This is a genomic window from Denitratimonas organivorans (assembly GCF_037478135.1).
In the GTDB taxonomy this organism is placed as follows: domain Bacteria; phylum Pseudomonadota; class Gammaproteobacteria; order Xanthomonadales; family Xanthomonadaceae; genus Denitratimonas.
The window spans coordinates 1-57671 of sequence record NZ_JBBHDV010000003.1 but is presented as its reverse complement, the minus strand read 5'-3'; the positions used below and the strand labels follow the sequence as shown (position 1 = coordinate 57671).

The following is a 57671-nucleotide window of genomic DNA, read 5'->3' as shown; positions in this document are numbered from 1 at the left end:
GTCACCGATACCGGTCTGACCCCGGCTGTTCGCCCCCCAGCAGTGCAGCGCACCACCAGCAACGATGGCGCAGCCGTGGTAATCCCCGACCGCCAGCGCGGTCACGCCAGCCAGCCCCGGCACCGGCCCTGCCGTGGTCTGACTGTAAGTTTCAGTGCCGACACCCAACTGGCCGTTGTAATGCGTTCCCCAGCACCGCACCGTGCCATCGCCGCTCCGCGCACAACTGTGGTAATGACCGGCGGCCATCGCCGCCACCCCACTGCCCAGTCCCACCACATCCACCGGTAGCAGGCGATTGGTATTGCTGCCATCGCCCAGTTGTCCAAGGAAATTGTTGCCCCAGCACTTGGCCGCCCAGCCGCCTTCCAGTGTCGCGCAGGTGTGCAGCACGCCGGTGGCAACCGTGGCCACGCCGGAGGCTAGACCCGAAACATTCACCGGCGTCGCCTGGCTTTCGGTGTTGCCGATGCCGAGCTGGCCGCCGGCGTTGTACCCCCAGCACTTCAAGCCACCGTTCGAAGTGGCGATGGCACAGGCATGCGCCTGACCTGTACTGATCGCACGCATGCCACTGCCCATACCCCAGACCAGCCCCGGTACGGCACGGTTGTTGGTACTGCCGTCACCCAGCGAGCCGAAGCTGTTGGCACCCCAGCACAGCACACCGCCGGACGCATTCAACGCGCAGCTGAAACTGCCGCCGACCGCAATCGCCTGCACCCCGCTGGACAGATTCGACACTGGCACCGGCGAAAGCCGTTGCACGGCCGTGCCATCGCCCAGTTGGCCGAAGCTGTTGCGACCCCAGCACCACACCGCCCCGCCCTGGCTCAATGCACAACTGTGATCACGCCCGACCGACACCGCCTGCATGCCCGAATCCAGGCCAGTGACCTGCACCGGCGTGACCCGATCCATGCTGCTGCCATCACCCAGCTGGCCGTATTCGTTGCTGCCCCAGCAATACACCGCGCCTGCGCCGGTCACCGCACAACTGTGCGCAAGGCCGGCGGCCACATCCACCACGTCATCGAACGGCACCAGTCCGGCATTGGCCGGCGATCCGGCCATCCCACCGCCCAGTACGTCGCCGAGCAGCACCAGCACGGCACGAACGGATGCATATGCGTTCATCTGCGCCACCTCCCGTCTCCAACCGGGCGAAATCACACCCGCCTGCACAGGAAGGCGTCAAACCGTGCCGAACCGGCTCAGCTTCGGCCCGGCTACTGCTTGGATCCGGCCTGCCTACACCTGCCCCAGCCGCGCATGGCGGCGCCCGTAGGCGAAATAGATCGCCGCGCCGATCACCAGCCAGACCGCGAAACGCACCCAGGTCAGCGTGGTCAGGTTGAGCATCAGGTAGAAGCACAGCAGCGCCGAAATGACCGGCAGCACCGGCGAGAACGGCACCCGGTACGCGCGCGGCAGGTCCGGGCGGGTGTGCCGCAGCACCAACACCGCGATGCTGACCAGCACGAAGGCGGAAAGCGTGCCGATATTGATCATCTCCTCCAGGATTTCGACCTGGGTGAAGCCGGCCAGCAGCGCCACCGCCGCGCCGGTGATCAATTGCAGCCGCACCGGTGTGCGGCGCGTTTCCGAGGTGACGCTCAGCCAGCGCGGCAGCAGGCCGTCGCGGCTCATCGCCAGCAGCACGCGCGACAGGCCCATCAGCAGCACCATGATGACCGTGGTCAGGCCGACCAGGATGCCAACCGAAATCACCTGCGCCGCCCAGCCCGCTCCGACCGCGACAAAGGCCGTGGCCAGCGACGGATTTTCGGCCTCGGCCAACAAGGTGTACGGCACCATGCCGGTCAGCGCGAAGGCCACGCCGATGTACAGCAGCGTCACCAGCGCCAACCCGCCGAAGATGCCCAGCGGCAAGGTGCGCTGCGGGTTCTTGACCTCTTCGGCCGAGGTGGCCACCACGTCGAAACCGATGAAGGCGAAGAACACCAGCGCCGCCCCGGACAGCACCCCGGCCACGCCGTATTTCGCCGGTGCCGCGCCGGTCATCCACGAGAACAGCGACTGCGACCAGACATCCGCAGTGCCGCCATCGGTCGGCACTGCCGGCGGGATGAAGGGCGACAGATTCTCGGCATTGAAGTAAGTCAGCCCGACCACGATCACGAACACCACGATGCCGACCTTGATGATCGTGAACACGTTGTTGACCCGTGCCGAAATCTTGGTGCCGGCGATCAGCAACGCGGTGAACACGCCGACGATGAACAACGGCCCCCAGTCCATGCCGAGGCCGAACACGTCGAGGGTCGTGGGTATGTGCACATCGAACAGCTCGAACACCATCGCCAGGTAGATGCCCCAGTACTTGGCGATCACCGCGCCGGCGGTCAGCAATTCCAGGATCAGATCCCAGCCGATGATCCATGCCAGGAATTCGCCCAGCGTGGCGTAGGTATAGGTGTAGGCGCTGCCCGCCACCGGGATGCTGGACGCGAACTCGGCGTAGCACATGATCGCCAGCGCGCATGCCAGCGCCGCCAGCAGGAACGACACCGACACCGCCGGCCCGGCAAAACTCCCCGCCGCCCGCGCGCCGACCGAAAAGATGCCTGCACCCACCGCCACTGCCACGCCCAGGATCATCAGATCCCAGGCCGTCAGCGACCGTTTCAACCGCCGCCCCGGCTCGGCCGCGTCGGCGATGGTCTGCTCGATGGATTTGGTGCGGAACAGGCTGCGCGACGGCGTGGCCGGCGACTTGGACGCGGAATTCATTCGGGAATGGCTCGCTTGAAAGGTCTGGCGGATCGAGCCGTGCAGCCTACGCCGTGTGGTGGTGGTGGGACAATCCCGATGCGCCCGCCCGTTCGCCCATCATTGCCACCTCCGGCACAGCCCGTGCGTGGCAAAGCCGCGCGGCGACCCGGATGAAAGCTTGCGCGACAACAAGTATCACTATAGTGTCACTTCATGCGTACCGAACTTGTCACCACCCTCAAACGCCAAGCGACCGAACTGCTCGCCGATATCGAGCGCGACAAGCAGCCGATCCTGATCACCCAGCATGGCCTGCCCAGCGCCTATCTGCTGGACGTGGAGAGCTACCAGCTGATGCAGCAGCGCATGGCCATCCTCGAAGGGATCGCGCGCGGCGAGCAGGCCGCGGCCGAGGGCCGCGTGGCCACGCATGCCCAGGCCCGCAAGCACCTTGACCGATGGCTGAAATAGTCTGGACCGATCCTGCATTGGCCGACCTCGACGCCATTGCCGACTACATCGCACTGGAAAACCCGGCCGCAGCCGCAGCACTGGTCAAACGCATCTTCGAGCACGTCGAACACCTTGCGAACCATCCGGAAAGCGGCAGCCGTCCGCAGGAACTGGGCAAGTCCCGTTATCGCCAGCTCGTGGAATCCACGTGCCGCATCTTCTATCGGCACGACGGACACAAGGTCTTCATCGTGCATGTCATGCGCACCGAGCGCCTGCTGCGTGAAGAGCGGCTCAGTGGTGGCGCAGGCCGAACCGATACCTGATATCCAGACGATCCACCGATCTGCCGCCTGGACCTGCGGCACGGAAAGGCGTCGGCAATTGCCGCCGCCATCCGGGATGGATGGCAATCAGACCATCGGCAGCTTCAACCCCTGCTCCTTCGCGCAGTCGATGGCGATGTCGTAGCCGGCATCGGCATGGCGCATGACACCGGTGCCGGGGTCGTTCCACAGCACGCGTGCGATGCGGCGGTCGGCGTCTTCGCTGCCATCGCAGACGATGACCACGCCGGAGTGCTGCGAGTAGCCCATGCCAACGCCACCGCCGTGGTGCAGCGAAACCCAGGTCGCGCCACCGGCGACGTTGAGCATGGCGTTGAGCAGCGGCCAATCCGATACCGCATCCGAACCATCGCGCATGGCCTCGGTTTCACGATTCGGAGAAGCCACCGAACCCGAGTCCAGATGGTCGCGGCCGATCACGATGGGTGCCTTCAGTTCGCCGTTGCGGACCATTTCATTGAAGGCCAGGCCGAGCTTGTGGCGCAGCCCGAGGCCGACCCAGCAGATGCGCGCCGGCAGGCCTTGGAAGGCGATGCGCTCGCGCGCCATGTCGAGCCAGTTGTGCAGGTGGGCGTCGTCCGGGATCAGCTCCTTGACCTTGGCGTCGGTCTTGTAGATGTCTTCCGGGTCACCGGACAGCGCGACCCAGCGGAACGGGCCGATGCCGCGGCAGAACAGCAGGCGCACGTAAGCCGGCACAAAGCCGGGGAAGTCGAAGGCGTTGATGCAGCCTTCGTCCTGCGCCATCTGGCGGATGTTGTTGCCGTAATCCACGGTCGGGATGCCTTGGGCATGGAAGGCGAGCATGGCTTCAACATGCGTGCGCATGGATTTTTTCGCGGCGTCGCGCACCTTCTCCGGGTTGGATTTTTGCTCGTCGAGCCATTGCTCCACGCTCCAGCCGATCGGCAGATAGCCGTGCACCGGATCGTGCGCGCTGGTCTGGTCGGTGACACAGTCGGGTTTGGCGCCACGGCGCACCAGTTCGGGCAGGATCTCCGCCGCGTTGCCGAGCAGCGCGATGGATTTGGCTTCACCGGCTGCGGTGTACTTTTCGATCCGCGCCAGCGCGTCGTCCAGATCACTGGCCTGCTCATCGACATAGCGCGTGCGCAGGCGGAAATCGATGCACTTCTGCTGGCATTCGATGGTCAGCGAACTGGCACCGGCCAAGCTCGCCGCGAGCGGCTGGGCGCCGCCCATGCCGCCCAGCCCGGCGGTCAGAATCCAGCGCCCGCGCAGGCTGCCGTTGTAGTGCTGCCGGCCCATCTCGACGAAGGTTTCGTAGGTGCCCTGCACGATGCCCTGGCTGCCGATGTAGATCCACGAGCCGGCCGTCATCTGGCCGTACATCATCAGGCCCTTGCGATCCAACTCGTTGAAGTGCTCCCAGTTGGCCCACGCCGGCACAAGATTGGAATTGGCAATCAGCACGCGCGGCGCGTCCGCGTGCGTCGGAAACACGCCGACCGGCTTGCCCGATTGCACCAGCAGGGTCTCATCATCGCCCAGGGTTTTGAGCGTGGCGCAGATCGCGTCGAAGCTGGCCCAGTCGCGCGCGGCGCGGCCGATGCCGCCGTAGACCACCAGATCCTCCGGCCGCTCGGCCACTTCCGGATCGAGGTTGTTCTGCAGCATCCGGAACGGCGCCTCGGTCAGCCAGCTGCGGCAGTTCAGGGTGCTGCCGCGCGGCGCGCGGATGCGACGGGATGGATCGTGACGGGGATCGGTACGGGACATGACGGCCTCTTGCTGAAACGATTTGCTGATTATCGCATCGCCCGCCGCGCACCCTTCACGCAGGTACCACGAAGACAGGAGCGCACACCGCAGGTGGGCGCGAAATCCAGGGTCAATCGTGTCGTGGTACCTGATACCCATCGCGCCCACCTGCGGTGTGCGCTCCTACGACGGCATGCAGCAGCAAGCAGTCGTCGCATGGGCTGGCGTCAGTTACGCACACCGCTCAGCACCTGCCCGCCCTGATGCAGATCGAGCGAAACCACCTTGCCGTCCGCATCACGCTTGAACACGATTTCGATACCGAAAGCCGCCGCTTCGAAGGTATCAGCCGCGCGGGCATCGAGCGGAAATTCGCCCTGCCCGGTGGCCTGTGCGTGTAGTTTTCCATCGCGGGTGCGGACCGTCAGCACGAAGCCCGGCATCAGCGGGTAGTCACCGGCGTAGGCAATCAGTTGCTCATCCGATAGCGCCGGCGCGGACGTGGATTCATCTTTCTCATTGATCCGCGTGGCGGGGAGCACCGCGCCCATCTGCGTCCAGGTGAAGCCGTATTCTCCGTTGGCCTTCTTCTGCGGTGTCAGCAGCGCGTCCAGTTCCAGCGGGAAGAAGTCGCCGGCATCATCGAACGCCAGCGCAATCTCGGGCTGGCCTGCGGCCTGCGCGAACAGGCTGCCGTCGCGCTGGCGCAGCGTCATCTTCATCGCGCCCTGCAGCTGGTAGTCGCCGGCCAGCGCTTCCAGCAATTCCTGTGGCGGTTGCGCCAGTTTGCGCGGCTTGCCGAGCGGGAACGCGGCATCGACCAGATGCAGGCCAAGGCTGCCGAGACTGCCGATCGAATGCCATGCGGTATCGGAGAGGATCACCACGCCGCGCCGCAGTCCGCGATCCACCGAAACGAAGGCGGAAAAACCACCAGTGCCGCCCTCATGCGTATGCACGCGACGGTTGCCGACCTGCGCCAGCATCCAGTTCATCGCCATCGGCGGCTGCTCGCCGACCTGCTGCTGGGCCAGTTCCAGCGCCGGGGAAATGGATGATTCGATGAAGCCCAGGTTGCCCTGCACATAGCGCACCATGTCATCCAGCGTGGCGCGCACGCCGCCGACGCCGGCCAGATCGGTGGCGAAGGTCCAGGCCGGCGTCGGCTTCGTGTTCGGGGTATGGCCGGTGGCAGCACGCACGCCGTCCGGCGGATTGGTGATGTAGGCCGAATCCATGCCCAGCGGTGCGAACAGGCGCTGCTTCAGCAGGGTTTCCAGATCACTGCCGGCACGTCGAGCCACCGCGAGCGACAGCACCATCGAGGCGAAGTTGGAATACTCGAACGCGCTGCCCGGCGCGGCCGACAGCGTGACATCGCCGAGCGAAGCCAGCAACGCTGCTTCGGTGAGGTTGGCGTAAGGGTCGTTCATATCGGTCGCACCCAGCCGCGATGGCAGCGCCGGCAGGCCGCTGGTATGGGTGACGACATGGCGCAGCAGGATCGGCTGGCCTTCGAACTCCGGCACGGCGGCGCCTTCCGGAAGGTAATCGGACAGCGGCTCATCCAGCGATGCCTTGCCTTGGCCGATCAGGTCGGCCAGCAACACGGCCGTCATGGTCTTGCTGACCGAGCCGATCTCGAATGCGGTGTTCACATCGATGCGCGATGCGTCCTTTGGATCGGCGCAGCGGAAGGCGCGCGCCACGGCATCCTGCTCGATCACGGCCACCGCCATGCAGGCGCCGGTGCGGTCACCGGCCAGGCGCTGATCGACCAGTGCGGCCAATCCGGAATCGGTGAGGGCGTATGCGTTCACGGCGAACAATGCGAGAGCGGCGGCAAGCGTGCGAGCCATGGGTTTCATCAGCGGTCTCCTTCGGCACGATGTCTACAGGGTGCCGCAACTGACCGGCGAGTGCGCGCGGATGTGACGGAATCGGTGGCTGGCGATATGAAATGATCACCTTGCCGTAGGCTGTTTTTATGGGGGAGGAAAGGTTTTTGCAGGAGCGCACACCGCAGCGGCGGCGGGCTGCAATCAGCGCTGTTCAACCGCCTCGCGCGGGACATCGCGTACCAGACGGAAGCCGACATCGTCGTAGCCGGATTCCGGATTCACCTGATCGCCACGACGCGACGGCGTGGCATCGCGCCAGCCCAGGCCAAGCAGCGGATGATCGCGGCAGCCGGCGCAGTCGCCAGGCCATTCGCGCACATTGCCCAAGGTCGAATACACGCCCTGAGCGGATTTTTCCGCCGTCGTGGCTGCCGCAGTGCCTTCGCCCTGACAACGCACACCGGCGGTTTCGCAGCTGGCGTTGGCTGGTGCGGTGGTCGCCACACGCCACTCAGCGGCAGCGGGAATCCGGTAGCCGACACCATCGCGCTGGCTCAGCCAGACGGCATACGCCCTGGCATCGGCCAGACTGACGCAGACCACCGGGTGATCTGCGGACTGCGCGAAACCCGGCTCCTGCCAGTTGCGCGTCCGCACCGTCACCACGGCAGTACGGATACGGCACTGGCCTGCCTCCCGGCCCGTGGCACGGGCGAAGGCGGCGTATTGCTGCCGAGTCACCGCAGCCGGCATCACCGCCAGGCCAGGCTGCCCGTTTTCAGGCATGCGCACGATGACCATCGGCGTATTGCCGGCCAAGGTGGCGCCGATGCGGCCGGTGATGATCGGTTGCGAATATTCCGGCTCCAGCAGATCCGCTGCCACGCCCAGCGCCCCGGCGCGGGCACGGGCGGCGCGCAATGCCGACAGATCCTTCGCCGCCAACGCGTTGCGCAGATCAGCGCGCAGCGCGTCGGTCACGCTGTCGCGCAGTTCGCCCAGCGCCTGGCTGTCCTGCAGGGAAAGTCCGCTTTCCAACCGTTCCACATGCGCCAGCAGGGTGCTGGCGGAGGTGTCGTCGCGTTCCTGCAAGGCCTTGCCAAGATAGGGATGCAGCGTACTGATCCAGCGTTCGGCCTGGGCGGTGACGCGGGCATCCGGGCCCAGCAGGCGACGCGCTTCCAGCAACGAATCGATCGCGCTGGCGCCGGCCGGCTGGGTCAGGCGATGGCGGCGGATCTGTTCTGCCGCCGTCATCAGTGCGGCTTCGCCAGGTGGCAGTTCCGGCAGAAGTTCGGTCGCTTCTTCCGCATCGTCGAACCCGGCATCATCGGATGACATGGCCGGCACGACGGCAGATGAAGGTTCAGGCCGTGCCACCTGCGCCACCAGCGGCGTCGCCGGTTGCGGTGCCGCCGCCACGGTGGGTGCCTCGCGCGAACTGCGATACCACAGGCCGCTGACCAGTACCGCCACCAGCAACAGCACCGCCGCTGCGGTCAGCCAGGCGGCCGGGCGCAGCGTGCGCAACCGCTGTATCAGGTGTTCGCCGGACATCGTGCGGGCGGGTTCTGATGGGCGCGGTGCCAGTGCGATGCGGTCCAGCGCCAGCAACATTTCGCGTGCGCTGGCGAAACGTGCTTCCGGCATCTTGGCCATGGCCCGGTCGATGAAACCCTGCCAATGCGCGCGATCCTGCGGCAGTGCCGGCACCGGATCCATCGCGTGCATCAGCGCCAGCGCCACGGTGTCCTGATTCTGGAACGGCAAGCGGCCAGTCAGCATTTCGAAGGTCAGCACGCCGACGCTGTACAGATCGGCCCGCCCATCGACCAGTTCGCCGCGCGCCTGCTCGGGCGCCATGTAGCCCCAGCTGCCGATGGCATTGCCGGCGCCGGTCATGCGGCTGCGGTCGCGGCGGCTGGTGGCGATGCCGAAATCGGTCAGCATCGGCCGGTCGTTCTGGTCGAACAGGACGTTTTCGGCCTTCACGTCGCGGTGCACCACGCCTTGCGCATGGGCGTAGTCCAGCGCGCCAAGCAGCGCCCGCAGTACGCCGATGATGCGCGCCTGGTCGTGGCGCAGATCGCGCTTGCCGATGTGTCCGTTGGACAGGTACGGCATCACGTAATACAGCAGCCCCCATTCCATGCGCCCCACCGCATGGATGCCGACGATGCCCGGATGCTGGAGCTTGGCGATGGTGCGCGCTTCCTTTTCGAAGCGGTGCCGGCTGACCTCGTCGTTGAGCGCCAGCGGCGAAATCACCTTGATCGCCACCTGCCGGTCGAGCGCTTCCTCGATGCCCAGATAGACATAGGACATGCCGCCACGGCCTAGCAGCCGCACCACGCGGTAACCCGGAATTTCGGGCAGCACCGCGCTGAGCAGTTCATCCAGTTCAGCCGGGGAAAGGTCCTGATAGGGCAGCGATGACATGGCGGCGTAAGTATCCAATCCTCATCAGAATACGCTACTTCCCGCAGCCGGGCGCATCATCGCGGGCCGGGTCGCGCGGCCGGACCGTCGGTACATGAAGCGACACACGGAGACTGTATGCTGCACCGTTGCCTTCCACTGCCCGTCTCCGCAATGTCGCACGCCAAGATCCGTACCATCCTGCCGTTCCTGCTGGCCCTGTGCCTTGTCCTGCTGTCGGCCTGCCAGCCCGCCACCCGGCCTGCACACGAGGCGCGTCCACCGCTGCTGGTGCTGGTGTCGATCGACGGGTTCCGCGCCGATTATCTGGAGCGGGAACTGACTCCGACGCTGTGGCAACTGGCGCAATCTGGCGTGCATGTGGAAGCGATGCGGCCGTCGTTTCCTTCGCTGACCTTTCCCAACCACTACAGCCTGGTCACCGGCCTGGTGCCGGACCACCACGGGATCGTGCACAACATGATGCGCGACCCGGCGATCGACGGGCAGCGCTTCACGCTGAGCAACCGCGACGCGGTCGGCAACCGCCAGTGGTGGGATGACGGCCAGCCGATCTGGAACACCGCACGTGCCGCCGGGCTACGCAGCGCGACGATGTTCTGGCCCGGCTCCGAAGCCCCGGTGCGCGGCCACCACCCGCATTACTGGCTGCCGTTCGACATGTCGCTGAGCCCGTCCGCGCGGGTGCAACAGGTGCTGGAGTGGATCGACCTGCCTGCGGCGCAGCGTCCGGATTTCGTCACGCTGTACTTCGACCATGTCGATCACGATGGCCATGTCCACGGCCCGGATTCGGATCAGGTCCGTGCCGCCGTCGCAAGTTCGGATGCCGCCGTCGCCAGACTGGTTGCCGGCCTGCGCGAACGCGGGATCTGGGAGGACATCAATCTGATCGTGCTGTCCGACCACGGCATGGCCGCGACGCCGCCGGAGCAGATCATCCGGCTCGACGAGCATGTGCCGCGCAAGCTGTTCCGGATGATTACCGCCGGCCCGCTGGCCGGGCTGGAGCCGCGTGAAGGCCGCGAAGCCGAACTGGAAGCGGCGTTGTCGCAGCCGATTCCGCATGTCCAGTGCTGGCACAAGACGCGGATGCCCGAACGCTTCCGCTACGGCAGCCACCGCCGCGTGCCGACCTGGCAATGCCTGGGCGACGAGGGCTGGACGATCTACGACAGCGCGATCCTGAAACAGCACACGCCTAACCCCGGCGCGCACGGTTTCGACCCGGCGCTGGCGTCGATGGCTTCGCTGTTCGTCGCGCACGGTCCGGATTTCGCCCCCGGCGCGCGTGTGGCGGACTTCGACAATGTCGACGTCTACCCGCTGCTGGCACGCCTGTTGCGCATCACCCCCGAAGCCCACGATGGCGATCCGACCAGCACCCTGCCGCTGATGCGCGAAGGCCGCGATTTCAGCCCGGCGCGTTATTGAAGTTCGCGGTGGGTGATACGGCGCCCCTCGGCATCTATCCGGGAATGCAGCCGCTGAAACACATCGCGACACCGGAACTGCCGCAGCCCGGGTAAGCGCAGCGCTCCCGGGACCGGATTCATCCGGAACGCAGCACCCACGTCAGCGTTGCAGGCAAGGCCACACCCGGGACAGGGTCATGGGAAGGTGCGGCGATGCCTTACCCGGGCTACAAAAGCCTGAGATTTCCGCAGCGACGAGATGGTCGGTGATCAGATGCGGCGCCCAGCAGGCTCGCCCGGCTTTCAGCTGCGGCTTTTCCATAGCGCACGCAACGCCGCCAGCGGGAAATGCACGGTGATGCCCAGCGGCACCAGCAGGCGTAGCCACCATGGGCTGGTGGCCGCGTCGAAGCGTTGGAAATAGCGCCACATGCCGCGATGCTTCTGCCATTCCACCCAGACCGGACGGCGGCGGCTGGAGGTGCCCTTCAGATGCGTGACCGGCACACTGGTATCAACCGCGATGCGCCAGCCGGCGTCGAGCACGCGCCGGCACAGGTCCAGATCCTCGCAGTGCAGCACATAGCCTTCATCAAAGCCGCCGAGTTGCTGGAACAGTGCACGCGGCATCAGCATCAGCGCGCCGGACGTGGCTTCAACGTCGATCAGGCCGTCCACCTCGACCGCTTCAGCCGTGGTGTTGCGGCCGAGCAGTTCACCGATGGCGCGCATCGGCAACGGTGTCCGACGCCGCGCCGCCGCCTGCGCTGATCCATCGGCATTGCGCAGATCGGCGCCGAGGATGCCCAGCTGCGGCGTGGCATCCAGCCGCCGGCAAAGTTCCGGCACGGCATCGGGTGCCAGCCGGCAGTCGGGATTGATGAACAGCAGGCGCGCTGCACCCGCCAGCGCCGCGCCCTGGTTGCAGGCCACGGCAAAGCCCCGGTTGTCGGGATTTTTCACCACGCGCACGCGCGCATCGGCCGGCAAGCGGTCGGGCGCGCCATCACGCGAGGCGTTGTCGACCACCACCACATCCAGCGGCATCCGCTGCGCCAGCAGATCGTTGACGCAATCGATCAGGCAACCGCCGCTGTCGTGGCTGACGACCACGGCGGTGAGTTGCGACGCCGCGTGTGCGCCATCGTCCGGGTTTTGCGGAACCGGCGACTCAGGCGCCGATGGCATCACGCCATTCCGCCGCATGCGCACGCGCGTGCTCGAACACCGCCGGCCACACCGCAAGACCTTCGGCCAGACCCTGCAATTCAGCGCGGAAGGCGGCTGCGCACCCGGCACGATCCAGCCCAGCCGGCCAACCCGCCAGACGTGGCACTTCACCACCGACCAGCGCCTTGCCCTGGGCTTCCACCGCTGCGCGCAGGTCCGCCAGCCAGTACACCGGCGGAGATTTTTCCGAGGCCAGCATCTGCTGCATGCGCCCGATCACCGTGGAGCGGTGGTAGGCCAGATATTCGGACAGATAGCGATCCAGGGTCTCATCCGAACCGCCGGCCATGTCGGCCAGACGCGCGGCCATCACTGCCAGGCGCTGCGCCGGTTCGGCCGAATACAGGTCCTGCGCCACGTAGGCGGCCAGCCCGGCCAGGCATTGCGCGGCATCCGGCCGGCCCAGCGCATCATCGGCGGCATTGCCCGGCGCAATCCGCGCCAGCGCCTGCGGAAAGCCCAGATCGGTGGCCTGCGGATGCACCAGACGCAGCAGCGCGGCGAACAGTTCTCCATGCGATGCAGCACCCGGCAGCGTGCACGGCAGCAGCTGGCCTGCATCCAGTGCCAGCGGCGCCAGACGATCGCCCTGTCCGACCTGGTAGTGGCGCGTTCCGACCCACAGCGAAGGCTCGCGATAACCGGCCAGATAGCTGTCGCGCGAGGCCACCAGACCGGCGCGTTCGGCCGGATCCAGGCGGAATGGCAGGGTCGGATCGTTCAGCGCGAAGCGCCCTGCGCGGCCCACCGTGGTCCACGCCACGCGCCGTTCCGGATGCAGCGCCGGCGCGCGCGAGGCGACCACGCCGAACAGCCCTTCTGGCTGCAAGGCGGCATCGGACTGAAGCGACATCGCTTCGGCCAGAGACAGACCACATACCGCCAGATGCGCGGCCAATGGATCGGCATCAGGTGCGGCACCGGCCGTCTGTGCGGCCTGAGGCGAATCGAAACTGCGCAGTGCGAAGGCGCGTGCATCGGCGAACAGCCCCGACGCCCGCTCCGGGTGATCGAGCAGCGGTAGCGCGGTATCGGCGTCCAGCACCAGCGCACGGCTGCCAGCGGCCAGAAGTGTCACCAGATTGCGCGCGGCACCCGTACCGCTGCCAGCCGGCGTCAGCAGCCAGCGCAGCGTTTCAGCCTGCTGCGGGAAGGCCTGTGCCAGCCGCTTGCGGATGGCCTCGACCTGCGTCGCGTCCACATGCCGGACGCTGAGCCCGCTGTTGCGCGCGAAATCCGCCACGGCGTCCGCATGCTCACGCGCCAGCGCTTCATCCGTGGACAGATCCACGATATGCACCGGCCACTGGAAGCCGAAGCGCTGCACATGCGCGGCCAGCGCATCCAGCGCGTTGCGCAGCACGCCGGAGGCCGACGGCGCGCACAGGAACAGCCCGGCCACCGGCACCTGCTTCTGCGTCTGCGCAGCTGCGGCATCGGCGCTGAAGCCCGCGATGAACTGCGCATCGCTGCGCATCAGGCCACGCGCCACGAACATGTCCAGCACCTTTTGCACCGCCGCTTCCTGCCCCTTCAGCGCCGGCAGCGCCTGCACGATGCGCGCCACGTGCTGCTCCATCGGCAGAAAGCCCTGGCACAACGCGAACGCCTGCGCCACGTCGCGCGTCATCACATGGCTGCGGCCGGTCGCGGTTTCGAAGAACACCGCTTCCTCGCCACCCAGATCGGCCACGCGGCCATCGACGGCGGCGAACAACGGTGGAATGGCGGCGGGTGTGGTGGAAGAAACTTGCATGGCGAATCCGTGGTTTGAGGGGTAAACAGCGCGCTGCCGGATGCTGGCGATACGCGATTTCGATCAGTGACAAACGCGGCGCGAATCCGGAACGGCGCTGGCAAGGAGCCGCCGCGCAATGCCATGGGGCGGCCGCGCTGCCGGAAACGTCAGCCGCTGGCGAGCCGTGCTTCCAGCACCTGGCGGGCAGCGCGTTCGCGCTCCAGTTCCGCCTCCAGTTCCTGCAGGCGCAGTCCGGCGGCGATGTGCCGGCGCACTTCTTCGTTGTAGTGCTGGTAGACGCTTTCCTGCGCATCGCCGAACAGGGCCAGCGACGGCAACGGCGGCAATCCGCCGGGCGCGTTGCTGCACACCGCGATGTAGTAGACCGGCGCGAACGACAGATTCTCGCTCACGGAGTCGTTGTCCTGATCCAGCACCGCCGCCTGCCATCCCGGGGCCGCTGGTGGCGCCGACACGTCCCACAACGCCGACTGGAACAGCAGCTTCTGCCCGAACAGCCGGAACGCGGAAAAGCGCGACGCCAGCAAGGCTTCGAATTCGTCGCGGTACAACTCGCGCACATGGAATTCGTTGGTGCAACCGGTCAGGTCGGTATAGGTGTGCTTGTCGGGCGTGGAGACCAGCAGCACGCCGCCGGGGCGCAGCAGCCGGACGAAGCCATCGAGCATGCGCTCCTGCTCGTGCACGTGTTCCAGCGTCTCGAAACTGGTGATCAGATCGAAACCCGCGCCGTCCCAATCATCCAGCGCAGTGCAGTCGGCCACTTCGAAACGCAGGTTGGCGCGATCGCCGTAGCGCGCGCGGGCGTGTTCGATCGCCTGGCCGGAGATATCCAACCCGACCACTTCATCGGCCACCTGCGCCATCAGGGCCGCGCCATAACCTTCGCCGCAGGCGGCATCCAGCACCCGCAGGCCACGCGCGAACGGGCGCGCGAAGGCGTAGCGGTGCATGTGTTCGTACCAGATTTCGCGCACGCACTCAGGCGTGAAACGCTCGCCGGTGAATTCCAGGACAGGATCGGTCATTGCGGAGAGAACAGGTCGCTCTGGACAGCCGCCGCAGGCGGCGCAGCGGCAGTGGAAGGAGTCGGCTCACGCAGCGCCGCAAGGATGCGTTCGCGCAACGGCGCCAGCGGGTCGGCCAGGATGAATTCGGCCACCATCGCATTGTAGTGGGGATAGCGCGCATTGAGCCGGGCCAGGTTCTCGCCGCCGGGATGATGCCCTTCCAGACTGAAGGAGGCGCCACCCTGATGCCCGACATAGGCGGTATCGCACAGCACATTGCGCCAGCCATGGCCGGTGGCGCGCAGGCAAAAATCATTTTCCTCGCCATAGCCGCGCCCGAAGGTCGCCATGTCGAAATCGCCCAGCGCATCCAGCGCGGCGCGGCGCATGAACATGCAGAAGCCCACGCCGGTGGGCAGCTCCGGATACTGCGGCGACGGATTGGCGGCCAGCAGTTTGGCCAATTGCGCGGATTCCTCTTCACCAGGCAGCGGTGAAGGTTCGCAGAAACGCGGGAAGGAACAGATCTCGGCGTTGTTCGACCACGGCGTGATCGTGGCGATGCGCGGATCGGACTGCGCACAGGCCAGCATCGCTTCGAACCAGCCGGGCGTGGCCACGGTGTCGGAATTGAGCAGGATCACGTCATCCGGCGCGGTTTGCGCCAGGGCCAGATTGACATTGCCGATGAAGCCGAGGTTTTCCGCCCGCCGCGTCATCTCGATGCGCAGCCGGCCGCGCTGCTGCATCTGTTCGATCACCTGCGCCACCGCCGCATCGGGCGAGGCATCGTCGGCGATGAAGATGCGGACATCCGCCGGCACGGTGTGTTCGAGGCTGGCCAGACAACGCGCCAGCTCATCGGCGGCGCGATAGACCGGTATCACGATGCTGGTCGCCATGTTCAACTCCAGTGGTGCGCGATCCGCACACTGCCCAGCTGGCGCGACTGGCCACGAATCGTGATGCCGCGCTCAACCGTATCGAACAGGCGCAGCCCTTCCGGATCCAGCGCGTGCAGGCGCAGGATATAGCTGCCGGGCAGCAACGGCAGATCGCGCAGATCCACCCGGTAGCGCCAATGGTGTTCGCCCACGGGAGACGGTGCTGCCTGTTCCACTTCGCTGGAAGTGCCGAAAATCGCCGTGCCATCCACGCGCACGATGCCGAAGGCCAGATGCGGCGTGCGGCCATCAGGCGAATACACCTCGACCTCCAGCGCCAGACTGCCACCGGCCGGCACCAGCCGCACGGCTTCGTCTTCGCTGTCATCCAGCAGCACACGCGTGATGCGGTAGTGCTCGCCGGAATAGTTCGCTTCCAGCGTCGGGCCGTGCTGCTCGGCCTGCTTGCGCTCGTGGAAGGCCAGGTAATCCTGGGTCACGTCGAACACATCGCCATAGGCCTGCACCCGGCCCTGGTTGAGCCACAGTGCCTGCTTGCACAGCTTCTGCACGTGGTACATCGAGTGCGACACCAGCAGCAGCGTACCGCCCGAATCCAGATAGTCCTCGATCCAGCGGATGCACTTCTTCTGGAACGACTCATCGCCCACCGCCAGCACTTCATCGGTGACCAGCAGATCCGGCCGCACCGCCGCGATCACGGCAAAACCCAGCCGCACCACCATCCCCGACGAGTAGTGTTTGACCGGTTCGTCCAGATAACGCCCGATGTCGGCGAAGGCGACGATTTCATCGAAACGCTCGCGCACCTGGGCCGCGTTCCAGCCCATGAATCCGGCGGCAATGCCGATGTTGTCGCGGCCGGTCTGTTCCAGATCGAAACCAGCACCCAGCTCCAGCAGCGCACCCATCGTGCCGCTGCGCTGGATCACACCGCTGCTGGGTTGCAGCACGCCGGAAATCAGCTTCAGCAATGTCGACTTGCCGGCGCCGTTCTCACCAATGATGCCCAGCGACTCGCCGCGCCGCACCGTGAACCCGACATCGCGCAGCACTTCCCACTGCGGAAACGGGCGCCCAAAAAGAATCCGCCCGAACGAGGCCAGGCGGGTACGCGCATCACCGCTGCGCGGATAGGACTTGGCGACATGCTCGGCGTGCAGCAGCACCGGATTCACAGGAACTCCGCTCACAGGAACTCCCGCAGATAAGGCCGGAAGCGCCGCGACATTGCCCAGGCCAGCAACAGCGTCACCGCAGCAGCGAGCAATCCCGGCCACGGCAACGCAGTCGACGCGTCCTGCCACAGCAAGGGTCCGCGCACGCCGTTGATCAGACTGCTCATCGGATTGACCTGCGACCAAGTGCCGAACATGCCGGTCAGCAGACTCGCGTCATAAAGGATCGGCGACATGAACATCCATGCCATCAACAGATAGCCCAGGATCTGCTGGGTATCACGCGCAAACACGGTACAGATCGCACCGATCTGCGCCAGCGCCAATGCGAATACGAACATGCCGATCCAGCTCGGTAGCGCCAGCGGCAGCCATGTCAGCGCGACATTGCCCTTCCACAACGCCAGCACCACGACCACCAGCAGAAAACCGGCGCCATGCACGATAAAGGCCGCGATCACCCGCGCCGCGACCACATCCCAGGTCGATACGGCCACCTTGGCCAGCAGCCCGGCGCCATCGATCAGCGCGGATGCACCACGCGCCACCGCCTCGGAAAACGCGAACCACGGCCACATGCCCAGCGCCAGGAAGACCACATACCCGCCCTCATCCAACCCCGGCACCCGCGCCTTGAAGATGTGCACGAACACCACCGCAAACACCAGCAACTGCAACAACGGCGCCAGCACTGTCCATGCCGCACCGAGGAGGTTGGCGGTGAAGCGTTGGCGGAGGTCTTGGCGCACAAGCAGCCAAATCAAGGGTGTCGACATCAACAGCGCAACACAAAGGGCGGAATAATCATAACCGTCGGATGCCCCTTCTTGGCCGAGGACTCTTAGGTGGCTGCAATCAGCCGCCTCAAATCAGTACTCCAGCGTGGGAAGCACCTTCATAGTTTCATCATTCAGTCGCAGTGGCTCTGACATAAATTTACCCACGTAATCCTGCCGAGCCGCAAAACGAAACTCTGCCCTGATCTTGGTTATAATTTCTTCCTTGACCTCCTCGTATGCCAGCACCCGGGCAGGTGTTTCCTGCTCGTAGCGAATCACATGATACCCGTACCTGGAGAGAATCGGCTGAGATACTTCACCCACCTTCCTCATGCCAAATACCGCCTCAGTGAATACGGGATCAAAATCCTTATGATTTACACCACGCACCCAGCCCACCAGATCCACATTGGGATCATCCGAATATTCCTCAAAGACCTCATCGAAATCAGAACCAGCCTTCAATGCATTATATACTTGCTCAGCAATATCTTTCGCATCCTCAGCTGAGCGCTGCTCACCAGCCATAACCAGGATATGCCTAACATCACGCGTGGCTGGAATGCTGTATTCGTCCTTTCTCGCAATATAGCGTTCCTTTGCAAGGACCTCATAGTCAGGCTCTTCCAGCGAGGCCATATGATTTGCAAGATGCCGACGTGCCAGCAACTCTTCGGTCTGCACCCTAATATCCGCCAATATCTCAGAGGACTTGTCCAGTCCAGCCTTGCGCGCATCTTCTGCCATCTGACGGGCGGTGAGCAGTTCATCCACCATCGAAGCCACTTTGGTCCCGTCAGCATAGAAGCTCGACCATGCATCTTCGGACAGACCTGAGCGCAGCTTTGCCCGCAGATCACCCATGGTGATCGAGACACCGCCGCGCTCCGCAACAACCGCATCGTCCGGAAGATATCCTACAGGTTCGGCCTCACTAGAGAAAACAGTTTCCGAGAATGGAAACAAAATAAAAAAAAACAGCTTATACACCATCAACCTATACACCAACGATACTCCGAAAAACGCATCCCCAGTACTTGGGAAAACAACAACGCCTGCAACCTGGCGCAAAAGGCGCTGTACAAAACCATCAAGACGAAACCATCACAGCAGGCAGCGGGCCATTAGTTGATGGCCAACCGAATTGGATCACCAACAGTGTGTCGCCTCATTACTTTTGAAGCTCGGCACCGGCTCCACAGATCTGCCCCGTGGAGCACTCGTCCGGTGGAAGGGTGCTTGCATCACCTGATGAAAAAAGATCTCTTAGTGCAATGTTTATATACAGCGTCTGATTTGCTGGCAGCTTGCACCTGAAGGTGTCATCTACCGTATTCCCCCTGACGGATCCGGTCATACTGTAAGGCTGACGGCAGAACGTCGTCAAATAAGGATCTGTGCTGTTCTGGTCCCGGGGCCTGAAATCACCGGGGCAGGGACTAATAGTTGCCACAACCCGATGTTCTTTTCCTACCCCGATAGGCGGCATAAACTGCACATTGAACTTTCCGGTGTTTTCTTCGCTGGCATTTGGCAGGGTAAACGACAAGGCCAGATACTGATTATCTGAAAGCGATCCGGGCAGCACGGGAGGACTAGCAATCAAGCCTGCGTCCTTACCCAATGTCCTACCAGTCTTCTGCGTAAACGTGAATGTACCTGCCGATGTAAAACCACGCTTTCCGGCATCGTAAGCATCATAATGAGCACGTGGTGAACCAGGGTCGCTTGGATCTCCCAGGGATGCCAGATAGGCAGCACAGTTACCCGCCGGTGGCGGTGTTGTTCCGCCGGACGGTGCAAGTTGTACGGATAGCGGGAAGTCTTCGTAGGCCACCACACCATCACCCCCAACCGTGGCACTGCTACCGGAATAACAGCGCAAGGTAAAATCGTAGGTCGTGTTATTAGTAGCGTGTCTCGTCAGGCCACTAAGCGGGAAGCCACTACCGGCGGTACCTGAAGTCGCCGATGCTGGCCAGACCACGCCCCAGCCACTGACCCCGGATTGGGCTCCTAAGCCGTAGCATGCATGGGCATTGGCGACCGTCCAATGCAATCGCGAAGTTGTGTCGTTTGCGGCAACCACCCCGCTGGGGCCACTGGAGGTGAGACTGGGTTTGAGCAGCTCCCCATCAGCACTGCTTCCGATATTTGGGCATTTCCCGCCATCGCCCAGGTCACAGCTGGCAACAAAATCACCGTTGCTGTTGAAGCCTGCAGACTTTGTGTGATCAAGCGGGATGACGATCAGTTCGCCGTCGTCTACAGTAAGAATTACATTCTTTGGCTCTGCATTGGCGTTTGACAGCCATCCTGCCATCACGCCTGCGACGGCGACAAGCAGCAAGTTGCGTGACATCATGTCGAGTTCTCCTTGAAGTTTGATGACTGACTTACGCTGAGCAATGCTGGATAGACCACAGCGTGAGCACCGGAATTGGGCGATGATGCCAGAAGCTGTCCATCCAAAGGATGAACATGGAACCCTCGGAATGCTGCGTTAGCCGAGTCCGCTTCCAACAACAGGCCTGCTGACTGGATTGTGTCGAAGCCGGCGGCGTACGGCAATGCTGCTACAAAGCACATGAGGCGGCAACCACTTCTTGCTTGGCACCACCTATCTCTGGGAGGCAACAAGGCAACGCCAGAGACACGACATGCCCAATGCCTGAAAGCTTAACTCCACACAAAGAGCCTGGAAGCTTAACCTCACAAAGAACATTGGGGCCCGAAGGCCCCAATGTTGTGTACATCCTTGCGACTCCGCGAGGAAACCTCCCCCCGCAGGAGTTACTACAACTTACGGCGCCGGCGTCTGAGCAGCACCGATATCACGCGTCACGCGGTGACGGTGAATGATGTTGTAGTACGCACTGATGCCATCGCCCGCCGCATGATTGATATGCCGGGCGGCCCAGAAGCCCACCACAGGCAGACCATTCAACTGGAAGGCGGTGGTTTCAGCACCTGGAACCGTGACAGCCGGAGCCGGAACGACCACAGACTGGGTATCGAAGCCGATACGTGCCCAACCAGCATGGAAGTTTTCCTCGATACCGAGGTAGTAACCACCACCCGAGCTCGGCGGAGCCTTCAGTACGGAGTACTCCAGCTTCTCTTCATCTTCAGCGCTGATCAGAGCCTTGTCGATGAAGGTGAGCGTGTTGGCCTCGGCACCGAATGCCAAGACAACGCGCTGACCCGGAGGCGGCAACGGCGACACCAAGCCGACATCCGGCGGGGTGCTCGGCTCAAGTTCTTCACGATCCCAGTAATCGACCGAGAACTCTTCAGGCCAGTAGCCGGTGAAGACGTTATCCCCGGCGCTACCGTTCAGGCCAGCACCCTGAGCACAGCTGAAGGGAGCCAGACCCGGAACACCAGTGACGCAGGTGGATGCAGGAACGGCGCCGCGAGTGCGGTAAACGTGCAGCTGCTTGGTCGGGAACGTCACCACCCAGTCGCTGATGGCGTTGGTAATACCATTGACAGCATACTCGTTCATGATATGACGAGCACTCAGGACCGCCGAAACCGCATCCGGAGCAGGCAAGGTCGTAGAACGAGCAAACGCCAGCGTGTTCGACTCACCTGCCGCGTTGAAGACCGTTGCTGTCGAGTAGTAGGTATTGGTACCTACATCATAGTAGTTGGCAGCCTGCCACAGCGAGGGATACACCGTACCCGGAGCATGGTGAAGGTTCTGATCTGCAGCATTACCGGTATCAGCATCGCTGATGGTGTAGAAACCGTTGATGGCCTCGGCATTGTAGCTGTACGCCGTGCCTTCCTCACCATTCACGATGTAGGCCGAACCAAAGATGCCGCCAGCACCACCGCGATCATTGAATTCCAGTTCCGCAGGAACGGTAGTGGTCCAGTAGCCGGAGCCCGGCGGATAGACGCTGTGCAGACCGCGACCGAAGTTGTTGCCATCGGTGGTGGTACCGCCACTCTGCCTCAGCCAAGTCGGATTGGTCGGGGTACCCATGGTGGTCCACTGGGTCTCGAACCATGCGCAGTTCTCGGGCTTCCACTCGCCGCCGTGCATGCCATGCAGAGCATAGCGATGGGCCAGACCACCCAAGTCACCCATTTCGATGATTTCGATGTGACCCTGATTCTTACGGGCTGCGTTATACACCGGCGAGTTGGCATGACCGCCAACACCCAGCAGATCCGGACGCCAGTATTCGAACTCGTAGTTGAGGAATTCGGTGAAGCGAGCCTGGCCCGTAGCCGGGTCCGGCATCACATAGTTCGGTGCGATGCAGGACTTGTCGGAAGTACGGATGCCCGGCTTGCCATCATCCAGATGGACGTTGGCAGTCCACACGTCGAACGGGGACAGGTACAGGTTGAAGTCGAGCACTTCCTTCGAGTTCAGAGCCTCAAGGAAGCGAACCTTGACAGCCTTGCCGACATCGGAAGTATTGACTACCGAGATCAGCGTGCTGTTGCCACCATTGGTGGTGTAATAAGGGTACAGGAGAACCTGACCGATACCGTCCGGGTTAAGGTTGACGGCATGGGCCACGCCCGCCAAGCCAGCAACACCGGCAACACCGGCGATGATGGCTGTGGTCAGCGAATTCTTTTTCATCACAACACTCCTAAGAGTTTCAGATCACAGGGCTTTTTTTTCTGCCCACACCCTTACAGAAAACACGGCGATCCACTGCCATCAGTCCTGAGCAAGGTGCAGCAGGCGGGAGTATAGGCACACCCCGCCATTCGATGCAACATCCGCCAAGCCCCTTCTGCGGATTGCTTCTACCAATGATGCCCGCGGAGGCCCCAGTAGCCACGGCAGACACCCAAGTCTCAAATCAGCGGCCCGTAGTGCTGGGCAAGTGATGCCATTGTCCGTCGTCGCTGCGCAGCCACTTTTCATAAACGGGGCTGTAGCCTTCCAGATTGCCCGTGCCCATCTGCGCAGGTCGCACCAAGTAGGTGATGTACACCTTGGCCTCGCAGACCCCAGGCTCAGTGCACTCCACCCGGTCAACATCAGCCTTGGTCCAACGAATTGCCACCCCCCCCAGAAGGCGGCGCGCGTAGCCTTCATATGGTGTTGTGGCACGAGTACCGGGGGTCAGGTACTCGTAGGCGCGGGCGTAGTCCTTGGCAATGATCGCATCCCAGCGTTCCTGGGCGCGCTGGGCGACGGCTTCTTCCGGGGCCAGCTTGCTGCCGGGGCGTTCCGGGGTGCTGGCGCCGCAGGCGGCGAGCAGCACGGTGACGGCGGAAATCAGGATGAGGCGGCGGATCATTGCGGGTAGTCTCCTTGGTCGTCATGCGCCGGGTAGTAGTCTTCCGGTGCAACTTGAGGTTGTTGGGTGGCCGGGGCGGAGCCCGGCGCGAATCCTTGCGCGCGCAGCGGCTCCAGGGCGCGGAACTGGCGACTGTACTCTTCGGTGAGGCGGCGGGCATCGTCGCTGTTCTTGATCACGACCGGGGTCAGCATGACCAGCAGTTCCTGGCGATCAGACGACCGACTCTTGCCACCGAACAGGGCACCGATCACGGGAATGCGATGCAATCCCGGAAAGCCGCTGCTGCTTTTGCTGTCAGTCTGCTTGATCAGACCACCGAGCAGGATCGTCTGACCGGATTGCACCGCCACCTCGGTCTTGATCTTGGCCTGATCGACCGAGACGTTACCGCCGACAGCCTCATCCGTGGGGCCCGGGGTGCTGTCCTGCTGATCGATCTCCATGAACACCAGACCGCCCGGATTGACCCGCGGGGTGACGTCCAAGGTGATGCCGGTGTCGCGGAACTGCACATAGGTCTGGGTGCCACTACCACCGATGTTGCTGTTGAAGAACTGGCTGTTGACTGGAATCTGTTTGCCGATGTTGATCGATGCCTGCTTGTTGTTGAGCACCACGACCGAGGGTGCCGACAACACATTGACTGAGGCCACCGAATCCAGTGTGCTGATGATTGCGGCAGCGTTGGGACCAATGAACGACCAGCCCATTCCGCCGGTGGTGATGCTACCGGCAAAGTCGCGCCAACCACGCGCACTCCCGGCAAGCTCCTGCATGGCAGTGCCGGTACCCTCGATGCCGCCAACCGCATTTTCGAAGAACCACTGGACGCCGTACTTCAATTGCTCGGTAAGCGTGACCTGGATGATCTTGGCCTCAATGTGCACCTGTAAAGGAATCGTGTCCAAGCGCTCGATCACGCGACGGATCGACTCCCACTGGGTAGAAGTGGCCAGCACCAGCAGGGAGTTGCTTTCCTCCACCGCCGAGACGCGGATTTCGTCACTGGAACCCAGCGCGATGCCACCGGTGGCGTCCACAACCGGGCCACCGTCTCCCACGGCCGGGACGAACTGGCCGTCATCTGCGGCGCGGCGGCGTGGGCGGGCCTGGTTGGCGCCCTGGGTGTTCTGGTTGCGCAAGCTCGGCGGGGTAACACTGCCATCGGAACCGACACTGCGCACCTGCACCGATTCAAGCCCCGGCGCGACGCTGCCGCCGGAACTGGTGCGCTGCGTCGGAGCTGGTGAGCCGAAGACGTCCGACAGCGTGGTGGCCAGGTCGATGGCTTTCACGTTCTTCACGTCATAGGTGTAGAGGCGCTGCCCGGCCTGGCCACCGCCCAGATCGAAGCGCTCGATCCACTCCTCGATGCGTGCCAGGTATTTGGGCTGCGGCGTGATGACCAGGATCGCGTTGATGCCTTCCAGCGGCAGGAAGCGGAACATGCCGGCCATCGGCGTGTTGCTGCCTTCGCCGAAGATCTTTTCCAGTTCGGTGACGGTCTTGGCGGCTTCGGTCTGGGTCAGGTTGAACACGCCCACGGACATGCCTTCCAGCCAGTCCACGTCGAACACCGCGACGGTGTGCAGGTAGTTTTCCAGCTCGGCGCGCGAGCCGGCCAGCACCAGCATGTTGCGCGCCGGATCCACGCTGACGATGGCTTCGGGCTTGGCGTAGGGCTTGAGCACCTTCTCCATTTCCATCGTGGAGATGTACTGCAGCGGCACCGCGCGCACTTCGTAGCCGCGCATGTTCTGCAGCGGTCCGCTGCGCGGGGTCAGGTTGCCCGGCAGCGCTTGGGCCACCGGCAGGATGGTGTAGCGGCCGTCCTGCCAGACCATCGTGGTGTTGTTCCAGCGCAGCAGCATTTCCAGGATCGACAGGGCCTGGTCGCCGCGCAGCGGCTTGGCGGTGGAAAAGGTCACATTGCCCTGCACGCCCGGCGCGATGACGTAGTTCTGCTGCAGGAAGTCGCCGAGGATGGCCTTGACCACCGCATGCAGCGATTCGCCTTCGAAGTTGAACGATACCTCGCCCACCGGGCCGGGGCCGGGCGGCGAGCGGCGCGCGACGTCTTCATTGATGAAGCTGCCGGTGCCGATCTGGGTCAGGCTCTGGGTATCAGGCCCTTCCTGCGGCGCCGAGGAATCGTCATCGCGGGCCTGTTCGACAGCCGGCGACTGATGGTAGGCGGCCTGCTGGCGGGTTTCGGCATAGGCATCGACCGGCCGGTAGACCGGGCGCGGCTCGCGCGCGGCGCAACCGGCCAGCAGCACCAGCAGCGCGGTGGCAAGAGAGAGCCCGGCAGCCCGGCGCAGGCGGCGGGTCGGGGAAAGGGGCCGGGTGGCGGCAAGATTGTTCGGGTTCACTGGGCTGTGTTCCTACCTGTTGTTTGCGCGTTCGGCTTCTTCGCGCATCTGCCGGCGCCGTTCTTCAATGCGGCGGCGGATCATTTCGGCACGGGATTCGGGCGTCATCGGCTCGCCCGTGCTGGTGTCGGCGGCTGCGTCCTGCGATTCGGCGGGCGCGGCTCCGGGCTCTTCGCCAGAGGCAGCAGCTGCGGTTGCAGCCGGCGACGGCGCTTGGGCACCAGTGCCGTTGAACACCCGGAGATCGACGCTGGAGCGGCCGGTCGGCCCGGAGAAGACCGCCTTTCGCGGCTCCAGTTCCGCAAGTGTCCAACCCGATTGCTCGCCTTCCAGCGTCTGGCCGACGCGCAGCGACTGGCTGGCGCCGGTCTTGTTGTCGGTGACGATGGCGATGCGCACGTCCGGGGTCATGATGATGCTGGTCACCGCGATATCCAGCGGTGCGGCCGGAGGCGGCGGAGCCTCCTCAGCCACGGCTTCTTCTTCCGGCGGCGGCAGCGGACGGCGATCGTCGCTGAACAGCGGGCGCTCACCGATGTCGGCGTAGGTTTCCAGCGGCTGCAAGGGGCTGCGTGCCTGAGAAAGATCCAGCGCCGGCAAGGCCGGCACACGGCCGGGATCATCCGGATGCAGCCGATAGCGCCCACCCAGACCGGCCATGCCGGCGATCGCGAACAACAGCGCCCACAATGCCACCACGGCCATCAGCAGGGCCGGCAGGCGCTGGCTGGAGGTCAGCTGTGGCAGGTTCATGCGCCACCTCCGGGTGTGCGGCGCAGATAGCCGTACATGTCGAACGCGATATCCAGATAACCCGCATTGGCGGGCTGGTTGCGTGAGCGCGCCCGGCCGCCAGGCGCGGCGCGGCGGCCGGTGATCGTCAGCTCGCTGACGAACAGCTGCGGGCTGCCGCTTTCCAGCCCGTACAGCAGCGGACCGAAATGCTCCATTTCACAGCGCAGGCGCACCTTGACGGTGACACGTTCGAACGGACTGTCCGAGGCATTGCTGCCGCGCCCGCCCTGTCCCGGCGCGTTGCCGCGGAACGGGGTACGGCTGACCACGCTGCAGCGATCGCCGGCCTGCAATACGTCGACCTGCTCCTGCAGGCGCTGGATCAGGCCGGAAGCGGCCAGATCGAAATTGGCTTCGGTCAGGAAACCGGGGTTGCTGCTCTCGAATTCACGCACCTGGGCCAGCGCTTCGCGGATCGCATCACGCTGTTGGGCGATGGCGCGGAAGCGGGCCTCCTCTTCGCGCAGGTCGATCATTTCCTGGCGGTACTGCGACAACGGCGCGACAAACCACCAGTGCACCCCGATCAGATAGACCAGGATCAGGGTGATCAGCAGCAACACCACCGCCAGCACGCGGCCCTGCTTAGCGTCCGGCATCAGGCGCATCGCCATCCTCCGTGGTGGCGCCGAACTGCGCCACGATGTTGAAACGGTCCTTGCCGGTACGGCTGTCGGGCTGGATCGGGCCACTCAGCGCGGCACCGCGCAGGGTGCTGCTGTCCTGCAGCAGTTCGACCAGCTTGGCGGCCTGGGTGCTCTGCCCGGCCAGCGTCACTTCGCCACGCGCCACGCTCATGCGTTCCAGATAGGTGTCATCGGGCAGGCGCGCGGTGAGATCGTCGAGCAGCAACAGCATCGAGGGCTGGCTGGCCTTTTCCACCGCGAGGAAATTGGCGCCGGCGGCAGCGCCGTCCAGCTCATCGCGCAACCGCGTGACCGCCCGCGCCTCATCACGCTGGGCATCGACATCCGCGCTCAGGCGCTGCACCGCTTCCTCACGGTTGTGGATGATCTGGCTCATGCCCAGCCACAGCAGGAACAGGGTCGCCACGCCCAGGCCGGCCATCAGCCAGCCGAAGGCGTGGGTGCGATGCTGGCGCTGTTCGGCCGGCAGCAGATTGAATCCGGCGCGCGCGCCATCGTCCTGCGCTACGTCGACCGCGCTCAGGGTGGAAGCCAGTCCGTCGACATCGGCCAGCGCCTGCGCCAGCCGTTCGCGCGTGACCAGGGCCAGTTCCACCGGCACCTGGCGCGCATCGGGCGCGTGGGGCAGCACGCGGCTGTCGTAGTAGACCTGCTCGGCGCGGAAGGGCGTCTGCCGGTCCAGTTCGAAGCCCAGCACGCTGGAAAGATTCTCCAGCGCTGCCGCCGGCAGGTGCAGGGTGCGGCGCAGCACCGAGGAAGCAGGCACCAGCAGCACGCGGCGCAGTTCACGGCGGTCCTCGCCGAGCAAGGCGTTCAGACCGGCAGGCAGCGCTTCCGGCGGCGTGGTCGACAGCCGCCCCAGTTCCTCGCGCAGGCCGTCGTGCTGGTGCAGGACGACCAGTTCATCGCCTTCAGGACGCAACAACACCAGGCTTTCGGCGACGCGGAAACGCTGCCGCCAGCGCAGCGGCAGGCAGGCGCGCAGTTCGCCCAGCCACCAGGCGAAGAAGCCGGGGATCGGGCTTTGCGCATAGCGCGCGGCCAAGCGGCTCAGCGGCTGTGAGATTTGGTCGGGAAACGTGGGCATCGGTTCTTCAGAAGGAGTCGCCATCCTGCCAGCGCAGGATGGTATAGGCCATGCCGGAGACTCCTCCGCCACCCAGCCTTATCGTGGCATCCACCTGCGTCCAGGCTCCGTTCGGGAGCGTGGCGCGGGACTCGATACTATACGTGCCGGTTCCGCCCTGCGCCATCAGCGGCGATCCATCGGGCAGCAGTGGCGGTGGCATGCCGCTGGCAGGATCCCATGCGTGACGGGCTTCAATGATCTGCTGCGCCATTTCCGGCGTCATGCCGGGCAGCGAAAGAAGGATCTCGTACGGGGCGAACGCCAGGTTCGGCCGCGACTGGCCGGCATAGACCGTCAGCGAACGCTCCACCTGACGGTAGATGTCGGGAGTCATGCCCAGCACCTGTAGCAGCTCGGAGACCAGATCGAACGGCGCATTGCGCGGCCCCCAGGAATAACCTGCGGCGGCATATTCGGCATCTTCGGCGCCATTGGGTGAGACAAGATCATCGGCATCGCGCCAGTCCTGGATCGCCGCCGCCAATGCGTCGGCCTGGTCCTGTTCGACGCCAATTCCGGCAAACAGTTCCGTCAACATCTTGATGTCGGCGGCGTTGAGGTCGATCAGGCCGGATTCGTCGGTCACCTTGACCCGGATATCGAACTCGTCGAACACCACCTGGTACTCGCGCCCGTCCGGGATCCAGCGCAGTTCCTGGTCCGGCACCGAGAGGAAATAGGCCGCCTGGTTGATGCCGGCTTCGGCCGCGTAACGCGCCACCGTGGCGTCGTACATGTGGCGCGCCTGCATGCCTTCGGTGCGGGAAATCAGCGCGAACGCGCCCAGCAGGATGGTCAGCAGCGCCAGCAGCCAGATCACGATGATGAAGGCCACCCCGCGCTGACGTGGTGCAGTAGCGGGAAGGCTCATCGGTCACCGCCTCCGGGTTGCGGGCGGTTGCCCCGCATCGGCGGGCGCCCGACCGAAAACATCGACGGCATCGCGCTGCCGGCCAGTACCGGGATTTCCAGATCCGGCCAGTTGCGGGTCTCTTCCTCGAATTCGACCACCACGCGCACCAGCAGCGGCAGCTGCTGCACGTTCTCCCAGTCGGGCGTCCAGTCGTCCAGTTCGCCCTCTTCGTTCAGGCCGCGGTATTCGAAATGGGCGCTGGCAAAGCCTTCCATCAGCAGCACCGGATCGCGCGGATTGTTGGCTTTCGGATCGAGCGGATCAAAGCCGTTCAACTGGGAGTGGTCGAACAGCAGCTGGTCGCCTGCGATCGTGATCCATTGCACATGCGGGCCGCCGTTGGACAGGTGTCCCGGCATCGGCGCGACGAAGCGCAGTTCGCTGCGGTCGGCCTCGAACACGCGATTTTCGCCGATGTCCTCCAGGCGTTCGAACGGGATCGCCATCGCATGGCCGAGCTGGCGGCGCAGGAATTCCTGCACGGTGCGGGTCTGGTTGGTCCAGGAAATCAGCCGTTCGCCGCTGCGCGTGGCCCCGACCGCACCGCGCAGCGTTCCGAACGCCATCGCCATCAGCAAGGCCAGCAGGGTGATGGCAATCAGCACTTCGAGCAGGGTGAATCCGCGAGCGGTGCGGGGAATCGCCGTCCTTGCTTTGCGGGTGCAGAGAATCGCTCGCTCGCCCCCACTGACGGGTGGCAAACAGGACTTCCGAGCAGCGAAGTCGCGATCCTGTGAGCACCTGCCGATATGCGCGTCGGCAAGCCGGGGGCGAAGCGGAGCCGGGATAAGGGGGGCTTTTTGCGATGGCGACGAACAAACGCACTCGCGCCTGCGGCACTCGCCCCCTCTCCCCAACCCTCTCCCCCACGCGTGCGGGAGAGGGAGCGCGAAGCGCTCGGGTGAATTCATGATTTCGGATGAATCCGGTCTCATGACGGCAGATCCGCGACGTTTCATCGCAGCCCCTCGTCCGGCGTCAGCGCGCGCAGCGTGGCGAAGTGCGCTTCGTGGGTGTGCACACCACGATCCCAGCGCACCACCAGATCCAGCCGGTACAGCGTGATCGGCACCATTTCCGGCACCAGCGCGGCGTCGCCTTCGGAAAAGGCCTCGTACGGGGTGACGTCCAGATCCCAGCGGTAGCGCTCGCCGAACTCGCCCGAATCCCCGCCTTCCTCCAGCCGCTCACCGACGCCGATGCTGTCCAGCAGCGATTGCGCATACAGCGCAGCTTCGGTGAACTCGGTGGCGTTGCGTGCCTGGCGCATCGCGCCCACGGCAATCTGCATCATGATGCCCAGCCCCACGGCCAGGATCGAGAACGCGACCACAACTTCGATCAGGGTGAAGCCGCGCTGGCGCGGTGGCGGCAAACGGGGGCGACAGGCGGCCATCTCAGTTCAGATCCCGGGGTTCGAGCACGACGACTTCGCCGGTCAGCCAGTTGACCTCGATCCGCCACGCCACCTCGCCCAGCAGCAGTTCGACATTGCCGCCGGTGGAAGCGCCATCAGGGAAGAAGCGGATACGGCCGATGCCTTCGGCTTCCATTTCCGAACGCGCGGTTTCCAGTGCCATTTCCATGTTCTTGGGCAACTCGACCCATTTACGCCCCGGCGCGCGGTAGCGGCGGCCATCCACATCGATCGCCAGCGCCATGGATTCGCGCTTCACAATTGCCTGGCCGCGGGTGTAGCGCAGCGCGGCAACCAGATCACGGCTGGCGCCCTTGACCCGGGCATTGGTCAGGCCATCGCCCACGGTGACCGCGACCAGCGTCATCGCCAGTGCGATCAGCGCGATGACCGCCAGGATCTCCACCAGGGTGAAGCCGCGCGCGGATCGCATCGCAGGAGTCCGGGACGGACCGGATCCGGCCCGGCAAGCGGGCCGGATCGCGCGCATCAGTCGTCGCTGCTGATGTCGGCGTTGACGCCGGAACCACCGGGCTTGCGGTCGGCACCGTAGCTGACCAGTTCGAACGGCGAGCTGCTGCCCGGCGTGCGGTATTCGATCGGCGTGTTCCACGGATCCTTCAGCTCGCTTTCCTTGGAGTACGGCCCGAGCCAGCCCTTGGTGTTGTTCGAGGCCGAAACCAGATCCTCCAGCCGCTGCGGCAGCGCGCCGGTATCCATTTCGAACTGCGACACCTTGCCGGCCAGCGCCGTGACCTGGGCCTGTGCCATGCGCACCTTGGCGCGATCCTGCCCGCCGAACACCTGGTTGGCCACCATGCCGGCGATCAGCGCCATCAGCGCCACCACGATCAGGATTTCGATCAGGCTGAAGCCGCGCTGGGTGCGGGCCGCGATGCGGGAGTTGCGTTCTGCGTTCATCGGTTCATTCCATCACTTGTCGGATTGCTGGGGTGCGGCATGCCACACATTTGCCGGCAGCCGCCCCGCACAACGCGGGCGATGCCTCCACGTAACACACTAGCCGACCGCGCTGGTCAGGCTGAAGATCGGCACCAGGATCGCCATCATGATCAGTGCCACCACCACCGCCATGAACACCGTGATCGCCGGCACCAGCGCTGCCAGCATGCGGTCCACGGTGTTCTTGACCTCGACGTCGAAGGTATCGGCGACCTTGGTCAGCATCGTGTCCAGTTCGCCGGATTCCTCGCCCACCGCGATCATCTGCAAGGCCAGGCGCGGGAAAAGCTTTCTGCGTCCCAGCGCCAGTGCAAGGCCACCGCCGGTCTTGACCTCGCCGGTGGCCACCTCCACCGCTTCGGACAAGGCCAGGTTGCCCATGACGTTGCGCGCGATCGACAGCGAGGTAAGCAATGGAACGCCGTTGCGCACCAAAGTTCCCAAGGTGCGCGCCAAGCGTGCGGTTTCAAGCCGTGCGATCAGCCCGCCAAGCAGACCGCGCTTCAATATCCAGGCATCGAAACCCTGCCGCTTGACCGGATCCTGCAGGCGCTTGCGGAACAGCACCAGCGCACCGATCGCGCCGGCCAGGAACAGCCACCAGTAACTGCTGACCGCCGTACCCACCGCCATCACGACCTTGGTCAGCAGCGGCATTTCCACGTCCATGTCCTCAAACAGCGGCAGGAACTGCGGCACCACATAGCCCAGCAGCAGCAGCAGCGCACCGAACACCATCGCCACCAGGATGCTCGGGTAGATCAGCGCGTTGATGACCGATTCGCGCAACGCCTTGCTGCGTTCCAGATAGTCGGCCAGGCGCTTGAGGGTGTCATCCAGCGAACCGCCGACTTCGCCGGCGCGCACCATGTTCACGTACAGGCGCGAAAACACGTTTTCCTGCTGCTCCAGCGCCTGCGACAGCGGCGTGCCGCCGCGTACCGCATCGCGGATGCGTTCGATCACCTGCCGCGCCTGCGGCGTCTCTGGCAGGTCCATCAGGATCTGCAGCGCGCGGTCCAGCGGCTGGCCTGCGCCCAGCAGCGTGGACAGCTGCTGGGTCAGTTGCAGCACCTGCGCCCCGTTCATCGGCGCACGCTGGAACATCGCCGTCAACGCACCACCACGCACCTCGTCCGCCGGGCGCGCATCCAGCGGCAGATTACCGGCGTCCTGCAAGCGCGCCACCACTTCCTCGGCGCTGGCGGCTTCCATCACACCTTCGATCTGATCGCCGGCGGCGCTGAGTGCTTTGTAGCGGAATTGGGGCATGGGCTGTAAGGGCGGGGATTCGGGAGTCGGGAATGGGGATTGGTAGAAGCGGGATGATCGGGGAGTCAGGGGTTACCGGGTGGAATCAGGTTTGGAGGGCTCTGGATCGTACAAGCAACGCATATGCTGCTCTTGCGAATCCCCATTCCCCATTCCCGAATCCCGGCTCCATCCTCAGCTTTCTTGTGTCACCCGCAGCACTTCCTCGATCGTGGTGACGCCCTGCATCGCCTTGAGCAAGCCGTCCTCGTACATCGTGCGCATGCCGAGGCGGCGGGCTTCTTCCTCGATCGCGTTGGTGTCGGCGTGCTTCATCACCATGCGCCGGATCGGTTCGGTCACGACCAGGAATTCCATGATCGTGGTGCGGCCCAGGTAGCCGGTGGGGGTCAGGGCCGAGGGCACCGGGCGGTACAGGTAGATGGTGCCTTCGGGCTGGAAGCGGCGCAGCTCGAACTCCTTGATCACTTCCGGCGAAGGCTCGTAGCGCTCGGCATGGGTCGGTTCCAGCCGGCGCACCAGACGCTGCGCCAGGATGCCGTTGACGGTGGAGGTCAGCAGGTAGTCCTCCACGCCCATGTCGAGCAGGCGGGTGACGCCGCCGGCGGCGTTGTTGGTGTGCAGCGTGGACAGCACCAGATGGCCGGTAAGGGCGGACTGGATCGCGATCTTGGCGGTTTCCAGATCGCGCATTTCACCGATCATGATGATGTCCGGGTCCTGTCGCACGATGGAGCGCAGCGCGTGCGAGAAGTCCAGCCCGATCTGCGGCTTGGCCTGGATCTGGTTGACGCCTTCCAGCTGGTATTCGACCGGATCTTCGACGGTGATGATCTTCACGTCCGGCGTGTTGAGCTGGGAGAGCGCGGTGTACAGCGTCGTGGTCTTGCCCGAGCCGGTTGGGCCAGTGACCAGCAGGATGCCGTGCGGCAGTTCCAGCACCTTCAGGAAGGAAGCCAGGAACTGGTCGGTAAAGCCCAGCTTCTTGAAGTCGAAGACGATGGATTCGCGGTCCAGGATACGCATCACCACCGATTCGCCGTGCGAGGTCGGCACAGTGGAAACGCGCAAGTCCAGCTCCTTGCCCTGCACCCGGATCATGATGCGCCCGTCCTGCGGCAGGCGGCGCTCGGCGATGTTGAGCTTGGCCATGATCTTGATGCGCGAGATCACCGCGGCGGTGAGGTTGGCAGGCGGTGATTCGGCCTCTTCCAGCACGCCGTCGATGCGGTAGCGTACCTTCAGGCGGTTCTCGAACGGTTCGATGTGGATGTCCGAAGTGCGTTGCTCGACCGCACGCTGGATGATCAGGTTCACCAGACGGATCACCGGCGCCTCGGAAGCCAGATCGCGCAGGTGCTCGACATCATCCTCGTCGCGGGCTTCCGAGCCATCGCCCAGATCCTCGACGATGGTGCCCATGGCCGAACGACCGGTGCCGAAATAACGCTCGATCAGGTCATCAATCTCCGAACGCACGCCGACCTTGACCACGACCTCGCGTCCGGTCGCCATGCGGATCGCCTCGACCGGATAATCATCGGCCGGATCGGCCACCAGCAGCTCGATGCGCTCTTCGGTTTCGCTCAGCGGACAGACGTGCTGCTGCTTCAGGAAGCGCGTGGAAATCTGCAACGCCGGCGGCGTCTCGGGGAAATCACGCGAGCCCAGCAGCGGCAGACCGAACACCTCGGCGCTGGCTTCTGCCACATCGCGCTCGGACACCAGACCGATGCGCGTCATCAACGCGATCAGGCTGCCGCCGGACTCCTCGTGCAGGCGCCGCGCGCGGGCGAAGTCGGCATCCTTGAGCCGGCCACGCTCCAGCAGCTGCTGGCAGATCTGTTCCTCGCGCTGCTCCGCCGACTGCGGCGCTTCGGCCGTCGGCAACACATCGATCGGTTGTGCACTCACGGTGTTGCTCCTCCGCCGGCCTGACCGGTGCTGGGACCGCCGTCATCCGGATTGGTTTCATCACCCCAGCCGACCAGTCCCTCCAGGAAGGTGCGATTGAGCAGGATCCACATCACCACCGGCACCACCGAAGGCAGGATCAGGTAACCGAACTGGCGCAGCAGCGCGATCAGTTCGATGCCAAGACCGGCGTCGTCGAAACGCTGCGTGATGTAGACATTGGCGGCCTGGCCGGCTTGCATCGCGAGCATGCCGAAGCCTTCGTCGGCCAGGGCGGCGGCCACTGCGTTGCCGGTACCGTCGCGGATGCTGTACAGCACCTCGAACGCGACCCCGAGGCTGCAACTGACCACCATCACCGCCAGGCCGAGCGCCCATTGCAGGAAGGTGCGGGTCCAGTCCAGCGGACTAGCCGCGACCAGGCCGCAGAACAGCGGCATGCCGTAGGCGTAGATCAGCACATTGACGCTCTGCTCGTCGATCAGCAGCTTGCCGCCGGGCAGCCCCGGCACGCCGGAAATATCCACGATATAGGCATAGGCCAGCTTGGCGTACTCCTGCCCGGCCTCGCTAAGCAGGCCCGGCATCAGCAGCTCGATCCATACTTGCGCCAGCCGCACGACCGGGAACGCGACCACCGAGCTGAGCACGAACCACAGCGTGAACATGAGCGGCAGCCACAACGTGGCGGCCAGCACGAACTCGCGGAGCGGCGAAATCCTCATCAATCCACCCATACACGCGCGTTGCGGAACATGCGCAGCCACGGGCTGGCCTCACCCCATTCGGGCGGATGCCAGGACAGCTGCACGGTGCGGAACACCCGTTCCGGGTGCGGCATCATCAAGCTGGCACGGCCGTCCAGGCTGGTGAGCCCGGCGATCGCACCGACGGAACCGTTCGGGTTGGCCGGATAAGCCGGATCCGGCGCGCCATCGTTGCCGACATAGCGCAACGCCACGCGAGCTTGACCGGCATGGGCCGGATCACGGAACCGCGCGCGCCCTTCGCCGTGCGACACCACCACGGGGATCTGCGATCCCTGCATGCCGCGCAGCAGGATCGACGGCGAATCCGCCACTTCCAGCAGCGACAGCCGCGCTTCGAAACGACCCGAAGCGTTGTGTTCGAACCCGGGCCAGTGTTCGGCGCCGGGAATCAGCGCATGCAGATGGCTCAGCATCTGGCAGCCGTTGCAGACCCCGAGGGTGAAACTGTCGCCACGCTCGAAGAAAGCCTGGAACTGCTCGCGCATCGCGCTGCGCTCCAGGATCGAACTGGCCCAGCCGCGTCCGGCCCCGAGCACATCGCCGTAGCTGAAGCCGCCACAGGCAGCCAGCCCCTTGAAATCGTCCAGTCTCGCGCGCCCGGCGATCAGGTCGGACATGTGCACATCGACCGCTTCGAAAGCGGCCGCATCGAACGCCGCCGCCATTTCGACATGGCCATTGACGCCCTGCTCGCGCAGGATCGCCACACGCGGGCGGGCGCCACGGCCGATATACGGCGCGGCGATGTCCTCGTCCGGATCGAACCCGACCCTGGGCGTCAGCGGCACCGCTGCAAATTCGCGCCGCAGCGCGCGCTCGGCATCGGCGCTTTGCGGCGTGTCGCGCAGCGACTGCATCGCATGGGTCACCTGCCACCAGGCGTCGAACAGCTCCTGCCAGCTCCACTCGGCCAGGGTCTGGCGCCCGGCCAGCACCCTCACCCGGGGCGCTGCCAGAGGGCGGCCGATGCGTTGCGCGCAGGCGGTCAGGCCGTGGCGATCGACCAGATCGGCGAATTCGGCCCGGTCTTCGACCGGCACCTGCAGGATCGCGCCCAGCTCCTCGCAGAACAGCGTGCTGAACGGGTTGTCACCCCAGCGCTCCAGCTGCACTTCCAGCCCGCAATGCGAGGCGAAGGCCATTTCGCACAGGGTCGTGAAAGCGCCGCCGTCGCTGCGGTCGTGGTAGGCCAGCACGATGCCGGCCTCGCGCGCATCGCGCACCAGTTCGAACAGGCCGCGCAGCAGCTCGGGCGAATCCAGATCCGGCGCTTCACCGCCCAGACACTCGTAGACCTGCGCCAGGATCGAACCACCCAGGCGCCGCTTGCCGCCACCCAGACCGATCAGCCACAGCTCCGATTCGGGCTCACGCGTCAGCACCGGCGTCAACTGCTGCCGCACATCGGCCACGCGCGCGAATGCAGATACCACCAGCGATACCGGGGATACCACGTGGTGCTGGGAATCGGGAATCGGGAGTGGAGAATGGGGAGAAGCCGCAGCCGCGTCGCCAGGTTCGGGGCTGTTGCCATTCCCGATTCCCGACTCCCCATTCCCGCTCCAACGCGTCTGCATCGACAGCGAGTCCTTGCCGACCGGGATCGAAATATCCAGCGCCGGGCACAGTTCCATGCCGACCGCGTGCACCGCGTCGTACAGCCGTGCATCCTCGTCGCCGTGGCCGCAGGCCGCCATCCAGTTGGCCGAGAGCTTGATTTCCGCCAGCGATGCGACCGGCGCGGCGGCCAGATTGGTCAGCGCCTCGCCCACCGCCATGCGCGCGGCAGCGGCTGAATCCAGCAGCGCCAGCGGCGCGCGTTCACCCACTGCCATCGCCTGCCCGGTGTAGCCGGAGAAGTCATCCAGCGTGATTGCGCAATCGGCCAGCGGCAGCTGCCACGGGCCGACCATCTGGTCGCGCGCGGTCAGCCCGCCGACGCTGCGATCACCAATCGTGACCAGATAATTCTTGCTCGCCACGCTGGGGTGGGCCAGCACCCGCAAGCCCGCTTCGCGCAGATGCAGCTGGGCGGTGTCCAGCCGCGGCCATTGCGCGTTCGGGCCGCGCTCGGCGCTGCGGTGCATCTTCGGGGCCTTGCCGAACAGCAGGTCCATCGGGATGTCGATCGCCGGCTCGCCGGCCGTGTCACCGCTCGCACCCGGCGCCACGAACAGGTGTTCCTGCCCGGTGGCGCGCCCGACCACGGCATAGGGACAGCGCTCGCGCAGGCAGATGTCTTCGAATACGTCCAGGTGCTCGGCCGCGATGCCCAGCACATAGCGCTCCTGCGATTCGTTGCACCACAGCTGCATCGGCGATAGCGAAGCATCATCGCGCGGGATCGCGTCCAGATCGATGCGACCGCCGACACTGGAATCATGCAGCAGTTCGGGAATCGCATTGGACAGGCCACCGGCGCCGACATCGTGCGCGCTGCGGATCGGGTTGAACGCGGCCAGCGCCACGCAGGCGTCGATGACTTCCTGACAACGGCGCTGCATTTCCGGGTTGTCGCGCTGCACCGAGGCGAAATCCAGTTCCGCCGAACTTTCACCACTGGCGACCGAACTGGCGGCACCACCGCCCAGCCCGATCAGCATCGCCGGGCCGCCCAGCACCACGACCGCGTCGCCGGGGCGCAGCAGCAGTTTTTCGACCTGCTCCGGATCGATCGCACCGACACCGCCGGCCAGCATGATCGGCTTGTCGTAGCCGCGCAGCACATCGCCGGTCGGCTCCTTCGCCTCGAAACTGCGGAAGTAGCCGGTCAGCGCCGGACGTCCGAATTCGTTGTTGAACGCGGCCGCGCCAAGCGGGCCTTCGAGCATGATCTGCAGCGCCGGCGCCATGCGCGGATTGAGCGGGCGCTCCGCTTCCCACGGCTGCGGCAACCCGGGAATACGCAGATGCGATACCGAAAACCCGCTCAGCCCGGCCTTCGGCCTGCCACCGCGCCCGGTGGCGCCTTCGTCGCGGATTTCCCCACCGGCACCGGTGCTGGCGCCGGGGAACGGCGCGATCGCGGTCGGGTGATTATGGGTTTCCACCTTGATCGCAAACGCCGACGGCACCGGCTCGCTGCTGCGCCAGATCTGATCCAGCGGATCGCGGCGGAAGCGTCGCGCGGGGAAACCTTCGACCACCGCGGCGTTGTCCTTGTAGGCGCTGAGCGTGAACTGCGGCGCGCGCGCATGGGTGTTGCGGATCATCGCGAACAGGCTGCGGCCCGGATCCTGCCCGTCCAGCGTCCAGCTGGCGTTGAAGATCTTGTGCCGGCAATGCTCGGAATTGGCCTGCGCGAACATCATCAGCTCGGCATCGGTCGGATCACGACCCAGCGCGGCATAGCGTTCGCGCAGATAGTCGATCTCGTCGGGCGACAGCGCCAGTCCGAGCTCGCTGTTGGCCTGTTCCAACCGATCCAGCGCAATGCGCACGATGCCGGTGGCCTGCGGCGAGGCGAACAGACCGGCGGCCGCCGCAACATCCGGCAGCAGCGATTGCATCATCGGATCGTGCAGCAGCGCCGCCAGCGCCGGTGCCAGCGCCGCATCGACGCCCTCCAGATCGACGCCAGCCAGTTCGAAATACTCGCCGCGCTCGACGCGCTTCACCGGCAAGCCGGCACCGCGCAGGATCTCGGTGGTCTTGCTCGACCAGGGCGAAATCGTGCCCAGGCGCGGCAACACCAGGCGGCCTGCAGGCAAGGCGCCCTCTTCCAGCAGCCGGGCGTCGAGCACCCGGGACAGATCAGCACCGGACGGCACCTTGCCCGCCTCGGGCAGCACGAAGAACAGCTCATGCACCCGGCCCAGCACGATCCGCTCCGAAAGCGCGTGCAGATGCGCTTCCAGGCGCGCTCGCGCATGCGGGGGCAGCGCCTTCCGACCTTGTAGCACCAGCATGTCCGTCATCCGTCCCGAAGGGAAACACCTAGTTTAACGAAACGGGCCCGCCGACATCGCCAGCGGGCCCGCAGGATTGCCTTTCGCGCGCGTGGCCTCAGGGAGTGGTGGCCAGGCGCTGCGCCATCTGCTCCGGCGGCAGATAGCCGCCGAGCTGCGCTCCCTGTGCGGTGAACACCGCCGGCGTGCCGGTCACCGCAATGCGCTGGCCCAGCTCGTAATCATGCGTCACCGGATTGTCGCAGGTCTTCTTCGGCACGCTGCGACCGGCCTTGGCATCGTCCATCGCCTTGTTGCGGTCATCGGCGCACCACACCGACACCGCCTTGTCGTACGACTCCGAACCAATGCCGGCACGCGGGAAGAACAGATATTCGACCGAGATGCCGCGCTTGTTGTACTCCGGGATTTCCTGATGCATGCGGCGGCAATAGCCGCAATCGATATCGGTGAACACGGTAATCGCGTACTTCTCGTTCGGCGCCTTGTAGATGATGCGCTGCTCGGGGCCGACCGCGGCCAGCGCGGTACGGCGCAAGCCGCCACGGGCCTGCTCGGTCAGATCGGTCTTGTTGGCGATGTCGAACACCGAGCCCTGGATCAGGAACTGGCCGTCCTGGCTGACATAGACCACCTGCCCTTGCAGCACCACCTGATAGAAACCGGGCACCTGGGATTCGGCAATGCTGTCTATGCTGGCGGCCGGCACCAGCGACCTGATCGCGGCCTCGACCCTGTCCGGATCGGCCGAGGCGGAGAACGAAAGCGCGCCAAACACGGCGGCGATCAGAAAACGGGTCATAAACGGTTCCTTGGGAGGGAAAAGGTCGGCAGGCGAAGAAAAATGCGGCGAAGGCCTTCGACAGGCCGGGCGCAGGAAAGTTCAAGGATACGCAACAGCGGCACTTCTCGGCCAGCCATCCCGGCAACGGCCCTGCCCCGTCAGCCGCGCGGATGATGATGCTGGTGCAGGCGTTGCAGGCGTTCCTTGGCCACTTCGGTATAGATCTGCGTGGTCGACAGGCTGCTGTGGCCCAGCAGCAGTTGCAACGCGCGCAGATCGGCGCCGTGATTCAGCAGATGCGTGGCGAAGGCGTGGCGAAGACCGTGCGGGGTGACCTTGTCCGGCTCGATCCCGGCCACCCGCGCCAGCCGCTTGATGCCGTGCCAGAACAATTGCCGGCTCATCGGCGCACCGCGCTGCGACAGGAACAGTGGCGCGCGCACCTGCTTGCCGGCCAGCACCGGCCGCGCCTGCGCCAGATAGTGTTCCAGCCAGTGCTGGGCTTCCTCGCCGATCGGCACCACGCGGCTCTTGCCGCCCTTGCCGGTGACGCGCAGCACGCCCTGGCGCAGATTGATTTCACCCAACTCCAGCCCGACCAGTTCGCTGACGCGCAAACCGGCGCCATACATCGCTTCCAGCATCGCGCGGTCGCGCATTCCCAGCACCGTGGACACATCCGGTGCCGCCAGCAGCGCCTCGACCTGGCTTTCAGTCAGTGTGCGCGGCAGGCGCCGGCCCTGGCGTGGGCTTTCCATCAGCGCAGTCGGGTCCTGCGTCATCTGTCCCTGCCTCAGCAACTGCGCATAGAAGGCGCGCAGGCTCGACATCAGGCGCGCGTTGCTGCGTGGGCTGTAACCCTGTTCATTGCGCCAGGCCAGATAGTCGAACAGGCGCTTGCGGTCGACCCCGGTCAACGCCGTACCCAGCCCGAGCCAGCGCGCAAAACCCTCCAGATCGCGCCGGTAACTGGCCAGCGTCTGCGGCGACAGGCCCAGCTCGGCCCAGACCAGATCCAGAAACCGCACGATCAGCGCCGCCGCCGCATCCGGCACCTCGGGCATCGCGCGTGCACGCAGGCGGCGCTGGGTAATGGCTTCAGATGACATTCGAGCAGGATACCAAGGCCTCGCCCTGCACCCGGAATCGGGTTGTGGCAGGACATGCGGAATGAGGCAAGTGGTAGCAAAAAGTGCTTTCACATAAAAGCAGAAAACGCTACCATTCCGCGATGAAGCGAAAGCATCGCGCCACACTGGAACTCGTTTTTTCCAGCCCAACCAGCGGCAATGTGAAGTGGCGCGATGTCGAGTCTCTGCTCGCAGCGCTCGGCGCCTCGTTCGAGGAGGCGGAAGGCTCGCGCGTCACCGTCGAATTGTTCGATTCGATACGCGTATTCCACCGCCCCCGCCCCCGCCCGCACCCGGACATGGACAAGGACGCCGTGGCGAGCATCCGCAAATGGCTGACGGACAACGGGCTAGTCCCATGAAAAACACCATGAACATCGACGGCCACCGCGCCGTCATCACGTTCGACCCGGACATCGGCATGTTCCGGGGAGAATTCAGCGGCCTGTCAGGCGGTGCGGATTTTTATGCCGAGGACGTGGCCGGGCTGCGCCGTGAAGGCGCAACCTCGCTGCGCGTGTATCTGGAAGCCTGCGCCAGACGCGGCATTGATCCCTTGGCCAAGGCCAGTGGCGCGATCAATCTGCGCGTACCCCCGGACCTGCATCGTGCTGCGACACTGGCAGCCAAGGCCAGCGGCAAAAGCCTGAACCAGTGGGCCACGCAGGTGTTGCGTGATGCCGCCTGCGATTGACGGCGATCCCTTAATCAATCATCCACACCACCTGGGCCATCCGCGTACCGACCACCGCCTGATACGCTTCCCCCGATGAGCGCCTCCCCGAACCCCGATTTCGCCGTTGCTTCCCCTTCCGCAGCACCGGCCATGCTGCATATCCGGCTGCTGGCCATGGTTTACGACCTGCTGCCACTGGCGGCGCTGTGGATGGCCACGTCGGCGGTGATGTTGCTGCTGCGCGGCGGGGTGCGGGTCACGCCCGGCAGCGCGGCCGCGATGGTCGAGTTCGTGCTGCTGCTGGCCGTCACCTTCGCCTATCTGGGCCTGAGCTGGCGCCGCGGCGGCCAGACCCTGGGCATGCGCGCCTGGCGCCTGCGTCTGGTGAATGTCGATGGCAGCAGCCCGGTACCGTGGCGCGCGCTGGTGCTGCGCTATCTGGTCGCGATGGTGTCGCTGGCCGCTGTCGGCCTGGGGCTTGCCTGGTCGCTGCTCGAACCCAATCGCCGCACCTGGCACGATCTGGCCTCCGGCACGGTCATGGTGCGGATGCCGAAGCCGGTCGCCAAAGGCCGCTGAAGCGCAGCGCCCATCACGCTGGAATCAGAGCCGGCGGCGGAAATACCACCACGAGGCCAACGCCACCGCCAGCGGTGGCAGCAGATAGGCCAGACGCAGATCCAGCCGATAGACTTGGGCCAGATTCACCGCCAGCGTCTGCACTGTGTACATGCCCACGCCGAACACGATGCCCACGAACAGGCGCTTGCCGAAACCACCCGAGCGCAGCGTGCCGAACGCGAACGGCAGCGCCGCCATGCACAGCGCGATCGCGCTGAACGGGTAGAAGATTCGCGACCAGTACGCGACCGAAAACTCGTCCGAATCCAGCTGGTTGCGTTCCAGATAATCCAGACTGGAACCCAGCTCGGCCAGGCTCAGATAGCGCGGCTTGGTGACGCCGAGCTTGAGCACATCCGGGTTCAGCGAGGACAGCCACTGCTCCTGCTCCACCTGCTCGCTGATCACCTCGCGCAGGCCGAAGCTGGAGCGGCGGATATTGCGCAAGGTCCAGCTGTTGCCGACATGCTCGGCGCTTTCCGCCAGCGCGATCGACAGCAGGCGGCCATCCGGATCGAATTCGTACAGCGTCACGCCGGTCAGTTCGATCGTGGCATCGGCCCCGCGCCCGGTCACGTTGCCGCGTCGCGCGTTCAGGAAGGTGTCGCCTTCGCGCGCCCACAATCCGGAGGCACGCGCCACGCTGACATCGGCCGACTTGGCCTCGATCGCCAGCAACTGCGCGCGCTGTTCACCGGCTGGCCCGATGGTTTCAGCCACCACCACCATGCCCAGCGTCAGCACCACGATCACGCCCATTGCCGCAGCACTGATACGCACCCGCGACAGGCCGATGGCACGCAGCGCGGTCAACTCCGACGATGCCGCCAGCGCCCCCATGCCGAGCAACGCACCGATCACCGCCGCCGTCGGAAACAGCGTGTAGGCGCGGCGCGGCAGGGTGTAGACGGTGTACAGCAGGATATGCACGAAGCCGTAATCGCCCTCGCCGACTTCGGTCAGTTCACCGACCAGCGCGGTCAGCGCATCGAAACCGGTCAGCACGAACCACACCGCCAGCAGCGCGCCCAGCACATTGACCGCGACCAGCCGGTCGCCCAGGCGCAGGCGCGCGCTCATGCCGCACCCCGAGGGCGTGGCAGGCGTTCATCGCGCCACAGCAGCCAGAACGCGATCAGCGCCACCGGCAGATGCACCCACCACAATCCCAGCCAGGCCGGAATCGTGCCGCTGGCCAGAAAACTGCGGCCCAGCGCCAGCATGTTCAGATAGACGATATAGCCCAGCAACGCCACCATCACCCGCCCGTAACGCGTGCTGCGCGGCGGCGAATGCGATAGCGGCAGCGCCAGCAGCGCCAGCAGCAACGTCGCCAGCGGCGTGGCGATGCGCCAATGCAGTTCGGCCTGTTCGACCGGCTCACCGGTCTGCGCCAGTTCGCGCGGGGTCATGCGCTGTTCGGCGCGCCCGACATTGCCCGGCTCCACATCCGGCAGGCGGATGTCGTTGCCGGCGAAACGCATCATCCGGAACGCATCGCTGCCCAGCGCCCCTTCGACACGGAAACCGTCGATCAGGCGCAGATAGCGTTCCTCGCCCATGCTTTCCTGATACAGCTCGCCGGCCTGCGCGGTCACCACATCGATCCGCCCATCGCGCTCGTTGTGCACGAACAGGCGGCGGAAATGGCGCCCGTCGTCATCCATCTGGCTGATGTAGACCACGCCGTTGCGGCCCGGCATTTCGACAAAGCGCCCCGGCTCCAGCCCCGCCACCAGCAGGGATTTGTTGGCCGCCTCGATCATCGCCTGCGAGGTGCGCAGCGCCAGCGGCGAAAGCCACAGCGAGGTCACGCCCACCATCAGCGCCACCGGCACCGCCAGCCACAGCAGCGGCCGCGCCAGACGCCGGATACCGAGCCCGGCCGAGGCCAGCACCGCCATTTCGCTGTCGCGGTACATGCGCCCGTAGGCCAGCAGCACCGCCAGAAACAGCGACAGCGGCAACAGCAACGGCAGGAAATCCAGCGCGCGCAGACCCAGCTGCGAGATCAGCAGCCCCGGCGGCAGCTTGCCGCGCGCGATCTTGCTCAACAGGTCCGCCACCAGCCCGCCCATACTGACCAGCACCAGCACCAGCAGACAGGCCACGAAAGCCGCCACCAGCTGGCGCATCAGATAGCGATCGATGATCGGCCACCACGGTTTGCCGTTCATCCGCTGCTCCGCTCGAAGGTGGAAACCGGCACGGACGGCAACAGGTTCAAGCCGTGGCTTTGGGGGGCTGGAAGGGTATGCACTAGAATCCGCTGGAGAAATGTCGCGATGGCGACATCCGTGTCGGCGCCATTTTAGCGCCGAAGTATCACCCGTCCCCCTGTCCCAGGAAAACCATGAGCCTGAATCTGAGCCTGCTGCGCGCCCTTCCCTCCGACATCGATACCGATGCCCTCATCGTCGCCGTGTTTGAAGACCAGGGCCTGTCGCCCGCAGCGCGACAGCTGGACGAAGCCAGCGCCGGCCGCATCAGCGCCCTGCTGAAGAGCGGCGACATCTCCGGCAAGGCCGGCCGTTCCACCCTGCTGCTGGCAGTGGAAGGCATCCGCGCACCGCGCATCGTGCTGCTGGGCATGGGCGAAGCGGCCAAGGTCGATTCCGGCAAATACCTGAAGGCCGCGGCCGAATCGCTGCGCAGCCTGCGCGGCGGCCCGGTGGCCCGCGTGCACAGCACGCTGCCACAGATCGAAGTCATCGGCCGCGACGACGCCTGGAAACTGCGCCAGGCGGCACTGGCCGCGTTCCACGTCAGCTACACCTACACCGCCACCAAGAAGTCGGCCAGAATCTCATCGCTGACCACGCTCAGCCTCGATGGCGACGCCGCCCACGCCGACCAGCTGCGCCTGGCCACCGGCATCGCCGAGGGCGTCACGCTGGCGCGCGAACTGGGCAACCTGCCGCCCAACATCTGCAACCCGGCCTACCTGGCCGAAACCGCGCAGAAGATCGCCGCCGCCAACGACAGCGTCTCGCTGGAAGTGCTGGAAACCGAACAGATGCGCGAACTGGGCATGGGCTCGCTGCTGGCCGTCGGCCAGGGCAGCGCCAACCCGCCGCGCCTGATCGTGCTGCGCTACAACGGCGCGGGCGAAGGTGTGAAACCGCAGGTGCTGGTCGGCAAGGGCATCACCTTCGATACCGGCGGCATCTCGATCAAGCCCGGCCCGGGCATGGACGAAATGAAGTTCGACATGTGCGGTGCGGCCAGCGTGCTGGGCACGTTCCTGAGCGCGGTGCGCCTGGGCCTGAAGATCAACCTGGTGACGATTGCCGCCGCCGTCGAAAACATGCCCGACGGCGCTTCCTATCGCCCCGGTGACGTGCTGACCTCGATGTCCGGCAAGACCATCGAAGTGCTGAACACCGACGCCGAAGGCCGCCTGATCCTGTGTGACGCGCTGACCTATGCGCAGCGCTTCGAGCCGGACACCCTGATCGACGTGGCCACGCTGACCGGCGCTTGCGTCATCGCGCTGGGCAAGCATGCCCACGGCCTGATGAGCCGTGACGACGCGCTGGCCGCCGAACTGCTGGCCGCTGGTGAAGCCAGTCACGACCGTGCCTGGCGCATGCCGGTGTGGGACGACTACCAGCCGATGCTGGATTCGTCCGCGGCCGACATGGCCAACATCGGTGGCAAGTCCGCCGGCGCGGTCACCGCCGCCTGCTTCCTCGCCCGCTTCACCGAAGACACGCAGCGCTGGGCGCATCTGGACATCGCCGGCACCGCTTGGGACGAAGGCCGCAAGGGCATGGCGACAGGCCGCCCGGTCGGCTTGCTGGTGGAATGGCTGATGGGCCGCCAACAGTCCAGCGCCGCCTGATCCCAGCCCAGGCCCTGCCTTCATGCCACGTGCGGATTTCTACGTCATCGCCAAACCCCGGTTCATTGAAGACCCGTTGCTGCTGGTCTGCGAGCTGGCCAAGCGCAGTTTCAGGATCGACAAGCCCACGCTGATCCTCGCGCGTGACGCGGCCCAGGCCGATCTGATCGACGGCCGGCTCTGGGAGTTCGAGGACGACGCCTACGTGCCGCACCAGATCGCCGGCCAGGACCAGGACGATGAGGACACACCCGTCCTCATCGTCCCGCCGGACATCGATGTGCCGGATCGGCCGTACATCATCAACCTGCGCGACGAGCCCTTCATGGGCACCTGCGAACGCGTGCTGGAAGTAGTCCCGGCCGACCCTGCCGCACGCGGGCCGCTGCGTGAGCGCTGGCTCAACTACAAGGCGCGCGGCTTCGAATTGCACCACCACGATATGTAAGCCACCTGCCACCGCGGGCAGCCGCTGGCATCCACGCAGCAGATCGTGAGCCCGGCTTCGGCATTCCAAGCACGCAAATATCCGGCACGTGGAAACACGTGCAGCCGGACAAGCCCGGCTCTACGGCATCACGGAATTGGGATGGTTGGCTGCCACCTGCCGGTGAGTAATGAGCAGACACCGGCTTGCTCGGGAGCACGCACGATCAGCGCAACGCTTCCAGCCGCGCCACCGCGCGTTCCAGATTCTCCAGCGAATTGGCGGTGGAAAAGCGCACGAAACGCTCCGTCCCGGCCCGCCCGAAATCCCGCCCCGGCGTCACCGCCACATGCGCGCGCTCCAGCAGCGCGAACACGAAATCCCAGCTGTCGGCCACCCCCATCGGTGCGAACCACTCCGACGCATCGGCCCAGGCGTAGAAGGCGCCATCGGGCATCACCGGCACGCGGAAACCCAGTTTCTGCAACTGCGGAATGAACCAGTCGCGGCGCGCCTTGAACCCGGCCCGGCGGCGTTCGTATTCAGCAATGCTTTCCGGCTCGAAGCAGGCCAGCGCGGCATGCTGGGCGATCACGTTCGGGCAGATGTAGAAGTTCTGCGCCAGACGTTCGATCACCGGCACCAGCACCTCGGGCACCACCAGCCAGCCCAGACGCCAGCCGGTCATGCAGAAGTATTTGGAAAAACTATTGACGCTGATCACCTGGTCATCCAGCGCCAGCCCACTCTGACCGAAAGCCGCATCGTGGCTCAGGCCCAGATAGATCTCGTCCAGCAGCGTGACGCCGCCTTTTTCGCGTACCAGCGCATGGATGCGGGCCAGTTGCGCCGGATCGATCGAGGTGCCGGTGGGGTTCGAGGGCGAGGCCAGCAACACCCCGCGCGTGGCCGCATTCCAGTGTTCTTCAACCATCTGCGCGTCGAGCTGAAAACGCCCTTCCGCCGTGGTTGGCAGCAGCACCGGTTGCGCATCCACGGCGGATACGAAGTGCCGGTTGCACGGATAGCACGGGTCCGGCATCAGCACCTGGTCGCCGGCTTCGAACAGCGCCATGCAGGCCAGTTGCAACGCGGCCGAGGCCCCGGCCGTCACCACGATGCGGCGTGCCGGCACCTGGATACCAAAGCGCTCGGAATACCACTGTGCGATGCGTTCGCGCAGCGCTTCCAGCCCCAGCGCCGAGGTGTACTGGCTGGCGCCGTCGCGCACTGCACGCAAGGCGGCTTCCTGCACCAGTGGCGGCGCGGTGGAATCCGGCTCACCGATATTGAGCGCGATCACCGGCCGCTCACTGCCGGCCGCCACGCGCGCCAGTTCCGCCGCCGCCTTGCCCACTTCCATCACATAGAACGGCTCGATGCGCGCGGCGCGCCCGGAAATCCTCATTGCCCTGCTCTCCAGCGGCCTGATCCGGCCTTCATGTCCACCGCGCAAGATGACCGGGAAGCAGCGGCAACGCAATCAGGCATCCGCTCCCGCACAAAAGAACAGGGCGGCCGAAGCCGCCCTGTTTGCTGTTGCTGACGGATCCCGTCAGTGTGCCGTGGCCGCGTGGCTGCGGGCGCGCTCCGGAATCGCGGCACCGGCCGGCAGCCGCAGGTGCAGACCGGCCTTGGCCGCACCGGCCGGCACGAAATCCAGCCGCAGGCCGTCGAAGTCCAGCTCCCAGCCGTAGTTCACGCTGGCACCGGCAGGCCAGGCCTGCCACGTGCCGGCACGCTGCTTGCCCTGACCATCCAGGCTGCGCAGACGCACCATCGACTGTTCACCGATCTTCAGGCTGTCCAGCCAGGCCACCGCCTGCCCGGCGCCGTCAACCAGTTCCACCGCCAGCTGCGGACGGCCGGACTGGCCGCTGACCAAATCCCAGCCGTGCACGGCGGCCGCATCAGCGGCCTCCGGCAGGGCCAGACGCTTGCCCAGATCGATGTCCTCGAAGCCGTCGCAGAAGATCGAGCACGGACCGCTGTAGGCCGGCACGATATTGGTGCTGGCGCTGGCCTCGGCCTCCTGCTCCTCGCCTTCGGACAGCCAGGTGACCACGGCGGTATTGACCATGGCCTGGCCGGTCGTGGCATCGGCGGCGACCGTGGCCGAGATCGTCACGGTGATGCTGCCGCCGGCCGGGATGGTCGAGTCGAAGTCGATGTCGCCGTTGCCGCTGGTTTCACCGCAGACCGCGCCGTCCTCAGCCAGGCAGATCCAGCTGATGCCTTCCAGACCATCCGGGATCGCATCCAGCAGCGTCGCCTGGACCGTGCTCGGGCCGTCGTTGGTCACCACGATGCTGTAATCCAGCACCTGCCCGGCATGGGCCTGGGTCAGATTCACGCTCTTGTCGATCGACAGCTGCGCAACCTGCTCGCCCGTGGCGCTGAACTCCAGCTCCTGCAGGCCGGCCATGCCGGTTGCTGCGGTCATGGTGTTCGCGCCGGCCACCGCACCCAGCACCCACTCGGGCACCGTCGCCTGTCCATCGGCACCGGTGGTGATCGCAGCGCTGGCGGCGCCTTCGATCGAACCGGCACCTGCGGTCACGGCGAACTCGACGCTGATGCCGGGCACACCCAGACCACTGGTGTCGTACACCCGCACCGTTGGCAATGCACCGGTCAGCGCCTCACCGGCAACGCCGCTGAAACTGTCGTCACCGATGATCTCGAAGCCGGCAATCGTGGCCGCGATGATCGAAAGCGTGGCGTTGGCCGAGACATCCTCGTAGTTCGGATGGCCTTCCAGCAGCGCCTCCACCGCGTAGCTGCCGACATTGACCGGCACCGCCGGGGTGTAGCTCACCTCCACATCGGAGGCCAGTGCGGCCGGCACCGTAGTGAGCGTGACCGCCTTCTGGGTGCCGTCATACACCTGGGTCAGGCTGGACAGGAAGATCTGCGCAGTGGCCTTGTCGATCACCAGTTCCGCCGTGGTGACTCCGGTCAGCACATGGTTCGGGTTGGCCAGCGTGGCTTCCACCTCGTAGCTGCCCGCATCCACCGGCGTGACCGGCGAACCGCCCTGACTGTAATCCAGACTCACGCCCGCCACACCGGCCGGAACGGTCGTCACCGTCGCCATCTTTGACGTGCCGTCGTAGACATGGTTCAGGTTGCCGAACACCAGTTCGACCGGCGCCGGCGTGATCACGATTGTCGCCGTCAGTGTGTCCGCTGCATGGTTCGGATCGGTCACCGTCAGCGTCGCGGTGTAGCTGCCGGCATTGACCGGTGCCAGACCGTTGCCGGTGTCGTAGGCCAGGGCGTATGCCACGCCGTCCGGGTTGGTCACCACCGCCGGCTTGGCCACGCCGTCATAGACGAAGTTGCCACCCGTCAGATCGATACCGGTGTTGCCGGCGGCCGCAGGCTCGATGGTCAGCATCGCGCTGGCGCTGCCGAACACGTTGCCATCGTCCACGGTGGCGATCACCAGGTAGGTACCGGCATCGACCGGCTCGCTGCTGCTGCCGTTGTAGGTGAACACCGGCGCCGCGCTACTGCCGGCCACCGTGGCGGTGGCGGCCTTGGCGTTGCCGTCGTAAGCCACCGTGGCAGCGTTGCTGTCAGCCCAGACGATGTCGCTGATGGTCACGCTGCCAACCGTGTTCTCCAGTGCGAAGTCCACCGGGCTGCCGAACGCGGCCAGAGCGGTCACGCTGTAGCTGCCCGCTATGCCGTTGGCCTCGGCCGTCACCGCTGCGGTGCCATCTACCCCGGTCACGACTGTGCCATCGGCCGGATCCAGCGTGGCGTTTGCAGTCGCACCGTTGGCGGCGAAGTCCACCACAGCACCGGCGATCGGATTGCCATGGATATCGCTGGCGCGAACCATGAGCGGCTGTGCGAAAGCACTGTTCACCGCTGCCGACTGGGGGCTGCCGGAGACCATTGCCAGCGTTGTCGCCGCGTCGGCCAGATTGGTCAGCATCGCCACATCGTCGGCATCAGGCAGCACGCCGGACACCACCGCCCGTACGACGAACCCACCGGCCACCGTGTTGGCGTTGAACGTTGCCGTCGCCACGCCATTGATGTCGGTGATGGCTACCGCGTTGCTGGTGGTGGCACCCGCACCGTTGCTGCCAGGCTCGACCACGAAGGTTACCGAGACGCCCGGCACCGCGTTTCCGCTGCCGGTCACCGTCGCCTGCAGCGTGTAGCTGCCGCTGGCCACCACCGCCTCGTCGCTGCCGACCACCGCCAGAGCCAACATGTCGGCGGTTGCCGCCGTGTTGGTCAGGCCGAAGTCGACGCTGCCGTAACCCGTGCCGGCCTCGGCCACATAGCTGCCAGGCAAGCCATTCGCCAGAGCCAGCACGAAGGTTTCGCCGTTGGTGTCGGTCGGATCGGCCGGTATGGACAGGTCCGCACTGGCTCCCGTCGCCGGGGCCAGGAAGTCGACCAGTTCACCTGCCACCGGGTTGCCGTACTGATCGGTGACGCGCACCACCAGCGGCAACGCGAACGGCTGATTCAGCGACGCGGTCTGGCCGCTGCCGGACACCAGATGCAACTGGCTGGCGTCATCGGCCACGTTGCGCAGCACGAACTCCACGCTTTGGTCGATGCCGATGCCGATGCTCGCCGTGACGGTGAAGTCACCGGCGACGGCATTCGACAGTGCGGTGATCGCGGTTTCGCCATTGCTGTCGGTCAGATCCGGAGCAGCGAAGCTGGCACCAGCGCCGTTGCCGCCGGCATGGACGTTGTATGCCACCGCCGCGCCCGCCACCGGATTGCCGCCGGCATCGAGCACGCGCACCACCAGGTCACCGTTGTCGTAGCTGTTGCCACCGACCACAGCCTCGCCAGCATCACCGCCAACCAGTTCGATCGTGGCTGCAGTGCCGGTACCGATACCGATGGTCTGCGGTACGGCCTCTGCGTACACCTTGCCGCTGTCGATACCGACCACCTGCGAGGTCACCGTGTAGGTGCCGGTGTGCTGCAGGAAGGTGGTACGGAACAGGAACGTGCCTGTGGCACCCGCCGGTACCGGCTGACCGCCGGAAGCCAACGCCCCGAAGTGCCCGAACAGGCGGCCGGTGGGAACGTTGAACTCGTCGAGCTCGGCACGCAGGTTGTAGATGCGCTGGTAAGCGTTGGTCAGCGGATTGAAGAACTCCACCGCCACATCCGGCGAGGTGCAGGCCTCATTGCCACAGCCCGGCACCGACGCACCAGTCAACGCCACGGGCCCTTCGATGAAGAAGCGTCCGCGCACGTTCTCGTTGTTCGGCGCCGGCATGTGTGTGCCGAGGTCGGCGGTACCGCTGTTGACCAGCGAATACGCCCCCTCTACCGCCGTGCCAACCACACCGTTGATGTTTCCGCTGCCGCTCAGGCCCAGCTGTGCCACATCCACCGCATGTGTGGCCGAGGCGTAGGTGGCGTCGCTGCTCACACCGGCGGCCGTGGCCACGACGTTGTAACGGCCGCCACGCGCCACGCGGGCACGCAGGTTCGCCTCGCTCGAGACCGGATCCAGCGAGTACGGACCGAATGTACCGGTCAGCACGTCACCCTCCAGGGCCAGCGGAATGTCGACCCAGGTGCCCGGGGCTCCCCAGGGCTCGACCTCAAGCACCACGTCGCCGGCCGCAATGCCGCCACCGCGCTCGATGGCGATATCCACCACCAGCTGCTCGGACAGCGTGATGCCGTTCGGGTTGGCCGTGGTCGCGGTGAAGTACGACCAGGTCTCCGGATCCGAACCGGCCACGCCGACGGTGTCGCCGTCGAGGGTGAACACCACATCCACCGCCGTGACTTCATACACGGCCGAACCGCTGGCGGTGTAATTGTCGCTGCTGCAGCTCGCGCTGATCGGATAACTGCCGGCCGCAGCCGACTGCGCCGGCACGCCGCTCACCGCCGTGCACGACACGTTGCTGTCGCTCTGCGCCAGGCTCGCGGTCACCGCGTGCACCGTACCGTACGGGCCAGACAGCGGCGCGAACTGCACCGTGCCGGTGGCCTTGGTGATCACCAGCGTATTGCTGGCCGAACCACTGTAGGAAGCCGATTGCGGCACGGCCGTGACCGTGTAGCTGCCGGCGTTGGTCGGAGCCGCCGTGGTCGGACCATAGCTGACGTCGATACCTTCGTAGGTGATGACCAGCGCCACATCCGCTGGGCTGGTGCTGGCCGTCACGCTCTTGGACGAACCGTTGTACACATGGTTCAGATCGCTCAGCGTGATGGTCACGTCCTGCTGGTCGATGGTGATCTCATGCGTCGCACTGGCCCAAACGAGACCCGGATCGACTGCATCGAGCACATCGGCCGTCACCGTGTAGATGCCCGGCGCGTCGAACTGCACGCGACCGGTGAACAGGCTGTCATAACCATCCACCAGCAAGAAAGAACCGCCGGAGGGGCTGAAGGTATAGACCGTCGGGCTCACCTGGACGAGGTTCGGGTAATCACTCACCACACCGACGTCGCTTAGCGTCAGGCGCACCATCACGTTGGCCGGCACGCGGCCACCGCCGTTGGTGACCTGCACGCTGCTGGGCAACGATTCACCGGCCGCACCCGTGGCAACGCCTGCGACCGCCACGCCGGCATCCGGCACCGTGGTGATCAGCACGTTGCTGCTGGCATAGACCTGTCCGTTGTCGCTGCCGACAAGTTCAGCGATCAGGCGGTACTCGCCGGGTGCGAACTTGAACGCGGTCTGCACAGGAATGGTGAGGCCACCCGTCGCCGGCAGCGGCTGGTCATTGATCGCCTGATTCGGATAGCGGAAGAACACCGCTGCCCGGCCCTCGTGCGTGCCGACCGTCTTGCCATTCTGGAGGCTGAAATAGCCAGCATCGCAGGCGCCCTGGAATCCGTCACCGATGGACACGCATGCGTCAATGTCGCCGCCCGGTGTACCGGTGCTGCCAGTGATCGGATCGTTGTTGCCATCGTCGATGCGCACCACGATCAGGCGCGTGTGTACAGGTTGCGCGGTGGTGCTGCCGGCGTTGCCAACTTCCGACTGGAAGCCGGTGATCCAAGCCCCTGCGGGTTGTGTGGCAGCAGCCAGAGCCGGGCCGGCCAAGGTCAGGCTCGCGTCGGCACCGTTGTCGGCGGCGTTGCTCAGCAAGAACAGCGCGGTGTGCGTGTCGACACCGTCAGTCCAGGTTGCGGTCACCACGTAACTGCCGACCTGCCCGTTGGCCGTGGCCGTCGTCGTGCCCTCGCCGGTCATCGGCGCGAGGCTGGCGCTGGCGCCACTGGCCGGTGCGCTGAAGCTCACCGAACCGGGGGCAATGGCCAGAATGTTGCCGCCGCCATCACGCAGTTCCACGACCAGTGGCTGCGCGAAGGCGCTGTTGATGGTCGTGGACTGGTCGTCACCGGATACCGCCACCAGAGAAACAGCCGCGCCGCTCAGGTTGCTCAGCCCGACCAGCTCTGGCGCAACGCCGGACACCGTCACCGTCACGTCGAAGCTGCCGACGGTGGCGTTGGCCGTCGGCGCCGCGGAGGTCGCGATACCGGAGGCGTCGGTCACTACCACCTGGCTGGCCGAGCCGGCGAACGTCGCCGAGGCGCCGCTCACCGGGGCGGCAAAGGTCACGCTCACGCCCTGCACCGGCTGACCGCCGCCATCGGTGACAGTGGCGACGATGCCATCGGCATACGAGGTCTGGATCGTGGCCGTCGCCGGCATGGGGGCCGTCACCGACAGGTTCGCCGCCGTGGCCAGCGTGTTGGTGAGATTGAAGGTCGCGGTGTTCTGCACACCTGTTCCGAGCACCGCCGTCACCGTGTACGAACCCAGCTGGCTGTTCGCTGTGGCGCTGGCGCTGCTGCGTCCATCGGCACCGGTCAGCGCCGGCATCGTCAAGGCCGCATTGGCGGTCGCGCCGTTGGCGGTGTAACCCACCAACTGCCCGGCCAGCGGATTGTCGAACCGGTCAGTCACGAGGACCGACAGCGGGATGCCGAACGCCGAGTTGGCCGGTGCCGTCTGCGGCACCTGTGCGGGCGCGGGCAACAAGCCAAGCTCCCACTCGGCATTTGCTATCTGGGCCATCGCCGGCCCGGCAAGCCCCACCAGCGCGATCAGCCAGGCACCGAGCAGCGCCAGCCTGCGTGACAGGGGACGGGACGGATTGCCTCCGGGTAGGGGCTCGGTTGAACGCGACGGTTGGGATCGCATGGCAGGCTCCAAGGGTGATACGGAAGGGAAGGCGAAAAACGGCGAAGGCCAGGCACGAGGGCCTGGCCTGGTCGGGGATACAAAGCGGAAAAGGGCGGCCCATCGGCTCACGCGGGGCAGCCAACGCGGCTCGGGCGTAGCCGCGGGCCTGTCGAAAAGGCCGCAGCGGGCAGTGATGGCGTCGGGGGAATCCGTGCAGGCATGGCACGCAGCAGCCGGTGCGTCGCCATGGTTGATGGCGGACACGACGGCAGTGATCGCGGCGGCGGATACGGCCGGTGATGGCCCTTCCGCAATGCCCTGAGGCTTGCAAGACGGTGGCATGCGCGCGCTTTGCACCGCACGATGCCGATGATCCAGCGAAGGTGTGCCCCCATCGGACTTCTCCTGGCTCTGGACGACATGTGTGCCGTCCACGCCGATTCCCCTTCAGCGTTTCCAGTTCATCCCCCATTTGGGGTACGTCCTGAAAATGGCACCTTTTTTGCATAACGGCTTCCACCCGCCCAGGCTGCGGCCTGTTCCGGATCCGGCCAGCACAGGCCAGTGCGAGCAACGACGACCTGCCCAACCTCCGCGCGTGTAGCCCGGCTGGCATGGCGCGCATGTCGCAGCTTCATTGCCGCCCGGCAGGCACAACCGCTGACCGGACATTTCCGTCCCTCACCCAAGGCAGCGCCCGCTGCCCGCACCCTCCGCGCGACGCGGCCACCGCTTACAATTGCCGGCCATCCATTGCAGAAGGAGGGCGGCATGTCCCCCAATGATGTCCGCGCCGTGATCAGCGGCGGCGCTTCCGGCCTGGGGCTGGCAACGGCACGGCGGATCGTGGCCGATGGCGGCAAGGTCACGCTGCTGGATTTGAACGATGAAAAGGGTCAAGCCGCCGTCGCGGAACTGGGCGAGGCTGCCGCTTTCCTGCATCTGGATGTGACCGACGAAGCCGCCACCGTCGCGGCGCTGACCGATGCCAGGGCGCGCATGGGCGGACTGAACGTGGCGGTATCCTGCGCCGGCATCATCGGTGCCGGGCGCGTGCTGGGGCGCGAAGGCACGATGCCGCTGGCGGGCTTTTCCACCACGATCAAGGTCAATCTGATCGGCAGCTTCAACCTGGCCAAGGCCGCCGCCGATCTGATGCAGCACAACGAGGCTGGCGCCGATGGCGAGCGTGGTGTGATCGTCAACACCGCCTCGATTGCCGCGTTCGAAGGCCAGATCGGCCAGGCTGCGTACTCGGCCAGCAAGGGCGGCATCGTCGCCATGACGTTGCCACTGGCGCGCGAATTCACCCGCATCGGGGTGCGCGTGATGACCGTGGCGCCGGGCGTGTTCCACACCCCGATGGTCGATGGCATGCCCGAGCAGGTGTACCAGTCGCTGTGCGCGCAGGTGCCGTACCCGTCGCGCCTGGGTGATCCGGCCGAATTCGCCGACACCGTGGCGTTCATCCTGGGCAACCGCTATCTCAACGGCAGCACCATCCGGGTGGATGGCGCGATCCGTTTGCAGCCGAAGTAGGGCGCTTCTTCGCGCTCCGGCCGGCAGCGGAACGGGGCGCGAGGGTACGATCACGCGGCAATGATTTTGCGCTGCGGACCAGCCCGTATCAGGTCCGGCGCAGGATCTTCTCCCGGCCGGAGAAGGAGTCAAATCCGTGCGGCATCATGGCGGCGAACCCGACTTCCCTGATGTTTTCCAACCCACGCCGCCTGCGGGCGGCGGCATCCTTCCCATTCAATCAGGCACGCAACATGAAGGCTTCCGAAGTCAAGAAAGGCAATGTCGTCGAACACAACAACGGCATCTACCAGGTGCGCGATATCGAGCGCAGCTCTCCGACCGCGCGCGGCGGCAATGTCACCTTCCGTTTCATCCTCTACAGCGTGCCCGGCGGCAACAAGCTCGACCTGAGCCTGCGTGCCGATGACGAGCTGAAGGAAGTGGACCTGACGCGCCGCGTCTGCACCTTTTCGTACATGGATGGCGACGCCTTCGTATTCATGGATGACGAGGATTACAGCCAGTATGTGGTCGGTCCGGACATCGTCGGCGATGACGCCAGCTACATCACCGAAGGCCTCAGGGATTGCCATGTACAGCTGATCGACGATGCCGTCGTGGGCCTGCTGCTGCCGCAGAGCGTGGAGTTGGAAGTGATCGACACTCCGCCCGAACTCAAGGGCGGCACCGCCACCAAACGCCCCAAGCCCGCGCGCCTGTCCACCGGCCTGGAAATCCAGGTGCCCGAATACATCAGCAACGGCGAACGCATTCTGGTGAACACCACCTCCGGGGAGTTTGCTGGGCGGGCATGAGTGGCCACAGGTAAAGCTCATCGCGGCCAAGGCCGCTCCTACGAAAACGGGGGTGAACCCAACATTGGCCGTTGATGGAAAATCGCCGCTTTTGTGGGAGCGGACTTGCCCGCGATTTGATACTCGTAGCGAAAACCTGACTTCAGACCGTTGCTTGCTGACGCTATGAACACACTCCCTCTCCCCCGCGAGCGGGGGAGAGGGAGCTGCGATGCCACGCTCGCCATCGCAGCAAAAACCACATCATCGGCAAAACCCCATCACCGGAATGTCGGCTCCGCCGCGTTGCGGCTTGAGCCGACCTACCAGAGCATCATCGCGAATCAAAACATCATCGCAAAAGCCTCATCGCGGCCAAGGCCGCTCCTGCGAAAGCATTGGCCGTTGATGGGAACTCCCCGTTTTTGTGGGAGCGAGCTTGGCCTCGATTTGATACTCGTAGCGAAAACCTGACTTCAGACCGTTGCTTGCTGACGCTATGAACACACTCCCTCTCCCCCGC

General features: G+C 65.3%; 44 protein-coding genes (1 of these 44 running past the window's edge). 10 read left to right on the top strand and 34 right to left on the bottom strand.

What is annotated here, in order from left to right; translation table 11 throughout:
• Together WDB66_RS04135 and WDB66_RS04130 are read right to left on the bottom strand one after the other, a co-directional pair.
• Window positions 1-1137, bottom strand: the 5' portion of a protein-coding gene (locus tag WDB66_RS04135; RefSeq protein WP_339397279.1) for an RCC1 domain-containing protein. Its footprint begins 1125 nt before the window's first position; the window shows 1137 of its 2262 coding nt (coding positions 1-1137); the start codon lies at window positions 1135-1137; the stop codon falls past the left edge of the window.
• 114 nt (window positions 1138-1251) lie between these two features.
• Window positions 1252-2754 carry an amino acid permease gene (locus tag WDB66_RS04130; RefSeq protein ID WP_339397278.1) on the bottom strand — a complete coding sequence of 501 codons (1503 nt, stop codon included), beginning with the start codon at window positions 2752-2754 and terminating at the stop codon, window positions 1252-1254.
• 195 nt (window positions 2755-2949) lie between these two features.
• Between WDB66_RS04130 and WDB66_RS04125 the strand changes: the two genes are divergently transcribed.
• Both WDB66_RS04125 and WDB66_RS04120 read left to right on the top strand, forming a co-directional pair.
• Window positions 2950-3207, top strand: a complete 258-nt coding sequence (locus tag WDB66_RS04125) for a type II toxin-antitoxin system Phd/YefM family antitoxin (RefSeq protein WP_339397277.1) — start codon at window positions 2950-2952, stop codon at window positions 3205-3207.
• Window positions 3195-3515, top strand: coding sequence for a type II toxin-antitoxin system RelE/ParE family toxin (locus tag WDB66_RS04120; RefSeq protein WP_339397276.1), 321 nt, complete (start codon window positions 3195-3197; stop codon window positions 3513-3515). Before WDB66_RS04125 ends, WDB66_RS04120 begins: the two co-directional genes overlap by 13 nt.
• 87 nt (window positions 3516-3602) lie before the next feature.
• On the opposite strand, the gene hutU is transcribed toward WDB66_RS04120, so the two are convergent.
• The 3 genes from hutU to WDB66_RS04105 all read right to left on the bottom strand — a co-directional run bounded on the left by hutU (window position 3603) and on the right by WDB66_RS04105 (window position 9538).
• Window positions 3603-5276 (bottom strand): urocanate hydratase, encoded by a 1674-nt coding sequence (gene hutU / locus WDB66_RS04115; RefSeq protein ID WP_339397275.1) that lies wholly within the window; start codon window positions 5274-5276, stop codon window positions 3603-3605.
• Window positions 5277-5485: 209 nt separating this feature from the next.
• Window positions 5486-7126, bottom strand: coding sequence for a serine hydrolase (locus tag WDB66_RS04110; RefSeq protein WP_339397274.1), 1641 nt, complete (start codon window positions 7124-7126; stop codon window positions 5486-5488).
• Between the two features lie 174 nt (window positions 7127-7300).
• Window positions 7301-9538 carry a bifunctional serine/threonine-protein kinase/formylglycine-generating enzyme family protein gene (locus WDB66_RS04105; RefSeq protein ID WP_339397273.1) on the bottom strand — a complete coding sequence of 746 codons (2238 nt, stop codon included), beginning with the start codon at window positions 9536-9538 and terminating at the stop codon, window positions 7301-7303.
• Window positions 9539-9691: 153 nt separating this feature from the next.
• Between WDB66_RS04105 and WDB66_RS04100 the strand changes: the two genes are divergently transcribed.
• Window positions 9692-10972: an alkaline phosphatase family protein gene (locus tag WDB66_RS04100; protein WP_339397272.1), complete on the top strand. Its 1281-nt coding sequence runs from the start codon at window positions 9692-9694 to the stop codon at window positions 10970-10972.
• Window positions 10973-11256: 284 nt separating this feature from the next.
• On the opposite strand, the gene WDB66_RS04095 is transcribed toward WDB66_RS04100, so the two are convergent.
• The 25 genes from WDB66_RS04095 to xerD all read right to left on the bottom strand — a co-directional run bounded on the left by WDB66_RS04095 (window position 11257) and on the right by xerD (window position 41086).
• Window positions 11257-12141: a glycosyltransferase family 2 protein gene (locus WDB66_RS04095; protein WP_339397271.1), complete on the bottom strand. Its 885-nt coding sequence runs from the start codon at window positions 12139-12141 to the stop codon at window positions 11257-11259.
• Window positions 12125-13939 carry a hypothetical protein gene (locus tag WDB66_RS04090; RefSeq protein WP_339397270.1) on the bottom strand — a complete coding sequence of 605 codons (1815 nt, stop codon included), beginning with the start codon at window positions 13937-13939 and terminating at the stop codon, window positions 12125-12127. Before WDB66_RS04090 ends, WDB66_RS04095 begins: the two co-directional genes overlap by 17 nt.
• Window positions 13940-14088: 149 nt before the next feature.
• Entirely contained in the window at window positions 14089-14970 is an 882-nt protein-coding gene (locus WDB66_RS04085; protein ID WP_339397269.1) for a class I SAM-dependent methyltransferase, read from the bottom strand.
• On the bottom strand, window positions 14967-15854 hold the full coding sequence (locus WDB66_RS04080) for a glycosyltransferase family 2 protein (RefSeq protein ID WP_339397268.1): 888 nt from the start codon (window positions 15852-15854) through the stop codon (window positions 14967-14969). Before WDB66_RS04080 ends, WDB66_RS04085 begins: the two co-directional genes overlap by 4 nt.
• Window positions 15855-15856: 2 nt before the next feature.
• Window positions 15857-17050, bottom strand: a complete 1194-nt coding sequence (locus WDB66_RS04075; protein WP_339397267.1) for an ABC transporter ATP-binding protein — start codon at window positions 17048-17050, stop codon at window positions 15857-15859.
• Entirely contained in the window at window positions 17047-17811 is a 765-nt protein-coding gene (locus WDB66_RS04070; protein WP_339397266.1) for an ABC transporter permease, read from the bottom strand. Before WDB66_RS04070 ends, WDB66_RS04075 begins: the two co-directional genes overlap by 4 nt.
• Window positions 17812-17904: 93 nt before the next feature.
• A complete protein-coding gene (locus WDB66_RS04065; protein WP_339397265.1) occupies window positions 17905-18807 on the bottom strand; it encodes a peptidylprolyl isomerase in 903 nt (300 codons plus the stop codon).
• A 178-nt stretch (window positions 18808-18985) separates the two neighbouring features.
• Window positions 18986-20179: a hypothetical protein gene (locus tag WDB66_RS04060; protein WP_339397264.1), complete on the bottom strand. Its 1194-nt coding sequence runs from the start codon at window positions 20177-20179 to the stop codon at window positions 18986-18988.
• 438 nt (window positions 20180-20617) lie between these two features.
• Window positions 20618-22420 (bottom strand): hypothetical protein, encoded by a 1803-nt coding sequence (locus tag WDB66_RS04055; RefSeq protein ID WP_339397263.1) that lies wholly within the window; start codon window positions 22418-22420, stop codon window positions 20618-20620.
• Window positions 22421-22646: 226 nt separating this feature from the next.
• Window positions 22647-23090, bottom strand: a complete 444-nt coding sequence (locus WDB66_RS04050) for a hypothetical protein (protein WP_339397262.1) — start codon at window positions 23088-23090, stop codon at window positions 22647-22649.
• Window positions 23087-25465 carry a type II secretion system secretin GspD gene (gene gspD / locus WDB66_RS04045; protein WP_339397261.1) on the bottom strand — a complete coding sequence of 793 codons (2379 nt, stop codon included), beginning with the start codon at window positions 25463-25465 and terminating at the stop codon, window positions 23087-23089. Before gspD ends, WDB66_RS04050 begins: the two co-directional genes overlap by 4 nt.
• A gap of 12 nt (window positions 25466-25477) precedes the next feature.
• On the bottom strand, window positions 25478-26218 hold the full coding sequence (locus tag WDB66_RS04040) for a hypothetical protein (protein WP_339397260.1): 741 nt from the start codon (window positions 26216-26218) through the stop codon (window positions 25478-25480).
• Complete coding sequence (gene gspM / locus WDB66_RS04035; RefSeq protein ID WP_339397259.1) at window positions 26215-26868, bottom strand: type II secretion system protein GspM; 654 nt, start codon at window positions 26866-26868, stop codon at window positions 26215-26217. Before gspM ends, WDB66_RS04040 begins: the two co-directional genes overlap by 4 nt.
• Entirely contained in the window at window positions 26846-27994 is a 1149-nt protein-coding gene (locus WDB66_RS04030) for a PilN domain-containing protein (RefSeq protein ID WP_339397258.1), read from the bottom strand. The genes gspM and WDB66_RS04030 overlap by 23 nt, the downstream gene beginning before the upstream one ends.
• A gap of 7 nt (window positions 27995-28001) precedes the next feature.
• The gene (locus WDB66_RS04025) at window positions 28002-28907 is read right to left on the bottom strand and encodes a type II secretion system minor pseudopilin (RefSeq protein ID WP_339397257.1); all 906 of its coding nucleotides are present in this window, start codon (window positions 28905-28907) and stop codon (window positions 28002-28004) included.
• Window positions 28904-29860, bottom strand: a complete 957-nt coding sequence (locus tag WDB66_RS04020) for a prepilin-type N-terminal cleavage/methylation domain-containing protein (protein ID WP_339397256.1) — start codon at window positions 29858-29860, stop codon at window positions 28904-28906. Before WDB66_RS04020 ends, WDB66_RS04025 begins: the two co-directional genes overlap by 4 nt.
• Before the next feature lie 44 nt (window positions 29861-29904).
• Window positions 29905-30345, bottom strand: a complete 441-nt coding sequence (locus WDB66_RS04015) for a type IV pilus modification PilV family protein (RefSeq protein WP_339397255.1) — start codon at window positions 30343-30345, stop codon at window positions 29905-29907.
• A 1-nt stretch (window position 30346) separates the two neighbouring features.
• Window positions 30347-30799: a GspH/FimT family pseudopilin gene (locus tag WDB66_RS04010; RefSeq protein ID WP_339397254.1), complete on the bottom strand. Its 453-nt coding sequence runs from the start codon at window positions 30797-30799 to the stop codon at window positions 30347-30349.
• Window positions 30800-30855: 56 nt separating this feature from the next.
• Complete coding sequence (gene gspG, locus WDB66_RS04005) at window positions 30856-31287, bottom strand: type II secretion system major pseudopilin GspG (RefSeq protein ID WP_339397253.1); 432 nt, start codon at window positions 31285-31287, stop codon at window positions 30856-30858.
• A 99-nt stretch (window positions 31288-31386) separates the two neighbouring features.
• Window positions 31387-32601, bottom strand: a complete 1215-nt coding sequence (gspF, locus tag WDB66_RS04000) for a type II secretion system inner membrane protein GspF (protein WP_339397252.1) — start codon at window positions 32599-32601, stop codon at window positions 31387-31389.
• 174 nt (window positions 32602-32775) lie between these two features.
• Entirely contained in the window at window positions 32776-34491 is a 1716-nt protein-coding gene (gspE, locus tag WDB66_RS03995) for a type II secretion system ATPase GspE (RefSeq protein WP_339397500.1), read from the bottom strand.
• A gap of 20 nt (window positions 34492-34511) precedes the next feature.
• Window positions 34512-35240, bottom strand: coding sequence for an exosortase H-associated membrane protein (locus WDB66_RS03990; RefSeq protein WP_339397251.1), 729 nt, complete (start codon window positions 35238-35240; stop codon window positions 34512-34514).
• A complete protein-coding gene (gene purL, locus WDB66_RS03985) occupies window positions 35240-39193 on the bottom strand; it encodes a phosphoribosylformylglycinamidine synthase (RefSeq protein ID WP_339397250.1) in 3954 nt (1317 codons plus the stop codon). The genes WDB66_RS03990 and purL overlap by 1 nt, the downstream gene beginning before the upstream one ends.
• 97 nt (window positions 39194-39290) lie before the next feature.
• Window positions 39291-39995 carry a DsbC family protein gene (locus WDB66_RS03980; RefSeq protein WP_339397249.1) on the bottom strand — a complete coding sequence of 235 codons (705 nt, stop codon included), beginning with the start codon at window positions 39993-39995 and terminating at the stop codon, window positions 39291-39293.
• Window positions 39996-40135: 140 nt separating this feature from the next.
• Window positions 40136-41086, bottom strand: a complete 951-nt coding sequence (gene xerD / locus WDB66_RS03975) for a site-specific tyrosine recombinase XerD (protein WP_339397248.1) — start codon at window positions 41084-41086, stop codon at window positions 40136-40138.
• A gap of 122 nt (window positions 41087-41208) precedes the next feature.
• On the opposite strand from xerD, the gene WDB66_RS03970 reads away from it, so the two are divergent.
• From WDB66_RS03970 to WDB66_RS03960, 3 genes are all read left to right on the top strand, one after another.
• Window positions 41209-41469, top strand: coding sequence for a type II toxin-antitoxin system HicA family toxin (locus WDB66_RS03970; RefSeq protein ID WP_339397247.1), 261 nt, complete (start codon window positions 41209-41211; stop codon window positions 41467-41469).
• A complete protein-coding gene (locus tag WDB66_RS03965) occupies window positions 41466-41801 on the top strand; it encodes a type II toxin-antitoxin system HicB family antitoxin (protein ID WP_339397246.1) in 336 nt (111 codons plus the stop codon). Before WDB66_RS03970 ends, WDB66_RS03965 begins: the two co-directional genes overlap by 4 nt.
• Window positions 41802-41876: 75 nt before the next feature.
• Window positions 41877-42362, top strand: coding sequence for an RDD family protein (locus WDB66_RS03960; protein ID WP_339397245.1), 486 nt, complete (start codon window positions 41877-41879; stop codon window positions 42360-42362).
• A gap of 24 nt (window positions 42363-42386) precedes the next feature.
• Here WDB66_RS03960 and lptG read toward each other — a convergent pair whose 3' ends face one another.
• The gene (gene lptG, locus WDB66_RS03955) at window positions 42387-43484 is read right to left on the bottom strand and encodes an LPS export ABC transporter permease LptG (protein ID WP_339397244.1); all 1098 of its coding nucleotides are present in this window, start codon (window positions 43482-43484) and stop codon (window positions 42387-42389) included.
• A complete protein-coding gene (gene lptF, locus WDB66_RS03950) occupies window positions 43481-44581 on the bottom strand; it encodes an LPS export ABC transporter permease LptF (RefSeq protein ID WP_339397243.1) in 1101 nt (366 codons plus the stop codon). The genes lptG and lptF overlap by 4 nt, the downstream gene beginning before the upstream one ends.
• Before the next feature lie 176 nt (window positions 44582-44757).
• On the opposite strand from lptF, the gene WDB66_RS03945 reads away from it, so the two are divergent.
• Together WDB66_RS03945 and WDB66_RS03940 are read left to right on the top strand one after the other, a co-directional pair.
• Window positions 44758-46248, top strand: a complete 1491-nt coding sequence (locus tag WDB66_RS03945; RefSeq protein WP_339397242.1) for a leucyl aminopeptidase — start codon at window positions 44758-44760, stop codon at window positions 46246-46248.
• Window positions 46249-46270: 22 nt separating this feature from the next.
• A complete protein-coding gene (locus WDB66_RS03940) occupies window positions 46271-46696 on the top strand; it encodes a DNA polymerase III subunit chi (protein WP_339397241.1) in 426 nt (141 codons plus the stop codon).
• Between the two features lie 205 nt (window positions 46697-46901).
• Here the strand turns inward: WDB66_RS03940 and WDB66_RS03935 are convergent, their stop codons facing one another.
• Together WDB66_RS03935 and WDB66_RS03930 are read right to left on the bottom strand one after the other, a co-directional pair.
• Window positions 46902-48083, bottom strand: coding sequence for a pyridoxal phosphate-dependent aminotransferase (locus WDB66_RS03935; protein WP_339397240.1), 1182 nt, complete (start codon window positions 48081-48083; stop codon window positions 46902-46904).
• Between the two features lie 147 nt (window positions 48084-48230).
• Window positions 48231-54851, bottom strand: a complete 6621-nt coding sequence (locus WDB66_RS03930; protein WP_339397239.1) for an MBG domain-containing protein — start codon at window positions 54849-54851, stop codon at window positions 48231-48233.
• Window positions 54852-55604: 753 nt separating this feature from the next.
• Between WDB66_RS03930 and WDB66_RS03925 the strand changes: the two genes are divergently transcribed.
• Both WDB66_RS03925 and efpL read left to right on the top strand, forming a co-directional pair.
• Window positions 55605-56372, top strand: a complete 768-nt coding sequence (locus WDB66_RS03925; protein WP_339397238.1) for an SDR family NAD(P)-dependent oxidoreductase — start codon at window positions 55605-55607, stop codon at window positions 56370-56372.
• Window positions 56373-56605: 233 nt separating this feature from the next.
• A complete protein-coding gene (gene efpL / locus WDB66_RS03920) occupies window positions 56606-57169 on the top strand; it encodes an elongation factor P-like protein EfpL (RefSeq protein WP_339397237.1) in 564 nt (187 codons plus the stop codon).
• Window positions 57170-57671: the final 502 nt, after the last annotated feature.

Coding starts and splice junctions, on each gene's coding strand:
- WDB66_RS04130 (WP_339397278.1), bottom strand. CDS start 2,754: ATGAATTCCGCGTCCAAGTCGCCGGCCACGCCGTCGCGCAGCCTGTTC.
- WDB66_RS04125 (WP_339397277.1), top strand. CDS start 2,950: ATGCGTACCGAACTTGTCACCACCCTCAAACGCCAAGCGACCGAACTG.
- WDB66_RS04120 (WP_339397276.1), top strand. CDS start 3,195: ATGGCTGAAATAGTCTGGACCGATCCTGCATTGGCCGACCTCGACGCC.
- hutU (WP_339397275.1), bottom strand. CDS start 5,276: ATGTCCCGTACCGATCCCCGTCACGATCCATCCCGTCGCATCCGCGCG.
- WDB66_RS04110 (WP_339397274.1), bottom strand. CDS start 7,126: ATGAAACCCATGGCTCGCACGCTTGCCGCCGCTCTCGCATTGTTCGCC.
- WDB66_RS04105 (WP_339397273.1), bottom strand. CDS start 9,538: ATGTCATCGCTGCCCTATCAGGACCTTTCCCCGGCTGAACTGGATGAA.
- WDB66_RS04100 (WP_339397272.1), top strand. CDS start 9,692: ATGTCGCACGCCAAGATCCGTACCATCCTGCCGTTCCTGCTGGCCCTG.
- WDB66_RS04095 (WP_339397271.1), bottom strand. CDS start 12,141: ATGCCATCGGCGCCTGAGTCGCCGGTTCCGCAAAACCCGGACGATGGC.
- WDB66_RS04090 (WP_339397270.1), bottom strand. CDS start 13,939: ATGCAAGTTTCTTCCACCACACCCGCCGCCATTCCACCGTTGTTCGCC.
- WDB66_RS04085 (WP_339397269.1), bottom strand. CDS start 14,970: ATGACCGATCCTGTCCTGGAATTCACCGGCGAGCGTTTCACGCCTGAG.
- WDB66_RS04080 (WP_339397268.1), bottom strand. CDS start 15,854: ATGGCGACCAGCATCGTGATACCGGTCTATCGCGCCGCCGATGAGCTG.
- WDB66_RS04070 (WP_339397266.1), bottom strand. CDS start 17,811: ATGTCGACACCCTTGATTTGGCTGCTTGTGCGCCAAGACCTCCGCCAA.
- WDB66_RS04065 (WP_339397265.1), bottom strand. CDS start 18,807: ATGGTGTATAAGCTGTTTTTTTTTATTTTGTTTCCATTCTCGGAAACT.
- WDB66_RS04060 (WP_339397264.1), bottom strand. CDS start 20,179: ATGATGTCACGCAACTTGCTGCTTGTCGCCGTCGCAGGCGTGATGGCA.
- WDB66_RS04055 (WP_339397263.1), bottom strand. CDS start 22,420: ATGAAAAAGAATTCGCTGACCACAGCCATCATCGCCGGTGTTGCCGGT.
- WDB66_RS04050 (WP_339397262.1), bottom strand. CDS start 23,090: ATGATCCGCCGCCTCATCCTGATTTCCGCCGTCACCGTGCTGCTCGCC.
- WDB66_RS04040 (WP_339397260.1), bottom strand. CDS start 26,218: ATGAACCTGCCACAGCTGACCTCCAGCCAGCGCCTGCCGGCCCTGCTG.
- gspM (WP_339397259.1), bottom strand. CDS start 26,868: ATGCGCCTGATGCCGGACGCTAAGCAGGGCCGCGTGCTGGCGGTGGTG.
- WDB66_RS04030 (WP_339397258.1), bottom strand. CDS start 27,994: ATGCCCACGTTTCCCGACCAAATCTCACAGCCGCTGAGCCGCTTGGCC.
- WDB66_RS04025 (WP_339397257.1), bottom strand. CDS start 28,907: ATGAGCCTTCCCGCTACTGCACCACGTCAGCGCGGGGTGGCCTTCATC.
- WDB66_RS04020 (WP_339397256.1), bottom strand. CDS start 29,860: ATGAATTCACCCGAGCGCTTCGCGCTCCCTCTCCCGCACGCGTGGGGG.
- WDB66_RS04015 (WP_339397255.1), bottom strand. CDS start 30,345: ATGGCCGCCTGTCGCCCCCGTTTGCCGCCACCGCGCCAGCGCGGCTTC.
- WDB66_RS04010 (WP_339397254.1), bottom strand. CDS start 30,799: ATGCGATCCGCGCGCGGCTTCACCCTGGTGGAGATCCTGGCGGTCATC.
- gspG (WP_339397253.1), bottom strand. CDS start 31,287: ATGAACGCAGAACGCAACTCCCGCATCGCGGCCCGCACCCAGCGCGGC.
- gspF (WP_339397252.1), bottom strand. CDS start 32,601: ATGCCCCAATTCCGCTACAAAGCACTCAGCGCCGCCGGCGATCAGATC.
- WDB66_RS03990 (WP_339397251.1), bottom strand. CDS start 35,240: ATGAGGATTTCGCCGCTCCGCGAGTTCGTGCTGGCCGCCACGTTGTGG.
- purL (WP_339397250.1), bottom strand. CDS start 39,193: ATGCTGGTGCTACAAGGTCGGAAGGCGCTGCCCCCGCATGCGCGAGCG.
- WDB66_RS03980 (WP_339397249.1), bottom strand. CDS start 39,995: ATGACCCGTTTTCTGATCGCCGCCGTGTTTGGCGCGCTTTCGTTCTCC.
- xerD (WP_339397248.1), bottom strand. CDS start 41,086: ATGTCATCTGAAGCCATTACCCAGCGCCGCCTGCGTGCACGCGCGATG.
- WDB66_RS03970 (WP_339397247.1), top strand. CDS start 41,209: ATGAAGCGAAAGCATCGCGCCACACTGGAACTCGTTTTTTCCAGCCCA.
- WDB66_RS03965 (WP_339397246.1), top strand. CDS start 41,466: ATGAAAAACACCATGAACATCGACGGCCACCGCGCCGTCATCACGTTC.
- WDB66_RS03960 (WP_339397245.1), top strand. CDS start 41,877: ATGAGCGCCTCCCCGAACCCCGATTTCGCCGTTGCTTCCCCTTCCGCA.
- lptG (WP_339397244.1), bottom strand. CDS start 43,484: ATGAGCGCGCGCCTGCGCCTGGGCGACCGGCTGGTCGCGGTCAATGTG.
- lptF (WP_339397243.1), bottom strand. CDS start 44,581: ATGAACGGCAAACCGTGGTGGCCGATCATCGATCGCTATCTGATGCGC.
- WDB66_RS03945 (WP_339397242.1), top strand. CDS start 44,758: ATGAGCCTGAATCTGAGCCTGCTGCGCGCCCTTCCCTCCGACATCGAT.
- WDB66_RS03940 (WP_339397241.1), top strand. CDS start 46,271: ATGCCACGTGCGGATTTCTACGTCATCGCCAAACCCCGGTTCATTGAA.
- WDB66_RS03935 (WP_339397240.1), bottom strand. CDS start 48,083: ATGAGGATTTCCGGGCGCGCCGCGCGCATCGAGCCGTTCTATGTGATG.
- WDB66_RS03930 (WP_339397239.1), bottom strand. CDS start 54,851: ATGCGATCCCAACCGTCGCGTTCAACCGAGCCCCTACCCGGAGGCAAT.
- WDB66_RS03925 (WP_339397238.1), top strand. CDS start 55,605: ATGTCCCCCAATGATGTCCGCGCCGTGATCAGCGGCGGCGCTTCCGGC.
- efpL (WP_339397237.1), top strand. CDS start 56,606: ATGAAGGCTTCCGAAGTCAAGAAAGGCAATGTCGTCGAACACAACAAC.